Annotated in this window: 51 protein-coding genes (2 of these 51 cut by a window edge); 22 read left to right on the top strand and 29 right to left on the bottom strand. The window is 58.3% G+C overall.

Features of this window, described 5'->3' with window-relative positions:
- From A3709_RS00795 to A3709_RS00760, 8 genes are all read right to left on the bottom strand, one after another.
- A protein-coding gene (locus A3709_RS00795; RefSeq protein WP_231871062.1) for a Ppx/GppA phosphatase family protein crosses the window boundary here: on the bottom strand, window positions 1–976 show its 5' portion. Its footprint begins 533 nt before the window's first position; only the first 976 of its 1,509 coding nucleotides appear in the window; it begins with the start codon at window positions 974–976; the stop codon falls past the left edge of the window.
- Window positions 977–1,018: 42 nt separating this feature from the next.
- Complete coding sequence (gene alr, locus A3709_RS00790; RefSeq protein WP_066048581.1) at window positions 1,019–2,101, bottom strand: alanine racemase; 1,083 nt, start codon at window positions 2,099–2,101, stop codon at window positions 1,019–1,021.
- Entirely contained in the window at window positions 2,101–2,958 is an 858-nt protein-coding gene (locus A3709_RS00785) for an aminotransferase class IV (RefSeq protein ID WP_066048578.1), read from the bottom strand. Before A3709_RS00785 ends, alr begins: the two co-directional genes overlap by 1 nt.
- 84 nt (window positions 2,959–3,042) lie before the next feature.
- Complete coding sequence (locus tag A3709_RS00780; RefSeq protein ID WP_066048575.1) at window positions 3,043–3,885, bottom strand: glutamate cyclase domain-containing protein; 843 nt, start codon at window positions 3,883–3,885, stop codon at window positions 3,043–3,045.
- Window positions 3,882–4,820 carry a biotin-dependent carboxyltransferase family protein gene (locus A3709_RS00775; protein WP_066048573.1) on the bottom strand — a complete coding sequence of 313 codons (939 nt, stop codon included), beginning with the start codon at window positions 4,818–4,820 and terminating at the stop codon, window positions 3,882–3,884. Before A3709_RS00775 ends, A3709_RS00780 begins: the two co-directional genes overlap by 4 nt.
- Entirely contained in the window at window positions 4,817–5,494 is a 678-nt protein-coding gene (gene pxpB / locus A3709_RS00770; protein WP_066048826.1) for a 5-oxoprolinase subunit PxpB, read from the bottom strand. The genes A3709_RS00775 and pxpB overlap by 4 nt, the downstream gene beginning before the upstream one ends.
- A 6-nt stretch (window positions 5,495–5,500) precedes the next feature.
- On the bottom strand, window positions 5,501–6,232 hold the full coding sequence (locus tag A3709_RS00765; protein ID WP_066048570.1) for a 5-oxoprolinase subunit PxpA: 732 nt from the start codon (window positions 6,230–6,232) through the stop codon (window positions 5,501–5,503).
- A 10-nt stretch (window positions 6,233–6,242) separates the two neighbouring features.
- A complete protein-coding gene (locus A3709_RS00760) occupies window positions 6,243–7,028 on the bottom strand; it encodes a putative hydro-lyase (RefSeq protein WP_066048567.1) in 786 nt (261 codons plus the stop codon).
- Between the two features lie 103 nt (window positions 7,029–7,131).
- On the opposite strand from A3709_RS00760, the gene A3709_RS00755 reads away from it, so the two are divergent.
- Together A3709_RS00755 and A3709_RS00750 are read left to right on the top strand one after the other, a co-directional pair.
- Window positions 7,132–7,974: an acyl-CoA thioesterase II gene (locus A3709_RS00755; RefSeq protein ID WP_066048564.1), complete on the top strand. Its 843-nt coding sequence runs from the start codon at window positions 7,132–7,134 to the stop codon at window positions 7,972–7,974.
- Between the two features lie 67 nt (window positions 7,975–8,041).
- Window positions 8,042–9,595, top strand: coding sequence for an acyl-CoA synthetase (locus A3709_RS00750; protein WP_066048561.1), 1,554 nt, complete (start codon window positions 8,042–8,044; stop codon window positions 9,593–9,595).
- On the opposite strand, the gene A3709_RS00745 is transcribed toward A3709_RS00750, so the two are convergent.
- Both A3709_RS00745 and A3709_RS00740 read right to left on the bottom strand, forming a co-directional pair.
- Window positions 9,592–12,651 (bottom strand): efflux RND transporter permease subunit, encoded by a 3,060-nt coding sequence (locus tag A3709_RS00745; RefSeq protein ID WP_066048556.1) that lies wholly within the window; start codon window positions 12,649–12,651, stop codon window positions 9,592–9,594. The genes A3709_RS00750 and A3709_RS00745 overlap by 4 nt on opposite strands.
- On the bottom strand, window positions 12,648–13,721 hold the full coding sequence (locus tag A3709_RS00740) for an efflux RND transporter periplasmic adaptor subunit (RefSeq protein ID WP_066048553.1): 1,074 nt from the start codon (window positions 13,719–13,721) through the stop codon (window positions 12,648–12,650). Before A3709_RS00740 ends, A3709_RS00745 begins: the two co-directional genes overlap by 4 nt.
- A gap of 244 nt (window positions 13,722–13,965) precedes the next feature.
- Between A3709_RS00740 and A3709_RS00735 the strand changes: the two genes are divergently transcribed.
- On the top strand, window positions 13,966–15,612 hold the full coding sequence (locus A3709_RS00735) for a DUF3336 domain-containing protein (protein ID WP_255359704.1): 1,647 nt from the start codon (window positions 13,966–13,968) through the stop codon (window positions 15,610–15,612).
- Between the two features lie 43 nt (window positions 15,613–15,655).
- Window positions 15,656–16,081, top strand: coding sequence for a CBS domain-containing protein (locus tag A3709_RS00730; RefSeq protein WP_229801596.1), 426 nt, complete (start codon window positions 15,656–15,658; stop codon window positions 16,079–16,081).
- Here A3709_RS00730 and A3709_RS00725 read toward each other — a convergent pair.
- Window positions 16,078–17,631 carry a long-chain-fatty-acid--CoA ligase gene (locus tag A3709_RS00725; RefSeq protein ID WP_066048550.1) on the bottom strand — a complete coding sequence of 518 codons (1,554 nt, stop codon included), beginning with the start codon at window positions 17,629–17,631 and terminating at the stop codon, window positions 16,078–16,080. The genes A3709_RS00730 and A3709_RS00725 overlap by 4 nt on opposite strands.
- Before the next feature lie 221 nt (window positions 17,632–17,852).
- Between A3709_RS00725 and A3709_RS00720 the strand changes: the two genes are divergently transcribed.
- The 6 genes from A3709_RS00720 to A3709_RS00695 are packed head-to-tail and all read left to right on the top strand — an operon-like array spanning window position 17,853 to window position 23,967.
- Window positions 17,853–18,992 (top strand): AI-2E family transporter, encoded by a 1,140-nt coding sequence (locus A3709_RS00720; protein WP_066048548.1) that lies wholly within the window; start codon window positions 17,853–17,855, stop codon window positions 18,990–18,992.
- A gap of 8 nt (window positions 18,993–19,000) precedes the next feature.
- Entirely contained in the window at window positions 19,001–20,509 is a 1,509-nt protein-coding gene (locus tag A3709_RS00715) for a TolC family protein (RefSeq protein ID WP_231871061.1), read from the top strand.
- Window positions 20,510–20,532: 23 nt separating this feature from the next.
- Window positions 20,533–21,660 (top strand): HlyD family secretion protein, encoded by a 1,128-nt coding sequence (locus tag A3709_RS00710; protein ID WP_066048540.1) that lies wholly within the window; start codon window positions 20,533–20,535, stop codon window positions 21,658–21,660.
- A gap of 18 nt (window positions 21,661–21,678) precedes the next feature.
- Entirely contained in the window at window positions 21,679–22,710 is a 1,032-nt protein-coding gene (locus A3709_RS00705; protein WP_066048537.1) for a DUF2955 domain-containing protein, read from the top strand.
- Window positions 22,703–23,143, top strand: a complete 441-nt coding sequence (locus tag A3709_RS00700; RefSeq protein WP_066048534.1) for a potassium channel family protein — start codon at window positions 22,703–22,705, stop codon at window positions 23,141–23,143. The genes A3709_RS00705 and A3709_RS00700 overlap by 8 nt, the downstream gene beginning before the upstream one ends.
- On the top strand, window positions 23,143–23,967 hold the full coding sequence (locus A3709_RS00695) for a hypothetical protein (protein ID WP_231871060.1): 825 nt from the start codon (window positions 23,143–23,145) through the stop codon (window positions 23,965–23,967). Before A3709_RS00700 ends, A3709_RS00695 begins: the two co-directional genes overlap by 1 nt.
- Here the strand turns inward: A3709_RS00695 and A3709_RS00690 are convergent.
- Genes A3709_RS00690 through A3709_RS00675 form a run of 4 tightly spaced genes read right to left on the bottom strand, consistent with a single transcriptional unit; the run spans window position 23,964 to window position 27,933 of the window.
- Window positions 23,964–24,863 carry an alpha/beta fold hydrolase gene (locus tag A3709_RS00690; RefSeq protein ID WP_066048531.1) on the bottom strand — a complete coding sequence of 300 codons (900 nt, stop codon included), beginning with the start codon at window positions 24,861–24,863 and terminating at the stop codon, window positions 23,964–23,966. The genes A3709_RS00695 and A3709_RS00690 overlap by 4 nt on opposite strands.
- A gap of 8 nt (window positions 24,864–24,871) precedes the next feature.
- On the bottom strand, window positions 24,872–26,107 hold the full coding sequence (locus A3709_RS00685) for an acetyl-CoA C-acetyltransferase (protein ID WP_066048528.1): 1,236 nt from the start codon (window positions 26,105–26,107) through the stop codon (window positions 24,872–24,874).
- Between the two features lie 11 nt (window positions 26,108–26,118).
- The gene (locus A3709_RS00680) at window positions 26,119–26,889 is read right to left on the bottom strand and encodes a crotonase/enoyl-CoA hydratase family protein (RefSeq protein WP_066048523.1); all 771 of its coding nucleotides are present in this window, start codon (window positions 26,887–26,889) and stop codon (window positions 26,119–26,121) included.
- Between the two features lie 24 nt (window positions 26,890–26,913).
- Complete coding sequence (locus A3709_RS00675) at window positions 26,914–27,933, bottom strand: phosphotransferase (protein WP_066048521.1); 1,020 nt, start codon at window positions 27,931–27,933, stop codon at window positions 26,914–26,916.
- Window positions 27,934–28,099: 166 nt separating this feature from the next.
- Between A3709_RS00675 and A3709_RS00670 the strand changes: the two genes are divergently transcribed.
- Window positions 28,100–28,615 carry a SprT-like domain-containing protein gene (locus A3709_RS00670; protein WP_066048519.1) on the top strand — a complete coding sequence of 172 codons (516 nt, stop codon included), beginning with the start codon at window positions 28,100–28,102 and terminating at the stop codon, window positions 28,613–28,615.
- A gap of 1 nt (window position 28,616) precedes the next feature.
- On the opposite strand, the gene A3709_RS00665 is transcribed toward A3709_RS00670, so the two are convergent.
- The 3 genes from A3709_RS00665 to A3709_RS00655 form a co-directional block, all read right to left on the bottom strand.
- Window positions 28,617–31,421, bottom strand: coding sequence for a DUF748 domain-containing protein (locus A3709_RS00665; protein WP_066048516.1), 2,805 nt, complete (start codon window positions 31,419–31,421; stop codon window positions 28,617–28,619).
- A gap of 63 nt (window positions 31,422–31,484) precedes the next feature.
- A complete protein-coding gene (locus tag A3709_RS00660; protein ID WP_066048514.1) occupies window positions 31,485–32,492 on the bottom strand; it encodes an AraC family transcriptional regulator in 1,008 nt (335 codons plus the stop codon).
- Window positions 32,493–32,495: 3 nt separating this feature from the next.
- Window positions 32,496–33,674, bottom strand: coding sequence for a GGDEF domain-containing protein (locus A3709_RS00655; protein WP_066048511.1), 1,179 nt, complete (start codon window positions 33,672–33,674; stop codon window positions 32,496–32,498).
- Between the two features lie 125 nt (window positions 33,675–33,799).
- Here A3709_RS00655 and A3709_RS00650 point away from each other — a divergent pair, with 125 nt between their 5' ends.
- From A3709_RS00650 to A3709_RS00610, 9 genes are all read left to right on the top strand, one after another.
- Window positions 33,800–34,975 (top strand): acyl-CoA dehydrogenase family protein, encoded by a 1,176-nt coding sequence (locus A3709_RS00650; RefSeq protein ID WP_066048507.1) that lies wholly within the window; start codon window positions 33,800–33,802, stop codon window positions 34,973–34,975.
- Between the two features lie 29 nt (window positions 34,976–35,004).
- A complete protein-coding gene (locus A3709_RS00645) occupies window positions 35,005–35,778 on the top strand; it encodes an SDR family NAD(P)-dependent oxidoreductase (RefSeq protein WP_066048503.1) in 774 nt (257 codons plus the stop codon).
- Between the two features lie 10 nt (window positions 35,779–35,788).
- Window positions 35,789–36,922, top strand: a complete 1,134-nt coding sequence (locus tag A3709_RS00640) for a CaiB/BaiF CoA-transferase family protein (RefSeq protein ID WP_066048500.1) — start codon at window positions 35,789–35,791, stop codon at window positions 36,920–36,922.
- Window positions 36,923–36,932: 10 nt separating this feature from the next.
- Window positions 36,933–37,721 carry an enoyl-CoA hydratase/isomerase family protein gene (locus A3709_RS00635; RefSeq protein ID WP_066048496.1) on the top strand — a complete coding sequence of 263 codons (789 nt, stop codon included), beginning with the start codon at window positions 36,933–36,935 and terminating at the stop codon, window positions 37,719–37,721.
- A 49-nt stretch (window positions 37,722–37,770) separates the two neighbouring features.
- Entirely contained in the window at window positions 37,771–39,633 is a 1,863-nt protein-coding gene (locus A3709_RS00630) for a DUF3604 domain-containing protein (protein WP_066048493.1), read from the top strand.
- A 73-nt stretch (window positions 39,634–39,706) separates the two neighbouring features.
- The gene (locus A3709_RS00625; RefSeq protein WP_066048488.1) at window positions 39,707–40,642 is read left to right on the top strand and encodes an MBL fold metallo-hydrolase; all 936 of its coding nucleotides are present in this window, start codon (window positions 39,707–39,709) and stop codon (window positions 40,640–40,642) included.
- Window positions 40,639–41,400, top strand: coding sequence for a carboxylesterase (locus tag A3709_RS00620; protein ID WP_082849782.1), 762 nt, complete (start codon window positions 40,639–40,641; stop codon window positions 41,398–41,400). The genes A3709_RS00625 and A3709_RS00620 overlap by 4 nt, the downstream gene beginning before the upstream one ends.
- Window positions 41,393–43,258 carry a TIGR00341 family protein gene (locus A3709_RS00615; protein WP_066048481.1) on the top strand — a complete coding sequence of 622 codons (1,866 nt, stop codon included), beginning with the start codon at window positions 41,393–41,395 and terminating at the stop codon, window positions 43,256–43,258. Before A3709_RS00620 ends, A3709_RS00615 begins: the two co-directional genes overlap by 8 nt.
- A 4-nt stretch (window positions 43,259–43,262) precedes the next feature.
- Window positions 43,263–43,928 carry a hypothetical protein gene (locus tag A3709_RS00610; protein ID WP_066048478.1) on the top strand — a complete coding sequence of 222 codons (666 nt, stop codon included), beginning with the start codon at window positions 43,263–43,265 and terminating at the stop codon, window positions 43,926–43,928.
- Here the strand turns inward: A3709_RS00610 and A3709_RS00605 are convergent.
- Window positions 43,925–45,409: an NAD(P)/FAD-dependent oxidoreductase gene (locus A3709_RS00605; RefSeq protein ID WP_066048475.1), complete on the bottom strand. Its 1,485-nt coding sequence runs from the start codon at window positions 45,407–45,409 to the stop codon at window positions 43,925–43,927. The two genes, A3709_RS00610 and A3709_RS00605, sit on opposite strands and share 4 nt — an antisense overlap.
- A 173-nt stretch (window positions 45,410–45,582) precedes the next feature.
- On the opposite strand from A3709_RS00605, the gene A3709_RS00600 reads away from it, so the two are divergent.
- Window positions 45,583–46,101 (top strand): GNAT family N-acetyltransferase, encoded by a 519-nt coding sequence (locus A3709_RS00600; protein ID WP_066048470.1) that lies wholly within the window; start codon window positions 45,583–45,585, stop codon window positions 46,099–46,101.
- 12 nt (window positions 46,102–46,113) lie between these two features.
- Here the strand turns inward: A3709_RS00600 and A3709_RS00595 are convergent, their stop codons facing one another.
- The 3 genes from A3709_RS00595 to A3709_RS00585 are packed head-to-tail and all read right to left on the bottom strand — an operon-like array spanning window position 46,114 to window position 47,284.
- Entirely contained in the window at window positions 46,114–46,497 is a 384-nt protein-coding gene (locus A3709_RS00595; protein ID WP_066048466.1) for a DUF4345 domain-containing protein, read from the bottom strand.
- 39 nt (window positions 46,498–46,536) lie between these two features.
- On the bottom strand, window positions 46,537–46,776 hold the full coding sequence (locus A3709_RS00590; protein ID WP_231871059.1) for a DUF302 domain-containing protein: 240 nt from the start codon (window positions 46,774–46,776) through the stop codon (window positions 46,537–46,539).
- A gap of 16 nt (window positions 46,777–46,792) precedes the next feature.
- A complete protein-coding gene (locus A3709_RS00585; protein ID WP_066048460.1) occupies window positions 46,793–47,284 on the bottom strand; it encodes a DUF302 domain-containing protein in 492 nt (163 codons plus the stop codon).
- Window positions 47,285–47,547: 263 nt separating this feature from the next.
- Between A3709_RS00585 and A3709_RS00580 the strand changes: the two genes are divergently transcribed.
- Window positions 47,548–48,120, top strand: coding sequence for a nuclear transport factor 2 family protein (locus tag A3709_RS00580; protein WP_066048457.1), 573 nt, complete (start codon window positions 47,548–47,550; stop codon window positions 48,118–48,120).
- Here the strand turns inward: A3709_RS00580 and rapA are convergent, their stop codons facing one another.
- The 7 genes from rapA to A3709_RS00545 all read right to left on the bottom strand — a co-directional run.
- Complete coding sequence (gene rapA, locus A3709_RS00575) at window positions 48,121–50,883, bottom strand: RNA polymerase-associated protein RapA (protein WP_066048454.1); 2,763 nt, start codon at window positions 50,881–50,883, stop codon at window positions 48,121–48,123.
- A 19-nt stretch (window positions 50,884–50,902) separates the two neighbouring features.
- Window positions 50,903–51,715 carry a TatD family hydrolase gene (locus A3709_RS00570; RefSeq protein WP_066048451.1) on the bottom strand — a complete coding sequence of 271 codons (813 nt, stop codon included), beginning with the start codon at window positions 51,713–51,715 and terminating at the stop codon, window positions 50,903–50,905.
- Window positions 51,716–51,730: 15 nt separating this feature from the next.
- Window positions 51,731–52,705 carry a LysR family transcriptional regulator gene (locus tag A3709_RS00565; RefSeq protein WP_066048448.1) on the bottom strand — a complete coding sequence of 325 codons (975 nt, stop codon included), beginning with the start codon at window positions 52,703–52,705 and terminating at the stop codon, window positions 51,731–51,733.
- Window positions 52,706–52,904: 199 nt separating this feature from the next.
- The gene (locus tag A3709_RS00560) at window positions 52,905–53,603 is read right to left on the bottom strand and encodes an LUD domain-containing protein (RefSeq protein WP_066048445.1); all 699 of its coding nucleotides are present in this window, start codon (window positions 53,601–53,603) and stop codon (window positions 52,905–52,907) included.
- The gene (locus A3709_RS00555) at window positions 53,596–55,014 is read right to left on the bottom strand and encodes a LutB/LldF family L-lactate oxidation iron-sulfur protein (protein WP_066048442.1); all 1,419 of its coding nucleotides are present in this window, start codon (window positions 55,012–55,014) and stop codon (window positions 53,596–53,598) included. Before A3709_RS00555 ends, A3709_RS00560 begins: the two co-directional genes overlap by 8 nt.
- 2 nt (window positions 55,015–55,016) lie before the next feature.
- Window positions 55,017–55,787, bottom strand: coding sequence for a (Fe-S)-binding protein (locus tag A3709_RS00550; protein ID WP_066048435.1), 771 nt, complete (start codon window positions 55,785–55,787; stop codon window positions 55,017–55,019).
- A 69-nt stretch (window positions 55,788–55,856) separates the two neighbouring features.
- Window positions 55,857–57,671 carry the 3' portion of a hypothetical protein gene (locus tag A3709_RS00545; protein WP_066048433.1) on the bottom strand. It continues 1,269 nt past the right edge of the window, so only the last 1,815 of its 3,084 coding nucleotides appear in the window; its start codon lies beyond the right edge, outside the window; the stop codon is at window positions 55,857–55,859.

Genomic DNA, 57,671 nt, shown 5'->3' with positions numbered 1-57,671 from the left:
GCACCAGCGCGTTGACGGTACGCTCGCGCACGTCCTCATGGCTGAGCCTTCCCATTAAGTCGTAGATGACGCCTTCGCGCAGTGCGCCCGGTGAGGTGCGCATATGTTCCACGCCCAGGATATCGAACAGTGCCGAGGTAATGGCCACTCCGGCGACGATGACATTGCGGCGATTTTCGGACAGGCCGTCCAGATCAATGTCGTCGAAGTGATTAAATGTGATTAGCTTTTTCTCGAGCTTTTCCAATGCCTTGCGGGTAATGCCGCCCTCACTCCAGCCATTCTGGGTGACGATGGTGTTAATGGCGTTCAGGGTGCCGGAAGAGCCCACCGCCTCTTCCCAGTGTTTGGCGTTGTAGCGGTAGTGGATATGGGCGACCTCGACTCTGGCGCGATCATAGGCGCGACGATAGTTTTCCTTGCTGATCACGCCATCGGCAAAGCAATCGCGGCCAAAGGAAACACAGCCCATTTGCAGGCTTTCCAGTCGCTTCGGTTCGAAGCGTTCACCGATGATGAATTCGGTGCTGCCGCCGCCGATGTCGACCACTAACCGCGATTGCGCGTCATCGGCCAGCGTGTGGGCTACCCCGAGATAGACTAGGCGCGCTTCTTCGCGCCCGTAGATAACATCTATTTTTGTGCCGAGAATTTCTGCTGCGGGCAGGGTGAAGTCGAGTCGGTTGTGCGCCTGGCGTAGCGCATTGGTGCCCACGGCGCGAATTCGCAGTGGTTCGACACTGGACAGCAATTGCGCAAACCGTGCCAGACACGCGAGGCCGCGATCAATGGCCTCCTGGGACAGGTGGTGATTTTCCAGGCCTGCACCCAGCTGTACTTTCTCCGCCAGCACTTCCTGCGTGCGCATCTCGCCATGCTCGGTTTTGGCAATGATGAGATGAAATGAATTACTGCCGATGTCGATGGCTGCCAGCAGGCTGCCATCGGGTAACTGGTCTGGGTTTGGATTCGCCAAAGTGAGGGCTCGTTGTCGCAACAGTAGCCCCATGGTAATCGATCAGGGCGCTGTGATCACCCGCGGTGTGCGCGCCGGCATGCGTGTTGTCAATTCATAGCCGATCGTCTGGGCATGGCCTGCCACTTCGCCAGCAGTCAGCTGCGGGCCCCACAGTATCGCCTCGTCGCCTATTGCTACTTCGCTGAGGTCTGTCACATCTACTGTAATCATGTCCATGGACACGCGGCCCACCAGTGGAACGCGCTGGCCGTTGATCAGCACCGGGGTGCCATTGTTTGCCAGGCGCGGATAACCATCGCCATAGCCTATTGAGATAGTGGCAATTCGGGAGGGGCGCTCAGCCGTCCAGGTAGCGGCGTAACCAACGCTGTCGCCGGGCGCCAAGTCGCGCAGTGAAATAACCGCCGAGGCGAGTGTCATTACCGGGCGCAGCGCTTCGGTGTTGGCATGCGCCTGCGCGAATGGACTGTTGCCATAGAGCATGTAGCCCGGGCGAATCCAGTCGAAGTGAGAGTCTGGCCAGCCCAGTAGCCCTGGGGAATTTGCGGCGCTGCGCGGCCCCGGTAATGATGCGGTGATGGCGTTGAACAGTTCAATCTGCCGTGGCGTCTGGTCGCTGCTCAAGTCATCAGCGGAGGCAAAGTGAGTGCAGGTAACCAATTCGCCCGTGCGGTTGGCGCAGGCCATCAGCCGGCTGTGAAAAGCTTCAGCTTCCTCCGGCTGCACACCCAGGCGATGCATACCTGTGTCGACTTTCAGCCAGCAGGTTATGGGCGCGGTAAGTTGCGCTTGTTCAAGCCATTGGAGCTGCTGGTGATTATCTATCATCACCCACAGATTGTGCTCGGCCGCCAGAGGCAGTTCATCGGCTGCAAATACACCTTCGAGCAGCAGTATCGGACAGCGAACACCACCTTCGCGCAGTTCCAACGCCTCTTCGATGCAGGCAACAGCCAGTGCGTCGGTGTGAGCTTCCAGCGCTTGCGCAACAGCCAGCCCACCATGACCGTAACCGTTCGCCTTGACCACACACATGGTGCGCGCTCCAGGCGCCAGTGAGCGCGCATGCGCCAGATTGTGGCGCAGTGCGTCGAAATCCAGTCTGGCCTGGTTGGCGCGCATTAGAAATCGAATTTGTGCGCGGAATAAAGTGTCTGGGCGGCGAGCCACATGTCGCCCACCTCGCCATCGCCCACGGGTTTGTCCTCAATGGCAATCACCGGCGCGATTTCCTTGGACGAGCTGGTAATCCACACCTCGTCAGCGGTGTCCAGTTCCTCGAGTTTTACCACTCGTTCTTCTACCGGCAGGGTGCCGTCTTTACGCAGGATTTCCAGCAGCATCAGGCGGGTAATGCCGGGCAATTTCTGGTGATCCAGCTCCGGCGTGGCAATCACGCCGTCCTTGACGACAAACACGTTGCAGGCAGCGGCTTCGGTGAGTTCGCCGTGCTGATTGTAAAGCAGTGTTTCAGAATGGCCTGCGGCATGGCCCTGCTGGTAATGCATGACGTTGCCGAGCAAGGCCGTGGACTTGATATTACAACGCTTCCAGCGCAGATCTTCGGCAGTAGAGACCGTATAGGGCGTCGCGTCGCTTTTGGCGGGTTGGGGTGCCGGGGGGATCTCGAAGGCGAAGGCGAACAGCGTTGGGTCAATATTTTCCGGGTACGCGTGCGCGCGTTTGCTGTCTGCGCCACGGCTCACATGAAAATAGATGCCGAGATTGCCACCGCCATTTTTGGCAATCAGCTGATCGGCAATCTCGCGCCATTGTGCCTGGTCGACTTTAAGCTGGATCTCGATGGCGTCCAGACCATCCTGCATGCGATCGAGGTGCGGCTTAAAGCCTACCAGCTTGCCCGCATAGGAGGGCACAACCTCGTAAATACCATCGCCGAACAGGAAGCCGCGATCCATCGGGGATATGTGCGCTTCTTCCATCGGCATGTATTCGCCATTCAAATATACGATACTCATTGTCAATCTCCTCGGTATCTGTGCCGCTGCGATGCGTGATCGCCGGCAATTGCCCGGGTCGTCGCAGGACCCGGCCAGGTGTTTTCAGTTAGGGGTGAATCCGCATACGTCACGCAGTTCGCGAATAATGTGTTGTCCTTCCTCTGCCTCGAGACCATCCTCTGTCAGGGTGTTCTCTCGCGTAACGCCGTCGACGCTGCCGTGGCTGGACAGGTAATTAAGTATGGCTAACGGATCTATGTCGCCAAGCAGGTCGCGCTTTGCCCAGCGGGCTAGCAAGGCGATGATGCCGTACGCTCCCCAGTTTGAGACGTCCGCCACCAGCAACTCGTCACAGGTGGTGGCTGAGGCGTTGATATCCAGTGTGGCAATTGCATCGCGGATGTTGCCCATGCCGATCTCGTTGCCGCCGTCGCCAATGGCAATAGTCGGGCACTCTGCAAGCTCAAGGTAAGGGTCGAAATACGCGCTGCGTGCTGAAATATCTTCGCCACGCATATTGTAGTAGCAGTTGTCGTCGCTGAGTCCGGGGCGCTCGATGGACACAATTGCAGAGGGTTTTAGGTCTGCAAGTCGGATTCGAGCCTCGTCACGTGCCGCGTCGACATTGCGGGCAAGCAACTCGATCACGGCGTAGTCGTCCTGTAGGCAGTGTGCCAGTGGCGCGCCGCAGGCGAACACGGGTTCCGCGCCCAGTGCGACCAGCGCATCGTAGAGTGCTATTGCACCTACCGGCCCGTCGGTCTCGAAGGTGTCGGTCACGGGAAAGCCGGTTCCAATGATAACGGTGCCCTGAATGTTGCGCAGAATGCTGGCCGCACGCAGGTAATAGCCGGGTTGGAGCGCCGCCTGTGCTACCTGCATATTGCGCAGGTTGCGGGCGACGAGAATATTCTCGATGGCAATACTGAGATCGGGATCATTCATGCGCGGCGTTCCTTCAAAGTGAGGCGCTGTTGAAAGCTGTTTGCCAGGTGCAGCGCATTGTGAGCCGCGTGCTGGGTAATCGGCGCAAAGTGCACCTGGCTACCGGGGCGCAGCTGGGCCAGGCGGGCACAGTCCAGGGACAGTGCCGCTCCGATCTTCGGATAGCCACCAATCGTCTGGCGATCATTGAGCAGGACGATAGGCTGGCCGTCAGCGGGGATTTGAATGGCGCCAAAGCAGATGCCCTCCGACAGAATGCCTTCGATATCACATTCGATCGCGGGGCCCTCAAGGCGATATCCCATACGGTCACAGCGGTCGCTGACGGTGTAACCATGGGAGAAAAAACGGCGTTGCTGATAGCGATTAAAGTGCTTCTGTTGGTATCCGGGGATAACCCTTACGGTCGTAATATCATGATACTTCGGCTGCAGGTGTTCCTCGAGATACAGCCGTTGACGTATTTCGCCAGCAGGGCAGGGAAGCACATCTCCGGCGGCGAGTTTGTCGCCGTTGAGGCCACCAATGCCCTCGCGCATCACCGTGGCGGTGCTGGTAAAGCTCGGCTCGACGTCGAAGCCGCCGGCGATGCCCAGATAACCTCGGCATCCCTGTTCGGCAAATTCAATGTGAATACTGTCACCGGCTGTTACAGGCAGTACTTCCCAGCGGGGCTGTTCCTGCTGATTGATGCGCAGGGTCATGATTGCGCCGGTCAGGCAGATAAAAGTATCAACCTGAGCTTCCAGCTGCAGTCCGCCAAAGCTGACTTCGATTGCCGTGCTGCCCTCGGGATTCTGCAGCAGCCGATTACAAGTGTGGAAAGCCTCGGGGTCCAGAGGGCCGCCGTTCGTGAGTCCGATGCGGTGCTGGCCAAGGCGGCCGCCATCCTGCAGCAGGCTGAGCAATCCGGGCTGGATAACCTTGACGCTCACAGCTCGCCTCCCAGTGCCAGGAAACGGTCGCGGTCGATGGCTTCAAAGCGCACTTTGTCGCCCACGCTAACGGGCATGGTAGGCGTAGCCTGGGGGTCAAACATACGCTGTGGGCAGCGGCCGATCAGGTTCCAGCCGCCGGGCGATTGCGCCGGATACACGGCGGTTTGTCGATCGGCGATGGCCACTGCGCCGCGCGGCACTTTCAGGCGTGGTGTGCTTTGGCGGGGGGCGGCAATGCGCTCGTCCACCTGCCCGAGATAGGCAAATCCCGGCGCGAAGCCAATAGCGTAGACACGGTACTCGGTGCCGCTGTGAATAGCGATGACATCATCGGTGCTCATGCCCGCTGCCGCAGCGAGGGCCTCCAGGTCTTCGCCCACTTCCGGGTGGTAGTAAACGGGCAGTACCACGGTATTGCCGTCAGCTTCATCGTCTGCACTGAGATCGGCGATGCAATCGCGTACTGTCGCGGCAACCGCCATGTGGTCGGTAGTTAATGCGTTATAGATGATGAGCAGCGACGCGTACGAGGGTACGAGATCGACCAGATCAACTCCCAGCGCCTGCTCGATGGCTGCGGCAGCGGCCTGTACCCGGGCGGACACCGTCGGGCTGGTCTCTTTGCCAAGGTAAAGTATCAGGGCGTTTTCGCCGGCACTTTGCAGTTCCACGACCAATCAGTTCCCGGCAACCAAGCGACGAATCTCGCGGATGGCCTGGACGCCCTCGATGTTGTCACCGTGTACGCACAAGGTATCCGCCGCGAGGGGCAATGCATGGCCGCTGACAGTCGTCAGTGTGCCCTCACGCTGCAGTTGGCTGACCTGCGCCAGCATCTTTTCACGTGTGTGCACAGCACCGGGCTTGCGTCGTGACAGCAGTTTGCCGTCGTCGTCGTAGCAGCGATCTGCAAAAGCTTCGAGTAATAGCTCGAGGTCAAACTCGGCAGCCTCACTGCGATGCAGGTCGGCGTCGGGTGTGGCCTGCAACATGAGCTTCAAGGGGCGGTGGTAAGACGCGACAGCCTGCATAATGGCGCGGCGGGTCTCGGCGTTAGCCATCATGTCGTTGTACAAAGCGCCGTGGGGTTTTACGTAGGCCAGGGTAACGCCGCTGCTGGCAGCCATGCCGTCAATGGCGGCTACCTGGTATTGTACGCTGGCAATAATTTCTTCTGCGGACAAGGCCATGGAGCGGCGACCAAAGCCCACCAGGTCGGGGTAGGCGGGGTGGGCGCCGACGGATACGCCGTGTTCGGCGGCCAGCTGCAGGGTTTTGTGCATGGTAAGCGGATCGCCGCCGTGAAAGCCGCAGGCAATATTGGCCTGATCGATATGCGGCATAACCTCGGCATCCAGACCCATGGTCCAGCTGCCGTAACTTTCACCCAGGTCGCAATTGAGCAGCATTGTGTTGTCCTCAGAGCACCGCCAGTTGGCTGTTGCGTAAATCCGTTACCAGCATATGGCCAGGGCTGTGGGTGATGGCAAAGGGCGGCTTTGCCGCCTCCAGCGCCACTTGCGGTGTAACGCCGCAAGCCCAGAACACAGGCAGCTCATCGTCAGCCAAGGTGACCGGGTCGCCGTAGTCCGGCTGGTTAATATCTTCTATACCTATCAGGCCTGGATCGCCGAGATGAATCGGTGCTCCGTGAACTGAAGGAAAGCGCGTACAAATCTGTACAGCGCGAATCGCGTCGGCGGCCTTGAAAGGACGCATGCTGACCACCATGTTGCCTTTGAAGGGGCCTGCCGGTGTGCACTCAATATTGGTGCGATACATGGGTACATTCACGCCTTCACTGACGTTGCGCACGTCTAGGCCATCGGCCAGCAGGGCTTCTTCAAAAGAAAAAGAACAACCCAGCGCAAACACCACCAGATCATCGCGCCACAGCGCGGTGATATCGTTTACTTCTTCGGTGAATTCACCATCGCGAAAAACACGGTAGCTTGGCACATCGGTTCTGATGTCAATACTACCCAAAGGTGGTAAAGCGGTATCGCCCGGCGATGTCGACATGCCCACCAGCGGGCAGGGCTTGGGGTTGGCCTGGCAGAAACGCAAAAAGTCCGACGCCCAGTCAGCGGGTAGAATAGCGAGGTTGCACTGGACGAAACCTGCGGAGTAGCCCGAGGTGTTGCCGGTAAAGTCGCCGCGACGGATGGCCTCGCGCAGAGCCTGGGGGCTGGTGTCCTGATTCATTTATAGGGTTCCACTGAAAATTTGCCGGATAAGTTTGGCACAGAATGGGATTTCTGGATAATGGCCGTTCAATTCTCATCCATGTGATTTTTTGGATTTAAGCATGCTGGAACAATTACTCCGGGTACTCGAGCCACAAGCCGTTGGCGAGGACAGTTTCGTCGGCGAAAACATGCACCCCAAGGGCTTTCGAATTTATGGGGGGCAGGTGCTGGCGCAGGCGGTGAGCGCAGCCCAGCAGACGGTGGCCGAGGAACGGCCCATTCACTCGCAGCACGCCTACTTCCTGCGTCCCGGGGATTGCAGTAAACCCGTCACCTACGAGGTGGAGCGAGCTCGCGATGGCGGCAGCTTCAGCTCGCGTCGGGTAGTGGCCCTGCAGGAGGGTAAGCCAATACTAGTGAGCTCCATGTCTTTTCAGCTCGCGGATGACAGCTTCGACTTTCAGCCGGAGTTACCCGAGGGTATTACACCCCCCGAAGACCTGCCTTCAGAGCGCGAGCGCGCGCTAAAGCAGAACGTGCTGAATGAGGACTTCATGATTACCGACGGCGAAGATCTGGACGTCCGTATGGGTACACCCATTAACTGGCGAGAGCCCGAGCAAATGCCCGGGCGTTTGTACAATTGGATGCGCACCACTGCCCCGGTGGGCGATGACCCTACCTTGCACCGATCGCTGCTCACGTATTTTTCCGACACTATGTTGCTCGATGCCGGCCTGATTCAGCACGGCCGCTCCTATTGGGATCGCTCTTTGCAGGTGGCGAGCCTTGATCACGCGATCTGGTACCACGGCGATTTCCGGGCCGACAACTGGCTGCTGCATACCGCCGACCTTGAGCGCAACAGCGGCGGCAGAACCCTGGTCAGGGGGCGCTTCTTTACGCGCGAGGGCCGCCACGTGGCCACGGTTATGCAACAGGGTCTTATGCGCAAAAACTAGCCACTTAACAACGCGGATAAGGCCTATACTAGTTAAAGCAAACGCCTATAAATATTAGAGAGACGCTATGCCACATCCACGCCACACCGCCGCCCTGTATCCCCACAAGCCTGCCTATATTATGGGTGACTCCGGGGAGATGGTAACGTATCGACAGCTCGACCAGCGCTCCAATCAGGGCGCGCAGTTGTTCCGCAGCCTGGGTTTGCAAGCGGGCGACCATATTGCCCTGATGATGGAGAACAATCCCCGGTTTCTGGAAATCTGCTGGGCGGCGCAGCGTTCTGGTTTGATCTATACCCCGATCTCCACCCACCTCAAACGCGATGAGACGGCCTACATTCTCGACAATTGCGGTGCCAGTCTGTTTATCGGTTCGCACGAACTGGAGGCGGTCGCCAGTGATGTCAAATCCGTGTCCAGCGGAGTCGACCACTACTACATGGTGGGCGGAATCAGTGAGGGTTATGAGTCCTGGGAAGAGGCGCTGAGCCTGCAGCCGGAAACGGAAATCGCCGATCAGGAAATGGGTGCGGCCATGCTGTATTCATCGGGTACCACCGGTCAGCCCAAGGGCGTATTTGTGCCGCCGACTGATACCGATGTCGACGCGGCCCCGGGCCTTGCCACCACGTTGGGGCAGGCCTTCGGCTTTGCTGAAGAAACGGTTTATCTGTCGCCTGCGCCGCTGTATCACGCGGCGCCGCTCTACTACAACATGATGAATATTTTTCAGGGCGGCACCTCAATTGTCATGCAGGGTTTTGATCCCGAGCGTGCTCTGGCATTAATTGACGAGCACCGAGTTACCCACAGTCAGTGGGTGCCCATTATGTTTGTGCGTATGCTTAAACTGCCCGATGAGGTGCGCGCCAAATACGATGTGAGCAGCATGCAGTTTGCTATTCATGCGGCGGCGCCTTGCCCCGTGGAAGTCAAAGAAAAAATGATCGACTGGTGGGGCCCGGTCATCGTCGAATACTACGCAGCCAGCGAGGGCATCGGCGCGACGATTATTGACTCCGATGCCTGGTTGACCCACAAGGGCTCGGTCGGCCCGGCATTTGTCGGAGAATTGCATATTGTCGACGATGAAGGCAACGAACTGCCTACCGGGGAAATCGGGACCATTTATTTTGGCGGTGAGGCGGCAACGTTCACCTATCACGACGAACCGGAGAAAACCGCTGGGGCCTACAATGACAAGGGTTGGGCCACCACCGGTGACGTGGGTTATGTCGACGAAGACGGCTTCCTCTATCTCACCGACCGCAAGAACTTCATGATTATTTCCGGTGGCGTGAACATATACCCGCAGGAAATTGAAAACGCACTTATCAGCCATGAAAAAATTGCTGACGTGGCGGTGTTCGGCATTCCCTGCGAAGAGTTTGGCGAGAAGGTGCAGGCCGTGGTTGAACCCATGAACTGGGCTGATGCCACTGACGAGACGGCCATCGAAATCATGGAATGGCTGCGTGAGCGCATCTCCAATATCAAGCTGCCCCGGGCATTGGATTTCCATCCCAAGTTACCGCGAATGGATAACGGCAAGCTGTACAAGCGCCACCTCATGGAAGAGTACAAGGGCGGCGCCAGAGCAGACGATAAAATCGACTAGGGATTGCTTACCGCCTCTGCTGCGGGGACAGGGGCGGTTGTGGATGCCTGTTTGCGTTTACTGAAGGGCAGATAGAACACAGGTACGACGAACAGCGTAAACAGTGTGCCTACCAGCATGCCGGCGGTAATCACCAGCCCAATGCTGAAACGGCTTTCAGCGCCGGCACCGGATGCAATCACCAGCGGCCATACGCCAAGCACCGTCGCAAATGTGGTCATTAGAATGGGCCGCAGACGCTGGCTGGCTGCCGTGAGCACCGCCTCGCGCCGATCCACGCCTTGCTCTGCCAGTTTATTGGCAAATTCCACGATGAGAATACCGTGTTTGCTGATTAAACCAATCAGCGTGAGCAGGCCCACCTGGGTGTAGATATTGAGCGTCGCGAAACCCAGGGCAATGGGAACGATGGCGCCAAAGATGGACAGCGGCACGGTGACCAATACCACCAGCGGATCTCTAAAGCTGTTGAACTGGGCCGCGAGTACCAGGAAGATCAGTATCATCGACAAACTGAATAATACAGGGAATGAGGCTGTTTCCTCGATAAACCGACGCGACGCTCCGGTATAGCCGGCGCGGAATGTCGCGGGGGCGATCTCCGCCAAGGTGTCGTTCAGGAACGTCAGGCCGGCACCGAGTGAATTGGGGGGCATGACGATGCCCTGAATCACCGTGCTGTTGAGTTGCTGGTACTGGGTCAGCGAATTGGGCTCCACCTGGCTGTCCAGGCGCACCACGGCCGACATGGGCACCAGGTCCCCGCCGCCGGTACGCAGGTAGTATCTAGCCAACTCCTCGCGCGTCATTCTGAAGTTGCGTCCCGCCTGGGGGATCACCTTGTAGCTGCGTCCCTCCAGGGTAAAGCGATTGACCTCCGCTTCGCCGAGCATGACGGCCAGGGTTTCGCCGATCGACTGCATGGAAATACCCAGCCGTGCGGCGCGTTCTCGATCAACGTGTAGAACGATTTCCGGTCGGTCAAAGTCGAGGCTCTGAGTAACAAACGCAAACAGGCCCGATTCTCTGGCTGCTTGAAGTAGTTCGTCGCCGACACGTTTTACATCGCGGTAGTCAGCCGTGGAGGCGACCACGAAACTGACCGGCAGGCCGGCGTCTGCTCCAGGTAGCGACGGCGAGGAGAACGCAAACATCTCCATACCGGCGACCGCGCCGAGATTGGCCTGCAATTCCTTCATGGCCTCCTGCTGGGTGCGCTCGCGCTCATCCCAGGGGTGCAGAGTGATGCCGCCAAAATTACTGCCGGGTTGAATGACTTGCCAGGAGTGGCTGAACTCAGGAATTTCCCGCCAGATATCGACCACCTTGTTGAGGTAGAAATCGGAGTATTCCAGGTTGGCGTAGCGCGGGGCATTGCCCACCATGAAGATACCGCCGGTATCTTCCTCTGGTGCCAATTCTTCCTGGGCCAGGGTAAACAGCAAGGGCAGACTGGCGAGCAGGCAGAACGCCAGCAGCAATACAGCCCCACGGTTGGCCAGGCAGGCATCCAGGATGCCGCGATAGGCTGCGACCAATTGCTCAAAACGGTGGTCCAGCCAGTCTGCAAAACGTCCCTGGTGCTCGGCGTCCTTGAGCACCCGCGAGCTCATCATGGGACTGAGAGTGAGTGCCACTACACCGGAAATAACAACTGCTCCGGCAAGCGTCAGTGCGAATTCACTGAACAAGGCGCCTGTGAGTCCGCCAATAAAGCTGATGGGGGCGTATACGGCTACCAGTGTGAGCGTCATCGCCACGACCGGCAGGGCAACCTCGCGCGCCCCCAGCAGTGCCGCATTGTAGGGGGTGGCACCTTCCTCGATATGTCGGTGCACGTTCTCCACCACCACAATCGCATCGTCCACGACGAGGCCGATGGCAATCACCATGGCCAGGAGTGTGAGCAGGTTGAGGGAGAAGCCCATGGTCCAGATCAGGAACACCACGCCGATCAGCGACAGTGGTATGGCTACCAGGGGAATGAGCACGACCCTGAAAGAACCCAGGAACAGGTAGATCACCAGAATGACAATGAGCACCGCCTCGATCAGCGTTGCGATAACCTCTGACAGTGCTTCGTCGATGACAACCGAGCCGTCCCAGTCGAGCAACATTTCCATGTCTGCTGGTAGCATCGCCTCGATCAGTGGCAGCGTGTCGTGGATCGCCCGCGAGACTTCCAGTGGATTGGCATCGGGCGCGGGTGTAATGGACATGAATACCGCGTCACGACCGCTGGATAGCGATTTAAACTGGCGCGACTCGGCATCCATTTCCACGTCGGCCACGTCACCCAGACGAATGCGCTCGTCGTCGACCTGGCGCACCACCAGATTGGCAAAATCATCCGGTGATTGCAGGTCGGTGCGGGCATCTACGGTTACCCGCACCAGCTGGCCCTCGGTGGCCCCTGCAGCGGAAATGAAATTGTCGCGCCGAATAGTGTTGTTGATGTCTTCCGCTGTCACACCGAGAGCGGCCATGCGCACAGGGTCTAGCCAGACGCGCATGGCGAGGCGCCGGGAGAAGATGCCAGCCTGGCCAACGCCGGGCAGTGTTGCCAGTTCCGGTTGGACATTGCGAGACAGGAAATCCGTCACCTGGTATGCGGTCATCTGCTCGCTGTAAAAGCCGATGTAAATCATTGCTTCGGCGCCTGATGCATTGGAGATTACCGGATCTTCGATCTCCCGTGGCAGGTCACCCCGGGCTTCGTTCACCTTGGCGATGACCTCATTGAGCACGTCGGTACTATTCTCACCCAGGCGTACATGGACGGTAATCGAAGACACGCCTGGCTGGCTATCAGACACCATGTACTCGATGCCCTTGGCACCGGCGATCTTGATCTGCAATGGGTTGGTGACGAACCCCTGCACGGTGCGCGCGCTGGCGCCCGGGTAGTAGGTTTCGATATAGATAACGCTGCGCTCAAGCTCGGGAAATTCACGGACACCGACCTTTGACAGGGAGGCACCCCCGAGCAGCAGCAACAGGCTGCTGACGACAATGGCCAGGACCGGGCGTTGGATAAAGCGATCGGTAAACCTCATTGGGTGAAGTCCGCCGGATTTTCTTCCAGCACAATCCGGGCGCCGCGATACAGCTTGTTCTGGCCGACGCTGACAATACGCTCGCCGGACTCCACCCCGCTGCGAATCTCAATTCGACCATCTCGCACTTCACCGGAGCGTATTACCCGGGGCATGACGAGCAAGCCTTCGCCGTCGTCAGTGACCACGTAAACGGTATCGCCCTGGGCAGAGTAGGTGACGGCAGTCTCGGGCAGGGTGACCACGTCGCGTGCCTGATCGAGGTCTATATCCAGTTGCGCGAACATGCCGGGCAGCAGTCCCTCGCTGTCACTGAGCAGGGCCCGCAGCGCGAGGTTGCGGGTGCCGGTGTCAACGGCGGCGTCGACGGCTTGCAGCGTTGCCGCAAAGGTCTGCTCTGAGGAAGCTGTGCGCAAGGCAATGTCGAGGCCGGCGCGAAGTTCGGGGTAGTGGCGGGCCGGGACCGAAAAGTCCACTTCCAGTTGGGCTAAGTCCTGCAGCGTCGTAATCGATGTGCCGGAATCGATATAGTCGCCGGCCTTGACCTCGATAATGCCGACGCGGCCGGCAAAGGGAGCCACGATGCGTTTGTTGTCCAGCTGTGCTTCGATCTCGGCAATGCTCGCCACCGCTGCATCCAGATCTGCTCGGGAGCGATCGTACTGGCTCTGGGGAATAGATTTCTGCTTGATCAGACTTTCATCGCGCTCATACAACTGTCGCGCCAGTACCAGGTTGGCTTCTGCCCGGCGCTTGCTGGCTTGCTCCAGGCTGTCGTTGAGGGTGAGCAGCAGTTGGCCTGCCTCTACCTCCTGTCCGGAGGCCACGCTGATGTTGGTCACTTCACCGCTGGCTTCCGCAGCGAGGTTAGCACCATTGACCGCGCGAATAGTGCCTACCGCCTGTAGCACCGAGGGCCAGGTTTCCATTCTTGCGGTCGCTGCTGCGACCGTAACCGGCGGAGGACTGAAGTCAGTGTTCGCCAGAACGCTGAACTTGTTATAGAGGTAGCCTGAAATACCACCAAAAATCACCAGCAGAATGAGCGAAACGTACAGATAGGCGCGCAAATTGGACCTCGGTTTGTATTTCGGTTTGTAAGTATCTGTATTTTAGGTGCTTTTCAACTGTTTACGCAGTCTTGACCAACTAGTCACTAATGTGGACAAAGATGGTACGCGATCCTGCGGGTAATTGGATTGATTGTGGTCAAATCTCGACCGGGTGCGACCGATAAAACGGGTATGCCCGGCGCAGCGAATGTTTTATGCTTGGGCTCTCCACGTGGTTTCAAAACGCAATAGAGGTATCCCGGTGCGCAAATCCCGCAAGCTGAAAAAGCTCGAGAAGCGAATGTATAAGGCTGACAGCTACGAGCAGTGGCGCGAGGCCGCTCTGGAGCACGACGAGATTAGCGGCGCCAAGCGCTGGCGTGAGGTGGACCAGAGCAGTCAGTATGATGCTTCCCAGATTCGCCTGCGTCTGGACCGGTTGCGCACACTGCGTGCCCGCCACGATTACCACGGTCTGCTTTACACCCTGAACGAAGGTATCCACGGCAATATGGGTGGCATGGGACGTGCCAGTTTATACCGGCGGGCCAATTTCGGTACCAAGCGCCTGATTGAGCAGTACATTGACGAAATCGACGAGTGCCTGCGACTGTTAGCGGAGCTGCCCGCTGACGTGATCGATGTACAGGAAAAACTGGATTTCTTCTATCGCGCGAACATCTGCTTCGGCCGTTCCGCACTCATGCTCTCAGGTGGCGGGATACTCGGCTTTTACCATCTGGGCGTCGTCAAAACTCTCAAGGAGCAAAACCTGCTGCCAAGGGTCATTTCCGGCTCCAGTGCCGGTTCAATCATGGCCGGTGTCGTGGGAACCCATTCTGACACCGAGCTCGAACACTTTTTTGAGCCCGCCAATGTGCACTTCGAGGCGGAGAGCGAGGCCAGTGCCTTTACCCGTATGTTCTTCGGCGCCAACCCGCAGATTGATGCCGGTGATCTCGAGCGGCTGATCGCGCGCATGGTCCCTGATATGACGTTTCAGGAGGCCTATGAAAAGACAGGTCGTCAGATCAGCATCACTGTGGCGCCCGCTGAGCCGCATCAACGCTCGCGCCTGCTCAACGCCATTACCTCGCCGAACGTGCTGATTCGCTCCGCCGTCATGGCCTCGTGCGCTGTGCCCGGCGTCTTTCCTCCGGTAACCCTGATGGCCAAGAACATGCACGGGGAAGCGCAGACCTATCTGCCCACTCGCAAGTGGGTGGACGGCTCTATTGCCGACGACCTGCCGGCCAAACGCCTGTCGCGCCTCTACAGCACCAACCACTATATCGTCAGCATGGTGAACCCCATCGCTACGCCGTTCCTCGATGCGGATCAGGACCGCAGTCCCCTGACCCGGGCCCTCGGTTCGCTCGGTGTCGGTGTCGGCCGGGAATTACTTAATTTCTATCGCGGCATTGCCCAGAAGCAGGGCGACAACTGGCCCCGGTTCAACTGGATGCTTAATACCGTCCACGCCTTAATGGACCAGGACTACAGCGGGGATATTAATATTGTCCCCAGCTTCAAGTGGTACAACCCTACCAAACTGCTGGCGCATATCTCTGAAAATGATCTGATTGAATTGATGGAAGGCGGGGAGCACTCAGCCTATCCCCAGGTGGAACAGATTCGTCTGTGCACCCGCATCAGCCGCACGATGGAAGAAATACTGGTGCGCTTTGAATCCGGCGATCTGCGCCCGGATACGGTCGAGGCGAACCGCCCACGGGCATCGCGTCGCCGGCCGCCACCCACCCGTACCGATCGCGAGGCCTTGCGTGAGAAGCGGGCCACGGTAGAGCCTGCTACATCCAAGAAAAAACGCGCCGCGGCCAAAAAGAAACCGGCAACCAGGCGCAGGCCGCCGGCAAAAAAGCCTGAGGCGCCCGCTGAAGCAGCCTGACACTGCTATAGTAGGGTGACAGGCAACCACGAGGAAAATCTCTATGCCAGGACCCAGCGTTATCGGCGATTGTATGCGCCGCAATCCACTGACGATTGGTAGCGACGCCAATCTGGTGGAAGCTATTGAGAAGATTGTCGAATACAAGCTCACAGGCCTCACGGTGACCGACGACGAGGGTCGCGCTGTGGGCATTCTCTCTGAACTCGATTGCATCAAGGCGGTGCTCACCGCGGTCTACAACGATGGCGATCCTGAGCAATCATTCGTTCGGGATGCCATGAGCACCGATCTGGCAACCGTGTCGCCGCAAGACGGTATTGTTGAAGTGGCTCAGGCCATGCTCGATACCCGCCAGCGCCGCCGCCCGGTATTGGAGGACGGCAAGCTGGTTGGTCAGGTGAGTTCCAGCAATATTCTATGGGCCCTGATGGAGCATTCGCGGCGCAAAATTTTCGACGCCCGTTAGCCGATTTGCCGCTCTGCGCCCTCCCAGTATGGGGCGCGCAGAATTTTCTTGAGTATCTTGCCCGACGGGTTGCGCGGTAGTTCTTCGATGAGTTCCAGTTTGCGCGGAATCTTATAGCCGGCAATGTGCTCCCGCAGGAATGCAATCATTGTCTCAGCGTCAAGCTGCCCACCGTCACTGAGTACGACAAAGGCCAGCAACGCCTCGCCAAACTTGTCATCGGGGACACCGATCACAGCGACATCCTGTACCGCTTCGTGCTTGGCCAGGGCATTCTCCACTTCTACCGGGTAGATGTTTTCCCCGCCGCTGACGACCATATCTTTCATACGATCTTTTAGATACAGGTAGCCCTCATCATCCATGTAACCTGCGTCACCGGTATGTACCCAGCCGTCGGTGAGGTTGGCCGCAGTGGCGTCGGGCAGATTGTAGTAAGACAGCATATTGGTATCGGAGTACAACCAGATTTCTCCGATGTCGCCCCGTGGAACTTCATTGCCCTCCAGACCGACCACTTTGGCGCGCCCACCCACCGAGGGGCGGCCGCATGAGCGCAGCAGTTCAGGGCGCCCTGCCAGTGCCTTGCGGTGATCGTCGGCGGTCAGATTGACGACGGTACCGGTAGTCTCGGTCATGCCGTACATCTGAATAAAGTCGCACTGGAAAATCTCCAGGGCACGGCGCAGCACCGATTCAGAAATCGGTGACGCACCGTAGAACACCTGCTTGAGTTTGCTGAAGTCCCGCTGCTCGATGTCCGGTAACTGTAGAACGGCCATAATCATGGCCGGCACCATGAACACGTTATTTACACCGTACTGCTCGATGTCGTCGACAATCCGCACCGGGTCGAACACGCGGTGCATCAGTGTGCGTATGCCGTGGGTAATGTTGTACACAATCGACCCGGTGCCACCAATATGGAACATGGGGGCGCAGAGAATGGTGGAGTAGCCGGGGCTCGGTCTGTGCGGCGTCGCCGTGGTATTCATGGCAGCGAGCGACAGCATATTAAAGTGCGAGCTCACCACACCTTTTGGGTTGCCGGTTGTGCCGCTGGTGTAAAGCTGTACGAAAGGCTGGTCAGAGGCTACATCTTGATCGGGATTTGTGGTCGGGAAGTCGGCGCTCCAGTCGTCTAGCACCAGGGTGTTGTCAAATCCCTGGGAAATGATCTGGATTTCATCGTCGATCTGGCGGCGCAGGTCTACGAGTGTTTCGTCCATACCATCGAGCGCCAGCAGTGCGCGGCACTGGGCGTCGCCGATAATGTAGGCGAGTTCGGCGGGTGCCAGTCGATAGTTGAGCGAGACGCTGACGGCGCCGATCTTACTGGTGGCCATATACAGAAGCAGGTGCTCCAGGCTGTTTTCACCGAGAATTCCCACGCGCTCACCAACGCTAACACCGAGCTCGAGCAATCCATGGGCGAGTCGATTGGCGCGGGTGTTGATGCTGCCATAGGTGTAGGTTTGGCCTTCGGTGGTCAGGCAGGGAAGGTCGGGAGTATTGCGTGAATAGTACTCGAGATAATGATGGACCAGCATGCTGTTGTGTAGCACCTTTTTGTTAGAATTTACGGCTGTTGGGGAGTCTGCGGGGTGTGGTCAGTTGTGTCAAATCAGCTGTGCTATCGTAGCCGCCATGAATTTGCTTAAGCAGGTTTCACTAACTATAACTATTGCAATGCAATCTACGCTGCGAATGTCGAGGGTACTATAAAGATATTCGGACTGTGCGTGGTTGTAGAGCAAACAAAGGGGGCACTATGAGCGATAACGAACAGCCCGGTCACGCGATGACCGTGCAGGAATTCACCGATGCACTTATCAGAGTGGGCCTTGTGGCCCTGATGGTTGTGGCGTCTTTCCGGGTGTTCAGCCCGTTCCTCAGCCTGATGATATGGGCATTGATTCTGGCGGTGACAATATATCCATTGCATCAGGGACTAGCGGCGCGCCTTGGTGGCAATCAGGGGCGCGCATCGACGGTAATCGTTATCGTCGGCCTGCTGGGTATTGGTATTCCTGTGGTGTTGTTGGGCGGTTCGCTGGCTGAGCATGCAACATCCATTGCCGACCGCTATCACGCGGGCACGCTGGAGTTGCGCCCGCCCAAGGAAAATGTGGCGAACTGGCCGGTCGTTGGCGAGGATGTTTATAACGCCTGGTCTGCTGCTTCGGAAAACCTTCCGGCGTTTATTCAGGCGAATAAGACTTCCTTGGAATCCCTGATAACCAGTGGTATGTCCGCGGCCAAGAGTACCGTGGGCACTGTTTTGCTGTTCCTGGGTTCACTGATTGTCGCCGGCATTATGATGGCGTTTGGCCACAGCGCCAATGATGCAATGGAGAACATTGTGACGCGGATCGTTGGTCCTAAACACGGTGCGGAGGTGCATAATCTGGCGACCATGACGACGCGTTCAGTGGCTGCCGGGGTGCTGGGTGTGGCCTTTATTCAAGCAGTGCTGATAGGCATTGGCTTGCTTGGCGCAGGCGTGCCAGCTGCGGGACTGTTGGCGCTGGTGGTGTTGTTTCTGGCGATTATGCAATTACCGGCGGCGCTGGTGGTGATTCCTGTGGTCATCTGGATATTCAAAAATGGCGACAATTCCCAAGTCATGGCGATCGTCTGGTCGGTTTACCTGGTCGTGGCGGGTCTTGCCGATAACGTGCTTAAGCCCATGCTGTTGGGCCGTGGCGTCGAGGCACCCATGCCGGTCATACTGCTCGGTGCGCTCGGCGGAATGATGTCCATGGGCTTTGTTGGCCTGTTTGTTGGCGCGGTTATTCTCGCTGTCGGGTATCAGCTGTTCATGAAGTGGGTGGCGATGCATGAGGCCGAGGAAGCTGCCGAGGCCGCCGCTGCAGCCGCCGCAAATGAAGAGGCTGAGGTATCGGAATGAGGCTGTGGGTGAGGGCGCTCGCGACGGGTTGCGGCCTGCTCGCGCTGCAGGCCTGTACCAATCTCGGACCGGACTATGAAGAACCCGCAGTAGATTGGATCGACACCTGGGAAACCGACCTGTATGGCCAGGCCCTGTCGACGTCTGATGAGATGGACGATCTCAGTTTCTGGTGGGAGGCTTTCAGTGACCCGGTACTCAATGACCTGATCTCGACCGCCAGAAAAGAGAATCCGACGTTGCGCCTGGCTGGACTTTCGGTGCTGGAGAGCAAGGCATTATTGGGCGTGGCCACCGGCCTGCAATATCCGCAGGTTCAACGCGCCAGTGGTTCCTGGGCGCGCACCGACAGCTGGCCTACAGAAGGTGACAATTCCGGCGATCACTCCGACCTCAACGCCTACGATGCCGGTTTTGATATCGGCTGGGAAATGGATTTCTGGGGCAAGTACCGTCGCAGTATTGAATCTGCTGACGCGGCATTTTTTGCGTCTGTGACCAACCAGCAGAATGCCCAGGTGTTACTGGCGGCTCAAGTAGCCGAGGCTTATTACTCCTGGCGCACAACCGCACGCCTGATCGATATAGCGCAAGAGAATGCGGCGTTACAAAAGCGTAGCCTGGAGATTACAACCGCCTTGTATGAAAGCGGCCAGTCGGCAGAGCTTGACGTGCAGCAGGCCCGTACGCAGTATCTGGCCACGTTGTCGTCCATTCCCAACTTTGAGATCGCCCTGCAGCAACTGGAAAACGCGCTGGCAATTCTGTTGGGACGCGAGCCTGGTAATGTCCCTGAGCTGGATGCCGTGCCCGCCACCCTGCCCAATCTCAATCCGCTGTTTATCGAAGCTTACCCGGCGGCGCTGTTAATGCGGCGGCCAGATGTTCGCACCGCGGCCTGGACAGTTGCTGCCCAGTCCGCCCAGATTGGTGTCGCCAAGGCCGATCTTTACCCGTCGATCTCGCTGTTTGGCACCATCGGCTGGTCGGGCAATTCGCTGGATGTCACCAACGATACCCTGGCCACGGCGATTGGCCCCAGTTTTACCTGGAACCTGTTCAACTACGATCGCATTGAAAACAGCGTACGCGTCCAGGATGCTCGCCTGCAGCAGACGATTCAAGCCTATCAGCTGACGGTGCTGGCTGCCGCATCGGAGATTGATAACGCCGCGGTGAGCGTGCTGAAAACTCGGGATCAACAGGCCTTGCTCAGTTCGGCACTGGAAGCGGCAGACCGCTCACTGGCACTGTCTACCAAGCGTTACCAGGAAGGTTACTCGGACTTTCAGCGCGTGCTGACTGCGCAGCAGTCGCGCGCTGCAAGGTCGTCTGCGTATGTGAGCAATCAGGGTGAACATATCAATTCGGTGATCGATTTTTACCGGGCGCTGGGCGGTGGGTGGCAGCCCGCCGAAGCCGAGGATCTGGTGCCGGAAGAACTGCGCCAGATTATGCAGGAGCGCACCGATTGGGATGGCATGCTGGATGATCCGGTACCGCTGCCCGAACAATAATTCGCGATGAAATCAGGTGAACTATGAGCGACACTGAAACACAACAAGATGAAGCTCCAGAGGCCGACGACGCCGCCGGCGTAAAAAAGGGTGGGCTGGTGATTGCGGTGGTCATTCTGCTTAGCCTCAGCTGGTACCTTGCCTCTGATCGCTATACCCCCTATACCACCCAGGCGCGAGTACAGGCTTATGTGATCGGTGTTGCCCCACAGGTGTCGGGCATCGTTACCGAAGTGCTGGTAGAGACCAACTCCCGGGTAGAGGCCGGGCAGCCGCTTTTCCAGATTGATACCTCACAGTATGAGATTGCGCTCGCCAAGGCGCGCTCGGATTATCAGAATGCCCTGAGTCAGGTCGATGCCGGAGATGCTGCAGTAGAAGCAGCGAGAGCCAATTTGCTGGCCGCCCAGGCGAACCTGGAAAAAGCACAGAAAGATACTGATCGTCTCGAGCGTCTTTATAAGGAAGATCCAGGCACCATTTCTACCCGGCGCCTGGAGGTGTCTCGGGCAACCCTGGATCAGTCCCGGGCCGCTGTCACCGCTGCAGAGGCGGGTATTCAGCAGGCGATTAACACCAAGGGTGGCGACTCCGATGAGGAGTTCAACACCATTCTGGCGATTGCCAGAACAGGCGTAGAAAAAGCTGAACTCGATCTGGCCCACACCACGGTGACGGCCACAGATCGCGGTGAAATTACCGACCTTAAAGTGGACGTCGGGTTATTCGCCGGTGCCGGACACCCGGTGATGACGTTGATTTCGCTTAGCGAAGTGTGGGTGCAGGCAGAATTTACCGAGAATAACCTGGGCCACATGGTGTCCGGTACACCGGTGGAGATTGTGTTCGATTCATTGCCCGGCCGGGTGTTTGACGGTGTGGTTGATAATATCGGCAAAGGCATTTCCGCGGGCCGCAGTGCCAAGCCAGGCACGCTGCCCAGTATCGACAACGATCGCGATTGGTTGCGTCAATCACAGCGCTTCCCGGTGGTCGTCAAGTTTGACCCTCGTCAGGACGAAGCACTGCTCGGCCAGCTTAGAGTGGGCGGACAGGCGGCGGTGATCGCCTACAGCGAAGAGGCGTGGTTAACACGGTTCTTTGGCCACCTCTATGTGCGTTTCATGAGCATCATGTCCTACGCCTACTAGCGTAGCGAAGGCCCTCCCATGAACCTCGGCACCAGGCGCGTATTCCGGCTCAGCTTTAACATCTCGCTGGCTCTGGTGGCCGGGTATTCGATGGCGCTGAGCTTTCCGTTCATGGCGCCGCTTTTTGCTTTCATGCTGGCGGCGCAACCCAAACCGCCGCCGGGTGTGAAAGGCTTGATCGGTCTGCCATTGGCAGTGGCCCTGTGTCTGGGCATCGGTATTCTGATTACACCGTTGTTGAGTCACTACCCCTTTGTCGGGCTGTTGCTGGTGCTGCTCGGCCTGTTTCTGGCGAACTACCTGACCTTGAATATGGGCAAGGGCCCGGTGGGCGCATTGCTCACAATGGGGTTGACCATGATTACCATGATGGGCCAACTCGGGCACAGTCTCGCGGTTCTCCTAATCCAGGAACTGATGATCGCGATAGCGATTGCTATTGTCTGCCAGTGGATTGTCTATCCCTTTTTTCCCGAGCCGGATGAGCCCGCCCCCCAGCCGCCGCCACCAGAGCCTGTGGAGTCGCGCTGGCAGTCTGCGCGCGCTACGCTCATTGTATTTCCCGCTTACCTGCTTGGCCTGACTAATCCCACGTTTTATATGCCGATTATCATGAAGTCGGTAACGCTGGGTCAGCAGACTGAATTGACGTCGGTAAAAGGCGCTGGCGCCGAGTTGCTTGGCTCGACGTTTATGGCCGGCGCACTGGCGATCGTGTTCTGGATGTGCCTGAAGATTACACCGAACCTCTGGATGTTCTTTTTGTGGATGCTGATCTTCAGCGTATTCATCGTGTCGCGCCTGTATGGCGTGGTGGCGAGTCGCTACCCGCCGACTTACTGGCAGAACGTTATGGTGACCCTGTTGATTTTCATTGGTCCGGCGGTGGCCGACAGCGCCAATGGCAAGGACCCTGCTACAGCGTTCGCGGTGCGTTTCGGTCTGTTTATATTCGTGGCGCTTTACGCCTGGGTGGCAATGCTGTTCCTGGAGTATCTGCGGCAGCGGCAATATCAGAAAAATCATGCACGGAGACTCAAGCATGCTTAATTTGTTCGTGGGCCTCGCGGTCATGGTCGTCTGCCTGCTTGTGCAGGCCATGTTGGCGGTGCTGTCAGTGGCGTTCTATGCGCGGCATATCGACAGCAGTAAGGCGCCGACGTTTGTCAGTATGCTCGGGGTGATCAGTGGCGTTATGGTAGTGCTGGTCATGGGCAATTTTATTCAGATTGCGATCTGGGCGGCGGTCTTTGTTCAGCTGGGTGAGTTTACTGATTTCCTGACGGCCTTTTATCACTCGGCGGTGAACTTCGCGACGCTGGGCTACGGCGACATTGTCATGAGCGAAGAGCATCGAGTGCTGGGCCCGCTGCAGGCAGTGAATGGCGTGCTGATGATTGGTGTGTCCACGGCCGTGATGATGTCTGCATTGCAGGATGCATTGAAGCGGGTGCGCGCTGCCCGCCGTCAGGCGTCCGCCTGATGGTGATGTTGCGCAGATTACTGCTGGCCGTCGTTGCTGCACTGGTTTTGCTGATTGTTGGACTGAACCTATGGGGGTTGCTGACGCTTGGCACCCTGGAGCCGCAGCCAAACCCGGTGCTCGCAGAGGAGGCGAACCACACCGTGATGGTGTTCGGAGCGACAGGTTCAGTCGGTGATGGATTGCTGAAAGCGGCGATGCTCGCGCCGGAGGTGGACACTGTTTATGCTGTAACCCGGCGCATGTCTCCGCGGCTTGAGGAAGGCCAGGCGACGGGCCGGGTCAAGGTTATCATGCATGAAGACTTCACTGATTACGCTACCTTATCCAGTCAATTGGCAGAGGTGAACACGGTGATGTGGGGGCTGGGGACGACTTCCATTGGTATGGACGAGGACACTTACCGCTGGATTCACGTGGACTTCCCGGTGGCGTTTGTGACTGCCTGGCTGGATGCGCGCACCGAGGGCCCCATGGCATTCCATTACGTCACAGGAATGGGCACGGGCGAGGAGGAGAGCGCCCAATGGGCCAAGGACAAGGGCCGCGCAGAACGTGAGGTCTCCGAGATGGCAGCGGGCACTGGCCTGCGGACCTTTGGTCACCGTTCGGGCTGGGTGCGTCCCACCAGTGAATACGCCAATGCGTTGGTGTACTTCGGCGAGTGGTTGGCCACGCCGGGGCATCTGGTGATTCGTGGAACCGATTTGGGCCGGGCGATGTTCGAAATAAGTGCCCGTGTCGAGGAGGTGCACAACGGTGCGCTGATCGACAATCTGGATGCGATACGCTTCGCCGAAGCGTATCGGCAGCGCCAACCCTAGTCAGAGGCGGTTGTTCCCAGTGCCTCGGCAATATGCCGGGCAACCAGGGCGGGATCCTGCATGGGGATGAAGTGATTGAGCTCCGGCAGGTATACTTCCCGGCACTGGGCAATCTGCCCGGCCAGTTCCGGCCATGTGGGTGAGCCCGACAGATCGGTGATGTCCAGCCCCTTGAACTGGGCACGCAGCAGCGTCACGGGCAGCTTCAGCCGCGCCAGATCATCCAGCACAGCATCGCTGTAGGCCTGGCTGATGTATACCGAGGCTTCATTGAGTGGATCGCAGGCCAATTGCTGAAACGCTTCGTCGGACGCCGGTTGCAGAGCGTAGTCGCAATAGTCGCGCAGTACCACGGGGTCCCAGCTTGAGAACGGCGGTTTATCCTTGAAGCGCGTAAACATCTCGTCGGCATCCTTCCAACGATTTTTGCGCCGGCTCACCGGGTGATCACTGGCGCTGAAGCTGTCCGATACACCTTTTGCCATTTCATAGGTTTCAGGGGCAGTAATCACCGGGTCGATCAACAGTATCTCCCGAAAGCGTTCGGGCAGGGCCGCGGCGGCACGCGCAGTGAGGTAGCCACCGATAGAGTGTCCGACGCCGATAACTTCGCGCAGATCGAGCCGTTCGACCAGCTTGATAATATCCGTTGTGAGTACGTTCCAGTCGACCTCACCAATACTGCCGCTGCGGCCGTGATGGCGCAGATCAACGGCAAAAATATGCTGGCCCGGCAGGCGTCTGACAACCTCATTCCAGCAGCGGCTGTGAAAGCCCGTGGCATGGAGTAACAAGACCGGCGTGTCTGGGCCGTCGTGGCCCGCGGGNGCGGGCCACTCAGTGACGGCGAGTTCGATATCACCAATATCGAGGTGATATTCGCGTGTGGTTACCACTGAGCGGATCAGATCCGCTCAATGATGATTGCGGGGGCCATGCCGCCGGCGGCGCACATGGTCACCAGACCGAACTGCTTACCCTGACGCTCGAGTTCATCCAGCGCGGTATTGATCAGCAAAGAGCCCGTCGCGCCAATGGGATGCCCCAGCGCCATAGCACCGCCGTTAATATTGACCTTGTCTCGGTCCAGATTCAGGTCGCGCATAAACTTCTCGGAAACGACAGAGAAAGCTTCATTGATTTCCCAGACGTCGATGTCATTCACGGTGAGGCCGGCCTTCGCCAGTACGCGCTTCGCCGCGGGAACCGGTGCGTTCAGCATCAGGGTAGGGCAGTCGCCCTGGTTGGCCATGGCAACGATACGGGCCCGGGGCTTCCAGTCCTGCGCTTTCGCGTAGTCCGGCGATGCGAGCAGCAGTGCGCCTGCGCCATCGACCACGCCGGAGGAATTGCCCGCGTGATGGAAGTGCTGAATGTCGATGTCCGGGTACTTCTGGTTGACCAGCTGGCGATAGGTAACGCCAGATTCGTCCAACGGGTAATCAGCGACCGGTGCAAAGGATGGCTGCAGTTCACCGAGGCCTTCAAGCGTTGTCTGGGGGCGGGGGAACTCTTCCTTTTCCAGCACCAGTTCACCGTCAATGTTATAGACCGGCACCAGGCTCTTGGCGAATCGGTCCTCGGCAATGGCGCGGGCTGCTTTCTGTTGACTCTGGAAGGCATTGTTATCGAGGTCTTCTCGACTAATACCTTCCATACTGGCGATGGCGTCAGCGCATACGCCCTGGTGGGGCTGGGGATGGAGGGCGCGCAATTTCATGTTGCCGTTGTCCATGAACATGGATGGCATCGCGCCTTCTTCGCCATAGGTAGACATCATTTCAGCGCCGCCGCCAATCACGACGTCTTCGCTGCCGGACATGATGTTCATAGCCGCGAGATTCACCGACGTGATACCCGAGCCGCAGAAGCGATCCAACGTCACGCCAGAGGAGGTAATGTCGTAGCCGGCTTCCAGGGCTGCCATACGCGCCAGGTCGCCGGATTGACGGCCCCGTTGCGAACTGGTGCCAAAAATAATGTCGCCGACATCGGCAGTGTTCAGGTTGGTGCGGTCGCGCAATGCTTCCAGAACCACGGCGCCGAGGTGCTGCGGATGTTCATTGGCCAGGGCGCCTTTGCCCTTTTTGCCAATACCACGGGGAGTGCGGCATGCGTCAATAATCCAGGCTTCACTCATGGTCGTGCTCCTTACTTGCCTTTCCAGTTGGGGGCGCGCTTCTCGGCAAATGCAGTGGCGCCTTCGATAGCGTCTTCGCTGGTAAACACCGGCATGACGATTTCGTTTTGCTTGTCCCACATTTCAGCGGCGGTCCAGTCACCCGATTCGGCGATGACCTGCTTGCTCAGGCGCACGGCCAGGGGGCCGTTTGCGACAATGGTGGCAGCCAGCTCTTTGGCACCTTCCAATGCAGACCCGGCCGGGACTATGCGGTTGACCAGGCCAACGTCGGCGGCTTTGGTTGCATCGATGAAATCACCGGTCAGCGCCATTTCCATGGCCACGCGCGGCGGAATCTGCTTGGGTAGGCGCACCAGGCCGCCGGCTGCGGCGGCGAGGCCGCGTTTGACTTCGGGAATGCCGAATTTGGCATTGTCGGCGACGACGACCAGATCGCAGGCGATCATGACTTCCAGGCCACCCGCGAGGGCAAAACCCTCGACCGCTGCGATCAGCGGCTTTTTCGGTGGGGCTTCGACGAAGCCGGCAAAACCGCGACCGGGGAGCATCGGCATTTCGCCAGTGACAAAAGCCTTTAGGTCCATGCCGGCGCAGAACGTATTGTCCGCGCCGGTGATGATTGCGACGCGGATATCGTCATTGCTGTCCAGTTCATCCATGGCGGCGGCGACGCCTTCAGCCATAGCTTTGTTAACCGCGTTTTTGGCCTTACCCCGGTTCAGGGTAATGGTCATGACACCGTCGGTGACGTCTACGAGTACAGGTTGTTCTTCAGACATGATGTGGCTCCTTGAAGATGTGAATCAATCGATGAGAGAGGCGGTGAGTTCAGCGAGTGGCTTGACCATGGCGCCACGGGCCTGCGCTTCCTTGCTGGATGCGTTGCCCTGATGAGCGCGCATGGCAACGCCCTGGAGAATGGCCGCAAGCCGGAACAATGAGAACACGATATAGAAGCTCCAGTTCTCAATGCTCTTGCGGCCCGTGCGCTCGCAGTACATTTCTATATATTCTTCGTCCGAGGGAATACCCAGTGCGGCGCGATCCGCGCCCTGCAGCCCCTGGATGCCGCCCATACCCGGTAACAGCCAGGCCGCACACTGGTTGGCCAGATCAGCCAGCGGGTTGCCCAGAGTGGACAGCTCCCAGTCGAGCAATGCAATGGTGCGATTCTCGGTGGGATGGAACATAAGGTTGTCGAGGCGATAGTCACCGTGAACCAGGCCCAGGCGCCCGTCGTCTTCGGGCATGTTGGCCGGGAGATAGTCGATCAGGCGGTCCATCTCGGGAATTCTCTCGAGTTCCGAGGCGCGGTATTGCTTGGTCCACCGGTTCACCTGGCGCTCGAAATAATTGCCGGGCCGGCCGTAGTCGGTCAGGCCCACTTCGTCGATGTCGACATTGTGCAGGGCGGCCATAGTGGCATTCATGCTGTCGAAAATTTCAAAGCGTTCCTGTTTGCTTTTGGCGTCGGGCAGGGAGGGATCCCAGAGGATGCGCCCTTCCAGGTATTCCATGACATAGAACATGGAGCCAATAACCGACTCGTCCTCGCACAGGGTATAGGTGCGCGGCACGGGCACGTCTGTGTTGTACAGGGCACTGATGACGCGAAACTCGCGATCGACCGCGTGGGCCGACTTGAGCAGCTCACCCGGGGGTTTGCGCCGCAGTACGAAGCTCTGGTCACCAGCGGTGAGTTTAAAGGTGGGGTTGGATTGTCCGCCGGCGAATTTCTCTGCGGTCAGTGGGCTTTGCAGCCCCGGAATCGTATCGGCGAGATATTGCTCGAGCCTGGAGGTATCCAGATCTTGTGCGCTCATACTGTGCTCTTGTCGGGTGTGGTGGGCCATGAAGGCAGTGGCAAAGTCTGTGGTTTGTCGAGGTCGGTGCCAATGACGTGGTGAGACAAAAAAATAGACCACAGGTGACAGCCTGGCGCGCCTGATTCTGGTAAGCTCAAGCCGTTGTTTTTTACGATAGTTCCCCGTGATAGAACCCATTGATCAGAGTCGACGCGAACAGGTGCTGGAGCGCACCGAGCATTTCATTATTGAGGCCGAGGCGGCGCTGGAGCGCCCCTTCGACCGTATTCCTGTGCGCTTTGATTTGCGCGGGACTACTGCGGGTATGTTCCGGGCAGACGGTCGCCAGCGTGAGATCCGGTACAACCCCTGGATTTTCGCCAAGTACTGGGACGTGAATCTGCACGGTACGGTGCCCCACGAAGTGGCGCATTACATTGTTCATGAAGTCTATGGCCCGCGCAGGGTTAAGCCCCACGGCCAGGAATGGCAGGCACTAATGCATTATTTCGGGGCCGACCCGGAGGTGACATTCAAGCTGGATCTGGAGGACATTCCCCAGCGCCGCCAGCGCACCCATCCCTATCGTTGCGATTGCCGCGATCACCAGATATCGACAACGCGCCACAACCGCATGCTCAAGGGCGCTGGCCAGTATCTATGTCGCTACTGCAACGGACCCTTGCGTTACGCCGGCTGAATCAGTTGGCGAGGTCCATCAGCACGCCGCTGTAGGCAGTTTCCTCACCGAGATTTTGGGTGACTTCGACCACCGCACGGTCCGCTGACAGGCCTTGCTGGTTAACCAGATAGTCTTTGGTGGCCGCAGCCCGGGCGATGGCCAGATTGCGCAGCGCATCGGCCGGCAACGGGATGCTCTTCAGAACTTGTCGATACTGGTCTGTCAGGCTCATATCTTCCGGCGGCTCACCGTAAGTGGCCACATAGCGTGCCTTGACTGCTTTCACCACTGCAGGGTCTCGCCGGTCAATGGCCTGTATATCAAAGCCTTCGCTTACCAGTTCCTGTACGAGGATCTGGTGTTGCAGGCGCTCCGCATCGGCCGTTGGGTCGATGGCGCCGGACACTACCAGGGTTAACCCGGGGCGCTGGCGCAGCGCTTCTGCCAGTTGGTCCAGTTTGACCTGGCCGGCCTGATTCAGTTCGCTGCTGCCGGCGCCATAACCCAGGCGCTGTAAATTCTCTTCGCTGCCAACGAGGCTGGCCAGTAGGGTGAACGGCGCTGTGACGGCTTTGGTGATGAGGTTCAAAAAGGCGTTGGCGATGACGCCACCCAGGGCAAAGGAGGGGTCGTCGATATCACCTTCCACCGGCACCTGTAAATCGATCACACCGTTAATGTCTGTCAGCAGCGCCAATGCCAGCTCCAGCGGCAGATCGACGGCCTTGTCGCTGTCAACTTTCTCGCCCAGCTTCAACTGATCCACCAGCACCTGGTTGTCGCCTTCGATACGTCCGTCAACCAGCTTGTACTGCAGCTTCAGGTTGAGCAGGCCACGTTCGATCGCGTAGCCGGCGTACGTGCCGGAGTAGGGCGTCATCATCACCAGGTCAACACCGTCGAAGGTCAGCAGTAGATTGAGGTTGGGTGGTGAGGTCAGGGGTTCTGCGCTGCCGGCGAGCTTCACCGGGGCGTAGCCGTCGACCGAGCCACTGATGTCGATGTCTGCCGCTGCACCGGGTGCTGAGCTGATATTTAGAATCTGGCCGTCAACCTGGCCAATGACCGTGCGGAAGGAGATGGGCAGTGATTCATCTTTAAAGTCGATGGCACTGCCGGAGATCAGGATCTCAGGCACGCTGAAATCCCATGGCTTGTCCAATTCCAGTTCCTCGGCAATTTCCTCAGCCTGTTCGCCCACTTCCTCCTGCCAGATTTTGGAGGCGTTAATACTGCCATCTTCGGCAATATGCACGCGCCCCTCGTACTTGTGGATAAAGAGTTGTTGCAGGCTGGCCTGACGCTTGGGCAGGTCAATGGCCAGTTGTTTGAAGCGCACACTATCCCAGCGGGTAATCGCCTCTTCTTCGTCGGCTATTTTGCCGGAAAATTGTTCGATCTGACTGTCCAGATTCAGGCGAACCGGCGCGAATTCTTCAAGCTCTACCGACCCGTTCACACCCAGCTGGCCGTCGGTAATGGTGGCCTTGAGTGCCGCAGGCAGGTTGGGGTTAAACCAGGCAAGTGGCAGCGCAGCCAGTTCATAGCTGATATTGGCGCCGCCAGAGGCCAGCTCCAGATCCGCCTGTACCTGCATGCTGGCGATGCCATTCACCTTCAGTGCCAGGCTGGCGGGGGAGCTGCCCGCAAAGGGCCAGCGGATGTTGCCGGTGCTGGCGGTGATCGGCGCTATGGTCATCTGGGGTGGGTCGGTGTATTCCGAGCGCCATTGAATACCGCTGTCTGCCAGGTCTGCCTGCACGAGTGTCACTTGCCATGGGTTGGCCTCATCGGCAGCGGCGCTTTCTGAAGCCTCCACTTCCGGGAACGAGGTGATGAACATGTCCGCGAGGCTCACCTGGGCGCCCTCACTCCAGCCCTGAACCTGCAGACCCTGGCCGCTGATTGAGCCGATAGTGACGGCGCTTGTGCCGCTGTCGACACTGACGTCGCCAATGTCCAGCTGATTCAAATTGATCGAGGTGTCCGCAAGCGCAGCAGTATCGCGTGGCACCAGCGCCAGCGAGTGAAGCTGTGCCTGACCCTCAACAATCTCGAAGGCAACGTCATCCCGCCAGGATAACTGGTAGTTTCCCTCCATGCTGAGGCGACCATCCAAAAGGTCAAAGTTGAGCCAGGGCCGTGCAAAACGCCAGGCGGCGGCCAGGCTCAGGTCGTTAATGGCCAGCCAGCCCTCGCTTTGGGCCAGCGGTACCGAGACGTTGCCCTCCCAGCGCAGCGAACCTCCTGCTTCAGCGGTCACGTTGATCTGGTAGGGCTTGCCATCCTCTGCGATGGTGGACAAATCCTTAACAGCAATGTCCAGGCCATCATAGTGAGTACTGAAAGGTTCTTCGCGGGCGTTGTCGATCAGGGTAATGCGTTTGGCAGTAAAAATCAGTTCACTTATCGTGACGCCCAGCAGATCCGAGTCGGCGGTATCAGAGGTTTCCTCGGTGGCTAACAGGTCGGAGAAATTGAACTCGCCGGGGCTGTCCTGGCGCAGCGTAATCTCCAGCCCTTCGATGGCTATCCGGTCGAAGACAATGCCCTCGCTGGCCAGGGTTGCCAGGGAAAAATTGACTGTGGCCTGATCGAGGGCCGCAAAATCGCTGCCATCTGGCTGCAGTAGCGTGGCGTTGCGCATTTCGAGACTGATATTGAACGGGTTGAAGAGCGTGATGTCGGTGCTGAAATCGCGATCGTAGTGCTCTTTCAGGTACCACGCGGGGACAATGTTCAGGGCGGGTAAAACGACAAAAACGGACAGGGCTATCCAGGCGATGTAAATGCCTATCAGTACTCGCGCTGCTTTCCTTACCACGTGTTTTCCCTCCCCTTGATCGACAATAAATATAGCGTATTTCCGCGGGGAGACTAGCGGCAGTTACAGGCCTTTCCGATAGGTGTAGGGCGTGACCCCGGTCCAGCCTTTGAAGGCCCGGATAAAAGCAGACGACTCCGAGAAGCCAGCGCGGTGGGCAATCTCTTCAATCGAGAGCCCCTGCTTACCCAAAAAGTGCAGGGCGGTATCGCGACGCACCTGGCTTTTGATTTCCTTGAAGGTCGTGCCTTCGGCTGAAAGGCGTCGGCGCAGCGTCTGGGGATGTACCTCGAGCATGGCGGCCACGTCGTTGAGTTCGGGCATGTCGGCGAGATTGTGGTGTACCAGCTCTCGTACCTTGGCGGTCCAGCTGCTCTGGGCGTAGGACTCGGTCATTAGCATGAGAACGGGGTGGCGTAAGAACCGTCGCAGGCTTTGTTCGGTCTGGGTGACCCGGCGATCCAGTAGCGAGGCGGAGAACACGAATTCGGCCACGTCCTGCTCGTAGGCCATGGGCGCTCCGAGGAACATGGCGCGATAGTCCCGCTCACGCGCGGCCGGCGGATAGGGGAGGTTTACATGCTGAATCGGCAGGTGCTCCTGAATCAGCCAGCTGGCAAAACGATGGGCGTTAAACAACACCAGTTCGGTCATATAGGGCGCTGCCTCTGCGTCGGCCTCATCCACGTGCATATTGACCTGCACTCGCACCTGATCGCCTTCAATAAGCAGACAGGGATGGGCGCCAAATTCGAACAGCTGGAAAAACCGGCAGTAACGGGAAATGGCTTGCCCCAGGGTTTCGCAGTTGATCACCGCGTGACACATCATCGACCAGGTGCCGATGGGCATGCGCCGTGAGGCGTAGCCGAGGGCTTCATCGCCCATGGCCAGTATGGTATTTACCTGCAGGTCAGCGTGGCGTTCAATGGAGATTAGCGCGTCTTCTTCCAGCAACAGACGCGGAGAAATACGCGATTTCCGCAGCAAGCTGATGGGGTCCAGTCCCTGGGCGACGGCATTCTTCAGGACGGCCCGGGCAAAATACACTGAAATGGAGAGGTCGCGCACGCTCTACGCCTGTTCCCTTACCGCGGTGCTGCTGATACGCACCGGTTTATTGACGACAGAGGCAACCTGGTTGCGTCCGCCCTGTTTCGCCAGGTACATAGCCTGGTCCGCTTCCTGGATCAACTGATCGAGGTCGATCTCGCCGTCGTGGCACGCAACCCCGAGGCTGATAGTAATTGCGATTCGCTGGCCATCGACCTGCAGTGGACGATCGCCAATAGTGGTGCGAATACGCTCCGCAAGTATACGGGCGGAATCGAGATCTGTCTCCGGTAGCACCAGCAAAAACTCCTCGCCGCCAGTGCGTGCCACCACATCGCTGGCCCTACACAGCTGCTGGATGCAGTTGGCCACAAAGCGAATGACATGGTCGCCAGTATCGTGGCCGAAGTTGTCGTTTACCTTTTTGAAGTGATCGATGTCGCCTACGATCGCCGCGGTCTGGTGTCCCCGCCGCGAGGCGTGGGCAAAACTGATCTTCAATGCATCTTCCAGGCCGCGTCGATTCAGTAGTCGCGTGAGCGGATCTTCCGTGGCTAGATGGGACAGGTGCTGCTGATATTCAATGAGTACGCTGGCCAGAAAGCCGATCGTAACCAACGCGTAGGACCAGCTGTAAACACCGAAGATGACGGTCTGGGCGAGCGTAATATTGTTGTCGACGGCGACAAAGTACATGGCCACCGGCAGGCCGACGACGGTGAGTAATGACGCGTAGGCGATGATGGCGTCGCCGACATTTCTGGCTTGAATGCTGCGCAGTGTACAAATGATGCCTGTGCCTGCAATAAACAGGCCGACTGCCGCAGAGTGCACAAAGAGCATTTGTTCCTGTGGAATGAACAAGATACTGAGTGTGGCAAGTACACAGACAATGCCGAAAACAACTCTTCCACGGGAAATGCCCGCGCGCTGACCGGCGGCGGCAAACAGGATGTAGCTGTTGATCAGCGCTGTGACCGAGGGCACATCAATGCCCAGGGAGGCGTCGCTGCCCTGTTGCAGCGTGAGGGCAATCCAGCCGATGAGTGCTGTCATGAAGTACACGGTGAACAGTCCCAGCCCCTGTGGTGGGCTGTAGGAATCGCTCAGCACATAGACCACCAGCATCTGCGCCAGAGTCAGGGAGAAGATCAAGCCGAGGTGCATTGTCGCCCAGTTTTCCGTGAAGATTTGCTCCATGCGTTACCGCTCAGTCCGCTGTCAGGTTAAGTCAATATTTTTGTCGGGGGTGGTCATTGTTGCGTTTGAGCCCCCTCCCCATACTGTGCGCCGATCCATCCAATGAATTATAGGGGTTTAAGCCAATGCTGCCGAGAGACTTTACTGAAGAACAGAACATGTTCCGCGATGCCTACCGCAAATTTCTGGCGGCTGAGATTGTGCCACATATGGAGGAATGGCGAGAGGCGGGTGTCGTCGATCGCGAGGCGTTCCGCAAGGCGGGTGAGCAGGGCTTTCTGATGATCTGGCCCGAAGAGCGCTACGGCGGTATGGGCGACGACGACTTCCGTTTCGAGCAAATCATCATCGAGGAAACCAACTATGCCCGCGTGGGTGATTGGTTTAATACCCTCCACAGCCGGCTGGTCGGCCCGTACCTGACGCGCTTTGGCAATGAAGAGCAGTGCGCCCGATTCCTGCCCAAGTGTGTCAGCGGCGAGTGTATTCTTGCCGTGGCCATGACCGAGCCCGACGCCGGTTCTGACCTGGCGGGTATGCGAGCAAATGCCGTAGAGCAGGATGACCACTGGGTGCTCAATGGCTCAAAGACGTTTATTTCCAACGGCATCAACGCTGACCTGGTGGTGGTGGCCGCCAAGACGGACCCGGAAAACAATCCGCACCACATGACCCTGTTCCTGGTTGAACGTGGCATGGAGGGATTCGAGCGGGGGCGCAACCTGAAAAAAATGGGTATGAAAGGCCAGGACACGGCTGAACTGTTCTTTAACGACGTCAAGGTACCCAAGGAAAATGTTCTCGGTGAACCCGGCAAGGGCTTCATCTACCTGATGATGGGACTGGCCGAAGAGCGACTGCTGGGCGCCGTGGGTTACCTCGCCGCGGCACAGCTGTCCTGGGATCTCACCGCCGACTATGTCAAAGAGCGCAAGGCGTTTGGTAAGCCCGTCTCAGCCTTCCAGAATACGCAGTTCAAACTGGCCGAAATGCGTACCGAACTCGACATGTCACAGGTGTATATCGATCAGTGTGTCAGCGCGTTCAATGCCGGCTCGTTCACCGCGGTAGACGCTGCCAAGGCCAAGTTGTACACCAGTGAACTGCAGGTGCGCATGGCAGAGCTGGGCGTGCAAATGCACGGTGGTCACGGTTACATGGATGAGTACCCCATCAGCCGCCAGTACACCGACGCCAAAATTTCTACGATCTATGCAGGCAGCTCTGAAGTAATGAAGCTCATCATCGGCCGCGAGTGCCTGGGCGACGATTACGTGCCCTTCAATACACGTAATTTTTAACACCAGAATTTATTTAGAGGAGAGATTTCATGGATTTGAATGGAAAAGTAGCCATTGTTACGGGCGGAGCGTCGGGCCTTGGCCAGGGAACCGTTGAGGCTTACGTGGCTAAAGGCGCGAAAGTGGCAATCTTCGATCTGAACGCGGAGCGGGCCCAGGCGGTTATCGACAATCTCGGGGCCGACAACGTGGCGTTCTGGAGTGTCAATGTCGCCGACGAAAACAACGTGCGCACCGCCATTGCCGAGGTGGTCGAGAAGTTTGGCGCCATTCATGTGGTGAATAACTTTGCCGGCATCGGTAGCGCAGCGAAAACCTATGGCAAAAAAGGCGTATTCCCGATTGAGCAGTGGGACCCTGTCATTGCAATCAACCTCACCGGCACCTTTAACGTGTCCCGCTACGCGGCCGAGCAGATGTCCAGAAATGAGCCGATTAATGATGACGGTGGCCGCGGTGTCATTATCAATACCGCGTCGGTTGCCGGCTACGAAGGGCAGGTGGGTCAGGTGGCGTACTCCGCCACCAAGGGCGGCGTGATCGGCATGACCGTACCCATGGCTCGTGACCTCGCCAGCTACGGTATCCGGGTGAACACCATTGTGCCCGGCCTGATTCATACGCCGCTGTTCGAATCGCTGCCAGAGCCGGCCTATAAGTCGCTGGAAGCGTCCGTGTGCTACCCACAACGCCTGGGCAAGCCGGCTGAGATCGCGCACCTGTCAGTGTTTATCGCCGAGAACGATTACCTGAACGCGGAGTGCATCCGCCTCGATGGCGCCATTCGCATGCAGCCACGCTAAGGAGCACATTATGGGACCTTTAAACGGCTATACCGTATTGGAACTGGCGGGCATTGGTCCCGCGCCCATGGGCGGCATGATCCTCGCCGATATGGGGGCCGAGGTGATCAGGATTGATCGCGCCGGTACCCCTCCCGGATTGCAGATGAAGGATGTTAGCAGCCGCGGCAAAAAGTCGGTGGCAGTTAACCTGAAAGATCCGGAAGGCATCGAAACGTTGCTGCGCATGGTCGAGAATGCCGATGTGATTATCGACCCCATGCGCCCGGGCGTCTGTGAGAAGTTGGGCATTGGTCCCGATGTCTGTCTGGAGCGCAATCCCAAGATTATCTTCGCCCGCATGACCGGTTGGGGGCAGGAGGGGCCGCTGGCCCAGGCGGCCGGGCATGACATTAACTACATCTCAATCACCGGGGCACTCTATGCCATGGGCCGCAAGGATGAGAAGCCGGTTGCGCCTCTCAACTTGGTGGGCGATATGGGCGGTGGGGGCATGCTGCTTGTCAACGGCATTCTCGCCGCGCTTCTTGAAACAGCCAACTCCGGGAAGGGGCAGGTGATCGATGCAGCCATGGTCGATGGTGCCGCACAGTTGATGTGGATGTTCCATGGCTTTCAGGCCATGGGTATGTGGAACGAAAAGGCGCGCGAATCCAACCTGCTCGACGGCGGCGCTCACTTCTACGATACCTACGAATGTGCCGACGGCGAATACGTGTCTATAGGATCCATTGAGCCGCAATTTTATGCGCTGCTGAAAGAGAAGATGGAATTGTCCGAAGAGGAGTTCGGTGACCAGAACAACCCCGCGCTCTGGCCGGACCTGAAGGTTCGTCTGGAAGAGATATTCAAAACCAAAACCCAGGCCGAGTGGTGTGAGCTGATGGAAGGTACTGACGTGTGCTTTGCACCTGTGCTCAATTTTGTCGATGCACCCACGCATCCGGCCAACGTGGCCCGGCAAACCTACATCGATGTTGATGGCGTGACTCAGCCGGCACCGGCCCCCCGTTTTTCCCGCACACCGTCTGAAGTGCGCAATGGCGGTTCCGCCGCCGGCGCGGATACCGCCGATGTACTCGGCGCCATGGGTTTTGGGGAAGAGGAAGTGCAGGCCCTGAGAACCAACGGCGCTATCAGCTGAGGACGGGACGATGAGTAACTACGAAGCGGTAACCATTGAACGCCGAGACGGTGTGGCAATTGTCAGCTTTAATCGCCCTGATGCGTTGAACTCCTTTAATGCGGCACAGCGCCGGGATATTTTGCTGGCGGCACGTGAAGTGAACAATGACGACAGTATTCGCGTGGTCGTGTTGGCGGGTGCGGGTCGCGGCTTTGGTGCGGGGGCAGACCTGACTGAGTTGCCCATGGATGATCCTACCTGGCGTGTGGATGATCAGCTTAACCTGGAGTACAAGCCGGTCATGCTGGAAATATATCGTGCACCCAAGCCCTGGATCAGTGCAGTCCAGGGGCCAGCTGCCGGTGTCTCCAGTGCCTTCGCCATGGTCTGCGACCTGACGGTAATGGCGGACAACGCCTACATTTATCAAGCCTTTACGGCCATTAGCCTGGTGCCCGATGGCGGCGCAACCTGGCACCTGGTGAGAACGATCGGTCGTAAACGCGCCTATGAAATTATCGCTACCGGCGAAAAGCTGGGTGCCGAGAAATGTCTCGAGTGGGGGCTTTGTAACCGCGTGGTACCCAGGGATGAGCTTATGCCAAGCACGCTTGCATGGGCTGAGGAGCTAGCCGCGAAAGCGCCGCTGTCGTTGCGACATGCCAAACAGGCCGTGATCGAGGCCAGCGAGCAGGATCTTGGTCACACGATTTCCCGTGAGGCGGACCTGCAGTACCTCTGCCTGGAAAGCGAGGATGCCAAAGAAGGTACGCTGGCTTTTCTCGAGAAGCGCGCGCCTATCTGGAAAGGACGTTAAGGGCAAAATTCGTTATCCTAGGCCGGATATAAACATAAGAGAGCCTACGATGCGTGGATTGTTTACAGTGGCTGCCTTGTTGGTGGCCACTTCTGTTTCTGCTGCCGATAAACAGTTGCTCTGGGGCGACACACACCTCCACACCCATAACTCGTTTGATGCGATTACGATTGGCAACCGCACCATTGGCCCCGCCGAGGCCTATCGCTATGCCAAGGGTGAACCGGTGGTGCACCCCTATCACCGGGCACGGGTGCAGATCGGCGAGCCACTGGATTTTCTGGTGGTCTCAGATCACGCCGAATACCTTGGCACTGTTCGCTACATCTACGAGAACGGTGTGCCTACAGAGGGGCTCGGGGTGTTTGAAACGCTGGCAGCCTGGTTCTCTTCAGCAGTGATTACCTTTGGTATCGAAACCAAGTATGGGCCACTCGTGTTTGGTTCTCGCCTGCCCGTGGCTGAGGATCCAAAGATCGCCGGTGAGCGCATTATCGAGGAGGGTATGCCCATGGGGGGGCTGCCTCCTATGCCCGACGTGGAGCGCTCCGTGTGGCAGGAAATTACCAATGCGGCAGATGCGGCGAACGAGCCGGGTGAGTTTACGGCGCTGATTGGCTGGGAGTGGAGCTCCAACGCCGGTGGCGTCAATATGCACCGCATCGTCATTACTGACTCCGGCGCGGAGACAGCGCAACAATACCAGCCCTTCAGTTTCCTGAATTCCCCTTTCCCGGAGGACCTGTGGGCGTGGCTGGAAAAAACCAGTGCGAGCACCCAGGCCGATTTCATTGCCATTCCCCACAACTCCAATATCTCCAAGGGGTATATGTTCGACAAGCGTACCCTGCGCGGTGAGGACTTTTCACCGGAGTACATCGCTTTGCGGGCCAAGTGGGAAACCGTTACTGAAGTGACCCAGATCAAAGGCGATTCGGAAACCCATCCGACGTTGTCGCCCGATGATGAGTTCGCCGACTTTGAGACGTTTGATTTTTATATTCAACAGGACGAGACGCCCTATGTAGTCGCGCCGGGTGACTACGTACGCTCGGGGCTGCGCGCCGGGCTGGAAGTTCAGCAGGCGCTGGGAGACAACCCGTTCCAGTTCGGCTTGATCGGCTCGTCAGACGCTCACTCGGGCCTGGCAGGAGCCGAGGAAGACAATTTTCACGGCAAGTTTGCCGCCGACAGTACGCCCGAATCCAAGCAGGGTCTGGTCGATCTTGGCGATCGTCGCACGCCGGTGGGCTGGGATATGGCCGCGGCGGGGCTTGCGGCAGTGTGGGCAGAAGAAAACACTCGCGAGGCGATTATGCGCGCGCTCAAGCGGCGCGAGGTTTACGCCACCAGTGGCCCTCGCATTGGTGTGCGATTCTTCGCCGGCTACGAATATGGCGAAGGCATTCTCGACAGCGCCGAATTCTACGCGGAAGCCGCTGCCGGTGGCGTGCCCATGGGCGGGGAGCTTGCAGCTCGCGGTGATACCGCACCGGAGTTTCTGCTGATCGCTGAGAAGGAGGCCGATGGCGCCAACCTCGACCGGGTACAGATCGTCAAGGGATGGGTTGACGAGGACGGTACAAGCTATGAGCAGGTGTTTGACGTTGTATGGACCGGTGAGCGCGTCCCGGACGAGAACGGCGATCTGCCCGGCGTGGGCAGCACCGTGAATATCGACAATGCCTCCTATGCCAATACGATAGGCGCCGCCCGTTTGCAGGCGCGCTGGCAGGACCCGGATTTCAATGCCGAGCAGCATGCGTTTTACTACGCCCGCGTGTTGGAAATTCCCACGCCGCGACATTCGTTGTACGACGCTGTTGCCATGGGTGAGCCGTTACCTGCAGAGGTGCCCGCCACTGTGCAGGACCGGGCCTATACATCGCCGATCTGGTATCGCCCACAATAGTTTGCCTCCTGGCAATAGACCTCGGGGCTCTGTTGCGCGAGAATCATCGCTGGTTTGAGCGAAGAGGGTCGCCATGAGCGAGTCGTCATATACCGGGTTGGGCGACGGTATTACCAGTATCGACGCACATTACCTGAAACCGGGCCTGGTGAGCTTTTATCTGCTCGAACACGCGGGTGAATATGCTGTTATCGACACGGGGACAGTGCACAGTGTCCCCATTCTGGAGGCCTTGCTCAAGCAGCGCGGTATTGCCCCCGAAAAGATTCGTTACATTATGCCTACCCATGTACATCTGGATCATGCAGGTGGCGCCGGTGCAATGTTACAAAGCTTCCCCGAAGCAACACTACTTGTGCATCCCCGGGGTGCCCGTCACCTGATTGATCCGGTGCGGCTGATCGCCGGCTCCATTGCCGTTTACGGTGAAGATCTTTTTGCCCAACTTTATGGGGATATCGTCCCTGCCCCCGCCGAGCGTGTGATCGAAGTGGGCGATGGCGATCGCTTTGAAGTGGGCGGCCGATCCCTTCTATGTCGACACACGCCCGGTCATGCCGATCATCACTATTGCGTCTGGGATGAACACAGCCGTGGCTGGTTCGCCGGTGACATGTTTGGCATTTGTTATCACGAATTCCGACTGCCCGGTGGTGATTTCTGTATGTTGTCCACCACCCCGACCCAGTTCCGGCCGGATGCCATGCGCGAGTCGCTGAGGTTGCTGGGAGCTGCCAACCCGCAGCGCATTTACTTGAATCACTTTGGCGGCATCGACTATTTTTCTTCACAGTTAGAAGGATTGCTGGCGCAGGTGGATGGTTATGTCGATATTGCCGAGGGTTGCGGCGGGGATGCCGCCTTAATGGAAGAGGCTATTATGGATTATTGCAGTGAACAAGTGTTGGCGATGAACCCCGAATTAAATATGAGAGAGGTGCGTGAGAGCTTTCGCTTTGATGCCCAGCTCAATGCCCAGGGTCTGGCGGTATGGAAGGCGCGCCAATGAAAATGCTGTCGCGCTCTGATGATGCAACCATTGCCTATGAGCATGTGCCGGGTGCAGGCCCGGGCATCGTATTTCTCAGCGGCTTTAACTCCAATATGCAGGGCGACAAGGCCTTGTATCTCGATCAATGGTGTCGCGAACAGGGACGCCAGTTCACGCGCTTTGACTACTTCGGTCACGGCAGCTCCAGCGGTGATTTCGCCGAGGGTACGTTGGGACGTTGGATAGAAGACGCCATTCACGTTTTCGATGAGGTGACGGACGGACCACAGCTATTGGTCGGCTCGTCGATGGGTGGCTGGATTATGCTGCATGTTGCGCTGGCGAGATCAGAGCGCGTGCGTGCCCTGGTGGGAATTGCAGCAGCGCCTGACTTTACTCGCGGACTCGCGGAACATGGTTTGTCTCCCGAGCAGAAGCTGCAATTGGAACTGTCTGGGCTGTGTTTTATCGACAATTGCTACGACGATGGCGAGCCTTACCCGATCAGCCAGCAATTACTTGAAGAGGGCGCAGGGCACTGTCTACTGGGGGGCGAGGACATTGCTATTCCCCAGCCGGTGCGCCTGCTACACGGTCAATGCGATGGCGATATTCCCTGGCGCACTTCGCTAAAACTTGCCGAAAAACTCACCTCCACGGATGTGGAAGTACACCTGGTAAAGGACGGCGATCATCGTCTATCAAGGCCCGGTGATCTTGCGCGGCTGGGGCGCACTCTGCAGGCACTGCTCGGTCAGGAGTCTGTACATGGTTGATGCCGGCTATCTGATTCATGACTCCAGTCTGGATGAGCGGGCCCAAACCTGGGGTGAAGGCTTACAGTTCGTCCCCTGGGCTGAGCGCGAAACGCTGCCGCAGGACGCAATTGTGCTGCTGTGGTTGGGTGATGAACAGATTCGCGATCTTGCGCCGCTTGTCATGGAGCGCAATTGGGCTGTAGGGGTGTTGCCACACCCGGATGCTCATGAAGCCTGCGTGACCCTGGGGGCTAAGGGTGACATGGCGACGCTGGTCGAACACTATCGCAATTGTGAGCCGGTTCAGGCCGATGCCCTCACCTGCAACGGAGAACTGGTGTTTTCATCCGTAGTGATCGGCCGGGTATTGTCGCTGCGGCCCTGGGATATCAATAGCCAGCACACCGCGACAAGTTTTTTCCGCGGCGCGCTCAAAGGTCTGGGGCAGCTCACCTTGAAGCCCTTTCGAATTACTACCGCCAAAGAGCAGGAAATCAATCTGGCGGCGCTGGGCCTGGTGGCAGTGTCGCAGACGCGCAGTTCCATGGTGGGAAGGCGGTTTGAAGACGGTGCTGGTGCCAGCGATGGGCGCGCATCACTGCTGGCGCTGGCCCCGCGCAGCATTCTCAGCTATCTGTGGTTTATGTTACGCCTGGCGTTGCCGGGTAAAGTTCAGTTCTCACGCCTGCCTGGGTATCTCGGTCTGATCCAGAGCAAGTCTCTCCACCTGGATGCACCCGAGGGCACTGAGTATCTGCTCGACGGTAAACCGGTGCACGGTAACGATCTTGAGTTATGTGTACACGAGAAGAGTCTGCGCGTATTGCCAGGTCCGGCGATGCGGCCCCGGGACGAGCCTTCCGGCAATTCCTCGCGGGAGGTGCTGCGAATCAATCATGTTCCCGTCGATGACGCCGCGCGGGCCATGCAGGGCAAACAGCTGCCGATGTTCAATCACGCCAGCGAGAGCGAGTATCGGGAGCTGTTCACGTCGCTGCGCGAAAACGCCACCGCCAGTTCGTCGTTCCAGGTCCTGATGGTGCTCAGCGTCATGCTCGCGCTCACCGGGCTGTACGCAAATTCAGCGCCCGTGATTATCGGCGCGATGATTCTGGCGCCGCTAATGGCCCCAATTATTTCCCTAGCAATGGGCCTGGCCCGTTCTGAGGCGACGCTGATCCGCGGTTCGCTGCGTACACTGGCGATTGGCGTGGCCTGGGGCCTGGGCTGCGCAATTCTGCTCGCCTGGGTAATGCCATTTGATATTGCCACTGCTGAGATGCAGGCGCGAATGTCGCCGACCTTGTTAGACCTGATGATTGCGGTGATATCAGGCATCGCCGGCGCCTATGCGCATGCAAAGGAGGAAATTGCCAAAAGTCTTGCCGGGGTGGCCATCGCCGTGGCTCTGGTGCCGCCGCTGAGTGTGGCGGGTATCGGGCTGGGGTGGGGCGATTGGAATATGGCGTCGGGCGCACTGCTCCTGCTGACCACCAACCTGGTGGGCATCGCTGTGGCCGCCAGTGTCACCTTTCTGGTATTGGGCTTTGCGCCCTTCGAGCGCGCCCGCAAGGGACTGGCGGCATCACTGTTTTTGGTGGCAGTTATCAGCGTGCCGCTGTACGTCGCTTTCGCCCACCTCGTCGAGCGGAGTTCGCTTGAAGAGCGGGTCCCGGTAGGTGAACTACAGCTACTAGGGCGCAAGGTGCACGTGGTGCGCGACCGAGTGAACCTGGGCGACCCGCCGGTGATTGCGGTGGTGGTCAGCTCGCGTGAGCCGCTGGGTAACGAGCATATAGACGCGTTAAAGGAAATTGTTTCGCGCAGCGTTGGCCAAGAGATCGAGTTGGAAGCACAACTCCACATCCGGCGCTGAATCTATGCGCTGGCTGCTGCTGTCATTTGCGCTTTTATTGGCAGGTTGTGGTGGTTACGAGGTCAAGAATCTCGCCAAGTCCGATATCGACCTGGTGGCAGATGAATTCATTGACGAGTCGCGTCGCCTGGTCCGCGAACTGACGGTCAAACTCTACAAGCGCAATCCCGCAGAGCTGGCCAAGAACCCTGGCATGGACCTCGAAAAGCGCTTGTTGCAATTGGTTCACAATCGCGGTGAGCTCAATTTCGCTGAACTCGGCGGGCGCCAGGAGACCGATGCATTGGAGTTGGTGTTTGATCCGCAGTTCAAGGGCGATCGGGTCTTTGCGCTGGTGGTTGGCTTGGGCGGCATGTTGCGGCATGCCTATGGATATAACGAAGAGCTGTTTCTCTTCGATTCACTGCAGCCTGAACCTTTATGGGCCAGCGCACACAATGTTGAAGTGCTTGCCTGGAAATTGCGACAGAACCGCCGGCCGGACGGAAGTCACTGGTTGGTGAGCAGCGAATATCAGGGTGAGATCGATAACCTGAGTTTCGAACGCCTGTTTGGCAAGCTTATTGTGTTACAGGAAATGATGGCCAAGATCGCTGGCGATGCGGACGATCGGCGAGTGACAAAGGTCGTACATACCGCCGGATCGGTATTTATTCCACTGCCGATCTAGGAGCGTGCATACAGGCTGAAATCATCCAGCTGCAGCGTTTCATGATCCCGTCTGAAAGTGCTGGCGCTATACGGGTAGAGTGTATCGTTCTCGCCCTTGTCGTTTACGTACCAGCTCTTACACGCGCCAGCTCCCCATACCGTGCCCCGCAGGGCATTGCGAATATCATCGACGTAGGCGCTACAGGCCCTGGTGGTCGGCTCGATCAGTTGGTCGTTGCCCGTCAAATCGATGGCCTGCATGATGAGCTTCATCTGGGCTTCGATCATTCCTACGACTGAGGTTGTGCCGGTGCCTGTATTGGGCCCGGTCGTCATGTAGAAATTCGGCAGCCCGGGAATGAAACCACCCTTGTACACGTCGGGGCGTCCCTCGTCCCAGCGCTCTTCCAGCGTTTTTCCATCCGCCCCGATTACCTCGATGGCCACCAGGTGTTTTTCCATGTCGAAACCGGTGGCGTAGACAATGATGTCTGCAGGGTGATGACGGTTATCGTTAGTATTGACCCCCTCGGCAGTAATAGCCTGGATGCCCTCTGTCACCAGTGCCACATTGTCGCGGTTGAGGCTGCTGTAAAAATTGTCTGCAATAAGAATGCGTTTACAGCCCATCGGATAGTCGGGGATAAGCTGCTCTGCCATTTCGGTATCGTCGACGCTGGAGCGGATATGGGATTTCACCATGTTCTGCATGGCTGTGCGCCGCCGGGTTTCTTTGCTGGTTTTGACAATGGGATAAATGCCAAGATCACCTTTGTAGAACAAACACTGGCGGTACAGCCAAGTCAGCCCCGGCACGTTGGCGAAGAGATTTTTCATCCAGCCGGGGTAAGCGAAATCGTTGCGCGCGGCAATGTAGTTGGGGGTGCGCTGGTAAACATCCACATGTGCGGCCACTTTGGCTAATTCCGGCACCAGTTGTATTGCACTGGCTGCCGAACCAATCACGGCGACTCGACGATTGCTAAAGTCGACGGTGTGGTTCCACTCGGCTGAGTGCATGCTCGTACCCTGGAAGTCTGATGTACCGGGTATGTCGGGAAAGGCAGGTACGTGCAGACCACCGGTGGCAAAGATAATGTGGCGCGACCATTGCACCTGGCCGTCGGCGAACGTGGTGCGCCAAAGCCCGTCCACGAGAGCGTGCTGGCGAATTTCCCGCTGTAGATGTATCTGATCGCGAATGCCGTACTTATTCGCACAGTGCTCGATGTACGCTTGAATCTCGGGTTGTGGTGAATACTTGCGTGACCAGTCAGGATTGGGCTCGAAGGAATAGCAATACAGGTGCGATTCAATATCGCAGGCCGCGCCAGGGTAGGTGTTGTGCCACCAGGTGCCGCCAATGCCTGCGGCTTTGTCGTAAATACCAAAGTTATCAATACCTGCTTCGCGCAGTTTGATGCCGGCACATATGCCGCCGAACCCCGCGCCAACAACGAGTACGTCGAGGATGTCGGACATGTTTGCGGTCTCGCTCATGAGGCTCCCGAAAATGTTATTGTCTGCTGGCGTGCTATTTTTGAGAAAAAACTGCTGCTAATCAATACGCGGGCACAAATAGGTGTCACTTGAACCCGTGTGAAGTACAGTGAATAAGGTGGAAGGGATGAAATAGCGCTCTGATGGAGCGCCTGGCGAAGGGGGCTTGAGGCTTGTCGGGGCAATTTGAAATACTTGGCACAGAGCACACCGATCGGCTGCTGGCCTTCGAGTCAGCGAATCGCCGCTGGTTCGAGTCGTTGATTGCGGCGCGCCCCGACGCCTTTTATTCACACGGCGGCGTTACCGCTCACATTGATGAGTGCCGGGACTTTTTCAGCGCCGGGCGGCTGGTGCCTCTGGTGTTGTGTGACGGTGAGTCAATCATAGCCCGGGCAAACCTGAAGGATATCAGTAGCCAGGGGCAGAGCGCCGAGGTCGGTTATCGCGTGGCCGAAGACTATTTTGGCCAGGGCGTGGCCTCAGCATGTTTGCGCCAGTTGGTGAATGTTGCTCGAGAGCGCATTGGTGGATGCCGGCTCTGGGGCCGTGTGCTGGACAATAACCCGGCATCGCGCCGCGTCCTAGAAAAGCAGCGTTTTTCACAGGTGGCCTATCAGCCGGCATTCGCAAAAATTCGCGGTCATGTCCTCGGATGTACTGTCATGGAGCGCCGCCTGGGCGACGTTTGATACGTCTGTTTATCAGCTCTCGCGATAACCCCTGGCCAATACCAGGGCAACAAAACCAAACCCTATCCCCAGCAAAAAGTAGACGGCCAGCATCGGGCTGGGCATACCGTCGACGAGCAGGCTGAGTGCCCTGCCTGCTGCTAAACCCAACATAAACACAGCCACGCTATATAGCGCCGCCAGTTTGAGTGCTTCGTTTCTGGCGCCGATTACCCAAAACAATGCGGTGCTCAGGTATAAGCCCATGACTGCGCGGAATACATGCTCTGTACTGACATTGTTGACCTTTATGCCGTAAAGAGCAGGTACGCTGCTGGAAGGCATTGCGCCGTGCGCGAGAGCAATAGGCGTCAGTCCCACCGCCGCCATTATCAGAAACAGACTTTCTTTGTTCATAATGCCTTCTCAATCGATTGCGGGGTTAAGGTTGTTTTGCTATTCGGCCTGGAGTGCTTCGCCGAAGACGCTGCCCAGGCGATACTCGATGACCCTGATTGCAATGCTGGTGGGTACCTGCTGTCTATCGGCCAGGGCGGTTAAGTCATTAAATGAGAGATAGGTCTTGCCCGCGCCATCCTGCCAGACCAGGAACCTCTGGCAGAACGCATCCAGTCCCAGGGTGGGAGCGTCAGCCATGGCTTTGCCCCCGGGCGCGGGGCCACTGAATAGAATCATGTAAGCCTTCGGCAGTTCAATGCCCACAGCTGCCGCATTCGCCTGAAAATCGACCGTGGCCAAACATCACGGTATCGTCCTGTGCGTTGATAGCTGAGTTAATTCTGGTCGGTGATTCTTCAAAGTCGAATGGGCTGGCAATTGTGATAATGCCATCGGGCTGCATACGATTGTCCGTGAATGCGGAGATCGCGGAGACGGGTACGTCTGCCAGGGCAGTATTCATCGCGTTTTTATAGCGTTCTGAAAATGTCGCGGTTGTGTCGTCCGCCAGCTGATAGCGCGAGGCAATATAATCGAAGCTGTTGTAAATCACTTCGCTGCGACCGGTTGTCAAGTTTTCAAAGGCCAGTGCGCGTAACGGGAGGTCGATTGCGATGAGCGGATTCAGCGCAATCAGCTCACTTTCCAGCTGCGCATCGCTGAAGATAACCACACGGGCAGGCCCCATAATCGCACCGGCCTGATGCGCCAGGCGGGAGTGGTCAATATCCTCTATCAATTGCATTGACCTGTCTGCGGCCACGTTGGCGCTGATGCGGGCAATGTACTCGTCACTCTCGTGATACCGTTGAGCGGTTACCGGTGTGTCTTCACTTCAGGCGCTCAGTGAGGCAAAAATAGAGAGCAAGATCGTGCAAGCAAGGGCCTGTTTCATTTGTTGTGTCTCACTCAGCATTGATGGAGGTTCCTCTTTCACCGTAGGCGGCAAATGAACGTTTGTCATCACTATGTGATAAGTTCGGTCTGTCTGCTAACCGGAAACTGAATATGACCCGTTCGTTTGTCTGTGCACTCCTGTTACTCAGCGCTGTACTTCCCGTCGCGGCCCGCGACGCCGGGGGCACGCTGGACGCTTTCCACCAGGCGGCTGCCGATGCTGACTTGTCAGCCTATGTGTCGCTAATGACCGACGAAATTGTGTTTCTCGGTACTGACGGTGAGGAGCGCTGGGAGGGCGAGGAATTTCGGCGCTTTGCCCGGCCGCATTTTGAGTCCGGCAAAGGCTGGGAGTATCGTCCGGTGAGTCGCAATATCGCCTATAGCGCAGACGGAAGTGTCGCCTGGTTTGATGAGATGCTGGACCACGACAAGCTCGGTCAGTGTCGCGGCAGCGGAGTACTGCTGCGCGATGGTCAGCACTGGAAAGTCGCCCAGTACAATCTGAGCGTGCCGGTGCCCAATGAATTACTTCTCGGTGTGGTCGAGCAAATTCAGGAAGGGCAGGATGCTGAGAAAGAATCGCCGGATGCCGAGAAAGTCAGCGAGTCGGAGCAGTCCGCAGCAGTGCCGACCTCGTGCCGCAAGAAACGGCACAAGACCAATCGGCCCGCAGGTTGTTAATCAGGTGGTGATGATTAACCTCAGTGCCTGCAATTGCAGGTTCGCGTGCGTAATATGGACCGCACACTCCTCGATCCGATAGCACAGGTTGTCGAGCTCTTCTTCGCGTATTGAAGGGTTAACTTCACGCAGTGCCTCCAGGCGGGCAAGTTCTGCGCCCAGCTGGCTGCGCATTTGCGACTCAGCATCCTTCAGAATGTCCTGCAGTCGCGCTTCTGCCTGAGCCGTAGCCAGGCTCATTTTTGCGTCTACCTCGCGGTGTACCTGTTTGATGATGGCCAGGGCCGTGGGCTTTTTTACGCGCTCGATTAACGTGTTGAGTCGCTCGTGGGGAACCAGTGCCGCCAGCTCCTTGCCGCGGGCATCAACGAGCAGGCGCATGGGCGTTAGGGGGAGGAAGCGCTCCACTTGCAGCGCCTTCGGTGCGACACAGTTAACGGTATACAAGGCTTCCAGCAGCATGGTGCCCGCCGGGACGCCCTTGAGCTTAATCGTACCGATAGCCGCATTGCCCAGCTCGGTGGAGTGCACCATGTCCATGGCTTCATGGATCATGGGGTGCTCCCAGGTAATGAACTCCATGTCCTCGCGCGACAGGGCCTTCTCGCGATCGAAGGTAACGGTGGTGCCCTCGTCGTTAACGTAGGGGAAGTGACCCGTCAGCATGTGTTCGGAGGGACGCAGCACCAGGGTGTGCTCCGAGTGAAACTCCTGGTCAACACCAAAGGCTTCACATAGCGCCTCCAGGTAGTTTTCCAGCGTGTCGCCCGCTTCGAGCGCATTGATCTCTTCGATCAGCGCGCCGGCTACATCCCGGCGGCAGGAGTTGCGTTCTATCAGTCTGTCACGGCCATCGCGGAGTTCCTCGCGGGTGCGATTGGTAAACTCGGCCGTATCGACGAGCAACTCGTCAAACGCCTCGGTGCGCTGATCCAGCTGGTCCTTGAGTCTCTCGCGAAAAGTCTCGAGAATCATGGTGCCGGCGCTGCAGCTGTCGCGGAAAACATCCAGGCCGCGGTCATACCAGTCGACCAGGGTCTCCTGTGGTGTGTCTTGCAGGTAGGGTACGTGGATTTCCACGTCGTGCTGCTGGCCAATCCGGTCCAGGCGGCCAATGCGTTGTTCCAGCAGGTCGGGATTGGCAGGCAGATCGAACAGAATGAGGTGGTGGGCAAACTGGAAGTTGCGCCCCTCGCTGCCAATTTCGGAACACACCAGGGTTTGAGCGCCATTCACTTCATCGGCGAAGTAGGCTGCTGCGCGGTCGCGCTCGATGATCGACAGGCCCTCATAAAAGGCAGACGAGCGAATGCCAGCGCGCATGTGCAGATAGTGCTCCAGAGCAACTGCGGTGGTTGCATGGGCGCAGATAACCAGCACTTTCTCCGGCCGCAGCTTCTTCAGGGTCTGAACCAGCCACTCCACTCGCGGGTCGAAATCGAGCCAACTCTCGTCGTAGTAGGGGAGTTCCGGGTGCAGGCGTTCTTCAAGCTCGACCTGGGCGTGAACATACTGTTCAGGTGCAGGCAGTGGGTAACGGTGCAAAACGCGCTGGGGGAAGCCTTCAACTGCCGCACGCGTATTGCGGAATAGAACCCGCCCCGTGCCATGCCTGTCCAGCAGCTGTTTTACCAGCTCCGTTGGCGCCAAATTGCGATCGAGATCAGCGGGTAGTTTGTCAGGTATTGTGCCCGATTCCAGCGTGTCAGCCATTTCGCTCATCTGGCGATATTCGCGCTCTTGTTCCTGGAAGGCCTGCAGGTCGTGGAAGCGCGACGGATCGAGAAGTCGTAAACGGGCAAAATGGCTGGCCTGGCCGATTTGTTCCGGGGTTGCTGTGAGTAGTAACAGGCCGGGGCTGCTTTGGGCCAGTGCCTCCACGAACCGGTAGTCTTCACCGGCCTGATCTTCAGACCAGTGCAGGTGGTGGGCCTCATCGACGACCACCAGGTCCCATCCTGCGGCAAGGGCCAACTGCTGCAGGTGGTCGTTGTCTTCGAACATTTCGAGACTACACAGCACCAGTTGTTCGGCTTCGAAGGGGTTGCCGTCGGTCATTTGAGACAAGCGATCGATGTCGAACAATGCAAAGTGCAGGTTGAAGCGACGCAGCATTTCTACCAGCCACTGATGCATCAGGCTGGGGGGGAGTAATACCAGCACACGGCTGGCTCTTCCGGTGAGTAATTGCTGGTGAATAATCATGCCGGCTTCAATGGTTTTGCCCAGGCCGACTTCGTCAGCGAGCAGCACTCGCGGCGCGTGGCGCTGGCCAACCTCGTTGGCGATATATAGCTGGTGGTGTAGCAGGCTGGTGCGCGAGCCCATTAGCCCACGGGCGGGACTGCGCTGGAGCCGATCCACATGCGTCATGGTGGCTACCCGCAACGCGAAATCGCCGTTCTTGTCGAAGTGGCCATTGAGCAGGCGCTGCTGTGGTGTCGTGAGCTGGACAAAGGCATCCAGCTCGAGTTCTGAGACTGATAGCTGTTCTTCGTGGTGATCGGTACCTGTGTACATCAAGAGCCCATGCTGCTCGGCAACGTCGGTAACGATGAGCTCGACGCCCTCCACGGTATTGATGTGGTCGCCTTCCTTGAACCTCAGACGCGTCAGGGGCGCGTTATCAATAGCATAGGTGCGCTCCTCGCCGACTGCGGGAAAGCTCAGGGTAATACGGCGCGGTTCAACTTCGACCACTACGCCCAGGCCGAGCTGGGCATCAGCGTGACTGACCCAGCGTTGTCCAATGAGGTATTCCATTAATGACTCTTGAAACCCATTATTTGTCGGGGAAAAAAAGTGCCAGGCTATTACGGTAGACCTGTCCCAGCAGTTCTTCCACCTCGATCTGCATCGTGGTGGCGACCTGTTCCGCCACAAAAGGCAGATAGAAGGGCGCATTTGGTCGCCCGCGATAGGGCACGGGGGTGAGGTAGGGCGCGTCTGTTTCCAGCAGCGCCTGCTCAACTGGCGTGGCTGCAATCACCTCGCGGACGTTGTCGGCGCGATTAAAGGTGGCAATGCCGTTGAAACCCAGCATGAATCCTTCGCCCAGGCAGTATTCAGCCAATGCCAGGGAGGAAGTAAAACTGTGGATGACGCCTTTGCGCGGTAGCTTGCCACTGAAATTCGCCAGAATCGCTTGCGTGTCCTCGTCGGCCTCGCGGGTGTGGATAACCACCGGCAGGTCGGCGTCGACGGCAATCTGTAGCTGTTGCTCAAAAACCTGGCGCTGTACCTTGCGATCGGCGTGATCATAGAAATAGTCCAGACCGATCTCGCCCACCGCAATAATCCGTTCGTCCGCCACGTGTTCGCGAATCTCTGCTTCAACGCTGGGGGAGTAGTGCTCGGCCTCGTGTGGATGGATGCCCTGGGTACCCCAGATGTCCGCCGCGTAATCGCTCAGAGCGCGTACCCGGGCGAGGTTGTCGGGTGATACCGCAATCGTAATGATCCGTTCGATACCGACATCGCGGGATTTTTCAAGGGTGCTGTCGAGCGCTTCGCCGTCCAGATAATCCAGATGGCAGTGGGTCTCGATGATTGGCGTCTGAAAGCGGGGTATGTCCCGCCGCTTCTTCTTGCTCATAGTCGTGTCGTAGTCTCAGGTGCTGCCTGCGGCCACCCGTTGGCGCAGTTTCCTGGGTTGGGTTGGGCGCAGCTCGCGGATGGTACAGGTGATCTGCTCCCATAGCCAGCTATGCATGGGGGAGTTTGCCGTGCGATGGTGGCTGACCAGAACGTAGTCGACGGAGATCTCCTCGGCGCCCGGGAAAGGTTGCGCGGTAATGCCCTGTGCGACGCTCTCGTTCTGTAGCAGAAACGCTGGGCCCGGCATGAGATAATCGGTGTTGCGCAAGACCTCCATGGCGGTCATCAGGTGGGAGATCTCCAGGGTGCCCCGAGACCACTGCCGAGCCTCCTCAAGGCTGGAGCTGATGGGCGTCACATCCAGTTGTTCGCGGTCAGAAACGTACAGGCGGATGATGGGGTACTGACCCAGATGCGTCTCGGTAACCGGCACCTGGCTCAAAGGGTGCTGCGCGCGCATGAGCAGCACTGGCGGGCTGCCGCCGAGATCAGCGATCCGGAAATCGCCGCCGTACTGGCTCTGGCGGATATGAATCGCAAAATCAAGATTGCCCAGGGCCAGTTGCTCCAGCTGATTTTCCACCCGGGTGATGATTTTGAGATGGAGCAGAGGCGCCTGCGCCTGTAGCCTGGCTGTGAGCGCTGGAAGCAGGGTGACACCAATGTATTCCGAGACCGCCAGGGTGACTTCTGCACTGCATTGCGCGGGGTCAAAGTGTGAGTCGCTGACCAGGTGGCTGATCCCGGCGAGGATCTCTGACAGGCCCTGGGCCAGTTCGTCAGCCCGGGGGGTGGGTTGCATGCCGTGGCTGGAGCGGGTGAAGAGGGGGTCATCAAATAGCGAACGCAGCCTGGAAAGGGTTTTGCTCATGGCCGGTTGGGTGATATAGAGGCGCTCTGCGGCCCGCGAAACATTTCGCTCTTCTAGCAATACTTGTAGAGAAATCAGAAGGTTAAGATCAATTTTGGCGAGTTCTCTGGTGTCCATAAGGCTAATATTACTTTAATTCATGTGTGTCATAATAATAATACATTGGATGCATATCACAACCAGGGCTATGCTTATCACAACTCGAAACACAGAGCCCCAAATGCCGGGGCTGACAGCGACACAAGCGCTGTCGATGGCATCCCATCCAGGTCCAACATAGAGTTATTTGTTCAAACCCGCCTTCTGGCGGGTTTTTTTATGCCCCGGCGATATGCCGGGCTTGTGCGAGGGCGTCTTCGGGTAGCTCTCCGAGTAGCACAATATGTAGAGCGCTTGGGCCGTGCGCGCCCCTAACCAGGGTGGCTTCGACATCTGCAGTGCTCGAGGGCCCCGCGATACAGTGGATGGCCCGGGGGCGTCGGGTCTGCTCCAGGGCAGGTGTCAATGCGGCCCACAGCTGCTCCATGTCGACGAGTATATTCTGGGTCTCGACCAGCACGATCTGCTGTTCTGGGAGGAAGTGATTCAGGGCCGGGTTGTGTTTGCCGGTGGTCGTCACCAGTGCCCCGGTTTCTGCAATGGCCCAGGGAGCATAGCCCAGGGTCACGGGCTCGCCCGGCTCCAGATCACCAAAGCGCGGCAGTACGCCACCGTCACGCCAGGGCATCGCCGCCAGTTGCGGGGCATTGCTGGACACCAGGCGGTGGCTGCGGTGGTGTTCGTAAAGATAATGGCCAATGGCCTTGACCGCGGCGATACGATCCTCTGCAACGGCGACGCTGGCCTGATTTTTCAGCGCCCGGGCGATGAAAGCGATGGCAGTATTGGCGTGCAGGAGGGACGCCGCAGGGGCTGTTCCAAATGTGCTCAGGTCGCGGGCAATATGCTCGGCGCTATGGCCCGCGCTGGTGCCCCGAATACGCGCCATGATGCGCGATCGACTTTCGCTATTCATCGATTGCCTGCCTGGCCTGGTACTGGGCCATAAAGGTCTTACCCTGTGGTGCCGGGAAGTCCCTGGCGGAGGTCCATCCCCCGGCCAGAGGCAGGTGTTGAAAGCTGCCCTTCTTGCGCCCCAAGCGGGCCAGTAGGCCAAAGCCCAGATTCGTCAGCGCCCGATACAGTCCTGGCCTGGCAGCGACAAACGCGTGCAGCCGCATGCCAAAGCGCCAGCGGCGGGGNGTGACTTTCTGCTCGCTGAGGTCATGGCGCAAATCGCGGAGTAAATCGGGAAGCGGGATATCTGCTGGACACACTTCAGCGCAGCGGCCGCAGCTGGTGCAGGCATTGGGCAGTGCCTCGGCCTGCTCCAGTGAGCTGAGCAAGGGGGTGAGCACCGAACCTACCGGCCCCGGATAGACCGAGCCGTAGCTGTGGCCTCCCACCGCCGCAAAAATAGGGCAGTGATTCATACAGGCGCCGCAGCGAATACACTGCAATACCTCGCGGTAATCGCTGGCAAGAATGTCGGTGCGCTCGTTGTCGAGCAGCACGATGTGAGTTTCCAGGGGACCGTCGCTGTCATCTTCGCGGCGGGGGCCGGAGTAGAAACTGGTATAGCACGTCTGTGGCTGGCCGGTCGCGGAGCGTACCAGGAGTCGTTGCATGGCGGAGGCATCTTCCCCCCGCGGTAACAGCCGGTCCACGGTGGTGCAGACGATGAGCACCGAGGGTAGATTGGCGCAGAGGTCGCCATTGCCCTCATTGGTGACCAGCATACTGTAACCGGTATCAGCCACCAGGGCGTTGGCGCCGATGATGCCTACATCCGCCATCAGAAAGGTTTCGCGCAGAACCTGGCGGGCTTCCGCGACAATGTCGGCCGGTTCATTGAGCTCGCGCTCGCCCAGGGCGTGTTTTTCCAGGAACAGATCGCGAATCGACTCCCGGGATTTGTGCAGGGCCGGGCCCACAATATGGCTGGGTGTTTCGCCCGCCTGTTGCACGATATATTCGCCCAGATCAGTTTCAACAACGTCCAGGCCGCCGCGCTCGAGATAGTGATTGAGCCCTGTTTCCTCGGTGACCATGGATTTACCCTTGGCTACCCGGCGGGCGTTGTGTTGCTGGCAGATGTCCAGCACGATGGAATTGAGCTCGGCGCCATCGCTGGCAAAGTGCACCTGGTTGCCGTTGTTGGTCGCCTCCAGTTCAAACCGTGCGAGGTAGTAATCCAGATTATCGAGGGTGTGCTGGCGAACGCGCTTCACGTGCTGGCGTAATTCCTCAAAGGCGCCGAACTCGTCCATGGCCATGTCGCGCATGAGCGGCAGGAATTGCGCCATGGCAGCGCGTCGTTTGACTTCCGGACCATCGCTGAGAGCGTCGTGGCTGAGCTCGAAGAATAACTCGCTGTGGTTTTCCACGGTCAGTGGTCCCCTTCGCCTATCGCCGGTCCGTACAGGTCGCCACTGAGAATTTCAGCCACGTGGCGGACTTCGATGGCAAGGCCTTCCCGGCGAGCACGACCTGCCAGGTTGAGCAGGCAACCGAGGTCGCCACCGGTCAGGATGGCGGCCTCCGTCGCAGCTGCGCTGGCCAGTTTGTCGTCAGCCATCTGAGCAGATATGCCCGGCATCTTCGCGCAGAAGGTCCCGCCGAAACCGCAGCAGACGTCGCTTTGTTGCATTTCGGCCACTTCGACGTCGCACAGCGTTTTCAGCAGCTGGCGCGGTTGTTCGCGAACGCCCATTTCCCGCAGTCCCGCGCAACTGTCGTGATAGGTGATGGGTGGCAGGGCCGTGGGATGGGCGGGGGCGGTGTCGAGTTTGACCACGTCGGTGAGAAAACTGGTCAGCTCCCAGGTCTTCTCCGCCAGGGCCAGGGCGCGTTCACGCCAGGCGCCCTCCAGCAACCGTGGGTAGTGGTGGGCAATCATGCCGGCGCAGGAGCCGGAAGGCGCTACGACATACTCGGCGTGTTCAAATAACTCGATGGTGCGCTTGGCCAGAGGAATTGCGCTGGCGAATTCGCCGCTATTGTAGCCGGGCTGGCCGCAGCAGGTTTGTTCGGTCGGTACCGATACCTCGCAGCCCGCCTGCTCCAGGAGGCGCAGCGCGGCGAAAGCAACCGAGGGGCGCATCAGGTCTGCCAGGCAGGTGACGAACAGGGAAACTTGTGGCGCGGTAGTGTCGTTCATTCAGGCCAGTGCCCCAGGATATTGGCAGCCAGTATATCCCAATAACGACAGTGAGCCAGTGTCCTGGCGCTAGAAGCTGCCGGCAACTAGCACCACCGCGGCGATGACCAGTGAAGCAGCGCAGGCGAGCACACCTACGGCGATGGGATGACGTACTTCAAGCAGCTTCACCAGTGCTGTTTTGCGGTCCACCCGAGCGCCCTGGCGCGCCAGCGGATAAATCTGCTCGGCCACTTGCTCGGGATTCAGATTGGGTATCAGTGCTGTCCCGGTAAAGACAACAACGTCATCAACCATCAGAAAAGGGCCGCGGTAATGGATGCGCGCGCCCTTTGCCAGGTGGTACATATCCCGGTGGTCGACCAGGGCGAGCGTGTCGTCACAACGGCCCACATGGCCACTTTCGCCCCTGCCGTAGAGCAACAGGCCGACAGCGGGGCCGGCCAGGGCGATGATTGCCGCCAGCGCCTCATGCGCGCTGGCGTTGAGGCCCGCCACCACAAGTAATGCCGCGAGACAGATTAGGCCGTAGCCCAATCCCGTGCGCAGTAAGTCGCGGCGACGATCTTCAACGGGGTCTACCCAGGTGATGCTGTCACTGTACTGGTCCAGTGGCTCGGCGCCGCGGGCAGGGCGGTTGACGTAGACCAGGCTGCGCAGGTACTGGTGGCCGGTGTAGGCGAGTGCGCCGACCACGGCGATCAGGCATAGCGAGAACGCGACAGCCCAGACCACACTTTTGATGGTTTGTGTGCGCTGCTGTTCTCCTTTGAGTTCTGCCAGCAGGTCTGAGCTGACGTCTGCCTCCGGCTCACCGGTCTCACTAAAGCGCAGTATCTGTGTGGTGCCAGGATGAAACAGCAGTACTTTCTGGCCCCAGCGCAGGAGTCGACCGTCGGCGAGCGGGTCCGGCGCGGGGAGGTCGCGCAGATACTTCCAGTCACTGTCAAACAAGTACAGGCCGGCGCTGCCCGTTTCCGGGTTGTAGAGATTGACCCACCAGTAGTCGCCAGAGCGAACAAAATCACGCACCCGGGTCTGGGCCTCGGCCAGGGCCTGGGGCGGGAGAAGCAACACTTCATCCAGTTGTTTGCCAAAGGCTTGATCTTCATAGCGGAATACGCCCACCGCAGGTCCTTCGGCGCTGTTGATCAACATCAGCCCCTGATCCAGGCGCAGGGCCGGCCCGGGGGTGAAGCTGTGATCCACTTCGGCGAGCACGCTGCCCTCGGGTGAGAGTTTGAGCAGGGAAGAGGCGGCGGCGCTGGCGGCAAACAGCTGGCCGTTGAGTTCGTGCACAGCCACGGCGTCCGGCGCGCTCTGCAACGGAGTGTTTGCAAGCGAGTTGCATTGGCGTGTGCTGAGGTCGCAGCGCCATAGTCCCGCAGCCGCGTCATTTTCCGCTTCGCTAGCCCAGAGGAGCAGCTCGCTAGCGGGCGTAAAGGTGAGGCTACGGGCACCTGCTGCCAGACCCAGTTCTGTCAGCGACAAGCGGGTACGGCCCACACCGGAGCGGTCGTGGATCAGCAGCATGTCGGCGGCCTGCACCAGCAATGTGCCATTGGATGCCGCCAGCACATAGGCGGGCCCTGACACAGGTTCGACCGGATCCAGACTGATGTATCGGCCACTGAGTAGAAGGGCTACAGCCAGTACGGCGGCAGCGATCGCCAGCGTGCGATGAAATGTTTCCCGGGCCAGTTCAGCGCGGCCGCGCACCTCCGCGTTATTGCGGAAGGGGTGAGTGCGATAGTCGTTGGGAGCGCCTGTCTGACGCTTGCCCACGGGGCCCTGGCCGAGTTTCCCACGGCGGGGAAGTTCCATGGCAGAGCGAACCGTGCCCTCTCGGCTTCTCAGGGACGCCTGGCTTGCGAGCTCGGCAGC

The sequence above is a fragment of the Halioglobus sp. HI00S01 genome (assembly GCF_001635445.1).
Classification (GTDB): domain Bacteria; phylum Pseudomonadota; class Gammaproteobacteria; order Pseudomonadales; family Halieaceae; genus Halioglobus; species Halioglobus japonicus.
The sequence above is the reverse complement of the archived record's forward strand: the minus strand, read 5'-3'. Positions and strand labels throughout refer to the sequence as shown.

What these genes read in the sequence shown, in the direction of transcription:
- alr (WP_066048581.1), bottom strand. Translation starts at nt 2,101, where the DNA reads ATGCGCGCCAACCAGGCCAGACTGGATTTCGACGCACTGCGCCACAAT.
- A3709_RS00785 (WP_066048578.1), bottom strand. Translation starts at nt 2,958, where the DNA reads ATGAGTATCGTATATTTGAATGGCGAATACATGCCGATGGAAGAAGCG.
- A3709_RS00780 (WP_066048575.1), bottom strand. Translation starts at nt 3,885, where the DNA reads ATGAATGATCCCGATCTCAGTATTGCCATCGAGAATATTCTCGTCGCC.
- A3709_RS00765 (WP_066048570.1), bottom strand. Translation starts at nt 6,232, where the DNA reads ATGCTGCTCAATTGCGACCTGGGTGAAAGTTACGGCAGCTGGACCATG.
- A3709_RS00760 (WP_066048567.1), bottom strand. Translation starts at nt 7,028, where the DNA reads ATGAATCAGGACACCAGCCCCCAGGCTCTGCGCGAGGCCATCCGTCGC.
- A3709_RS00755 (WP_066048564.1), top strand. Translation starts at nt 7,132, where the DNA reads ATGCTGGAACAATTACTCCGGGTACTCGAGCCACAAGCCGTTGGCGAG.
- A3709_RS00750 (WP_066048561.1), top strand. Translation starts at nt 8,042, where the DNA reads ATGCCACATCCACGCCACACCGCCGCCCTGTATCCCCACAAGCCTGCC.
- A3709_RS00745 (WP_066048556.1), bottom strand. Translation starts at nt 12,651, where the DNA reads ATGAGGTTTACCGATCGCTTTATCCAACGCCCGGTCCTGGCCATTGTC.
- A3709_RS00730 (WP_229801596.1), top strand. Translation starts at nt 15,656, where the DNA reads ATGCCAGGACCCAGCGTTATCGGCGATTGTATGCGCCGCAATCCACTG.
- A3709_RS00725 (WP_066048550.1), bottom strand. Translation starts at nt 17,631, where the DNA reads ATGCTGGTCCATCATTATCTCGAGTACTATTCACGCAATACTCCCGAC.
- A3709_RS00720 (WP_066048548.1), top strand. Translation starts at nt 17,853, where the DNA reads ATGAGCGATAACGAACAGCCCGGTCACGCGATGACCGTGCAGGAATTC.
- A3709_RS00710 (WP_066048540.1), top strand. Translation starts at nt 20,533, where the DNA reads ATGAGCGACACTGAAACACAACAAGATGAAGCTCCAGAGGCCGACGAC.
- A3709_RS00705 (WP_066048537.1), top strand. Translation starts at nt 21,679, where the DNA reads ATGAACCTCGGCACCAGGCGCGTATTCCGGCTCAGCTTTAACATCTCG.
- A3709_RS00700 (WP_066048534.1), top strand. Translation starts at nt 22,703, where the DNA reads ATGCTTAATTTGTTCGTGGGCCTCGCGGTCATGGTCGTCTGCCTGCTT.
- A3709_RS00695 (WP_231871060.1), top strand. Translation starts at nt 23,143, where the DNA reads ATGGTGATGTTGCGCAGATTACTGCTGGCCGTCGTTGCTGCACTGGTT.
- A3709_RS00685 (WP_066048528.1), bottom strand. Translation starts at nt 26,107, where the DNA reads ATGAGTGAAGCCTGGATTATTGACGCATGCCGCACTCCCCGTGGTATT.
- A3709_RS00680 (WP_066048523.1), bottom strand. Translation starts at nt 26,889, where the DNA reads ATGTCTGAAGAACAACCTGTACTCGTAGACGTCACCGACGGTGTCATG.
- A3709_RS00675 (WP_066048521.1), bottom strand. Translation starts at nt 27,933, where the DNA reads ATGAGCGCACAAGATCTGGATACCTCCAGGCTCGAGCAATATCTCGCC.
- A3709_RS00655 (WP_066048511.1), bottom strand. Translation starts at nt 33,674, where the DNA reads ATGGAGCAAATCTTCACGGAAAACTGGGCGACAATGCACCTCGGCTTG.
- A3709_RS00650 (WP_066048507.1), top strand. Translation starts at nt 33,800, where the DNA reads ATGCTGCCGAGAGACTTTACTGAAGAACAGAACATGTTCCGCGATGCC.
- A3709_RS00645 (WP_066048503.1), top strand. Translation starts at nt 35,005, where the DNA reads ATGGATTTGAATGGAAAAGTAGCCATTGTTACGGGCGGAGCGTCGGGC.
- A3709_RS00640 (WP_066048500.1), top strand. Translation starts at nt 35,789, where the DNA reads ATGGGACCTTTAAACGGCTATACCGTATTGGAACTGGCGGGCATTGGT.
- A3709_RS00635 (WP_066048496.1), top strand. Translation starts at nt 36,933, where the DNA reads ATGAGTAACTACGAAGCGGTAACCATTGAACGCCGAGACGGTGTGGCA.
- A3709_RS00630 (WP_066048493.1), top strand. Translation starts at nt 37,771, where the DNA reads ATGCGTGGATTGTTTACAGTGGCTGCCTTGTTGGTGGCCACTTCTGTT.
- A3709_RS00625 (WP_066048488.1), top strand. Translation starts at nt 39,707, where the DNA reads ATGAGCGAGTCGTCATATACCGGGTTGGGCGACGGTATTACCAGTATC.
- A3709_RS00620 (WP_082849782.1), top strand. Translation starts at nt 40,639, where the DNA reads ATGAAAATGCTGTCGCGCTCTGATGATGCAACCATTGCCTATGAGCAT.
- A3709_RS00615 (WP_066048481.1), top strand. Translation starts at nt 41,393, where the DNA reads ATGGTTGATGCCGGCTATCTGATTCATGACTCCAGTCTGGATGAGCGG.
- A3709_RS00610 (WP_066048478.1), top strand. Translation starts at nt 43,263, where the DNA reads ATGCGCTGGCTGCTGCTGTCATTTGCGCTTTTATTGGCAGGTTGTGGT.
- A3709_RS00605 (WP_066048475.1), bottom strand. Translation starts at nt 45,409, where the DNA reads ATGAGCGAGACCGCAAACATGTCCGACATCCTCGACGTACTCGTTGTT.
- A3709_RS00595 (WP_066048466.1), bottom strand. Translation starts at nt 46,497, where the DNA reads ATGAACAAAGAAAGTCTGTTTCTGATAATGGCGGCGGTGGGACTGACG.
- A3709_RS00590 (WP_231871059.1), bottom strand. Translation starts at nt 46,776, where the DNA reads ATGATTCTATTCAGTGGCCCCGCGCCCGGGGGCAAAGCCATGGCTGAC.
- A3709_RS00585 (WP_066048460.1), bottom strand. Translation starts at nt 47,284, where the DNA reads ATGCAATTGATAGAGGATATTGACCACTCCCGCCTGGCGCATCAGGCC.
- A3709_RS00580 (WP_066048457.1), top strand. Translation starts at nt 47,548, where the DNA reads ATGACCCGTTCGTTTGTCTGTGCACTCCTGTTACTCAGCGCTGTACTT.
- rapA (WP_066048454.1), bottom strand. Translation starts at nt 50,883, where the DNA reads ATGGAATACCTCATTGGACAACGCTGGGTCAGTCACGCTGATGCCCAG.
- A3709_RS00570 (WP_066048451.1), bottom strand. Translation starts at nt 51,715, where the DNA reads ATGAGCAAGAAGAAGCGGCGGGACATACCCCGCTTTCAGACGCCAATC.
- A3709_RS00565 (WP_066048448.1), bottom strand. Translation starts at nt 52,705, where the DNA reads ATGGACACCAGAGAACTCGCCAAAATTGATCTTAACCTTCTGATTTCT.
- A3709_RS00560 (WP_066048445.1), bottom strand. Translation starts at nt 53,603, where the DNA reads ATGAATAGCGAAAGTCGATCGCGCATCATGGCGCGTATTCGGGGCACC.
- A3709_RS00550 (WP_066048435.1), bottom strand. Translation starts at nt 55,787, where the DNA reads ATGAACGACACTACCGCGCCACAAGTTTCCCTGTTCGTCACCTGCCTG.